The 54,456-nt window shown below is 64.2% G+C and carries 59 protein-coding genes, 1 other RNA gene and 1 pseudogene (2 of these 61 running past the window's edge); 19 read left to right on the top strand and 42 right to left on the bottom strand.

Annotated features, from left to right (window positions below; genetic code table 11):
- On the top strand, window positions 1–180 hold the 3' end of the coding sequence (locus AC5FRW_RS10570) for a geranylgeranyl reductase family protein (protein WP_493568416.1). It extends 903 nt beyond the left edge of the window; the window shows 180 of its 1,083 coding nt (coding positions 904–1,083); its start codon lies beyond the left edge, outside the window; the stop codon is at window positions 178–180.
- A gap of 41 nt (window positions 181–221) precedes the next feature.
- Window positions 222–602 (top strand): hypothetical protein, encoded by a 381-nt coding sequence (locus tag AC5FRW_RS10565; protein WP_493568415.1) that lies wholly within the window; start codon window positions 222–224, stop codon window positions 600–602.
- On the opposite strand, the gene ygfZ is transcribed toward AC5FRW_RS10565, so the two are convergent.
- Window positions 603–1,691 carry a CAF17-like 4Fe-4S cluster assembly/insertion protein YgfZ gene (gene ygfZ / locus AC5FRW_RS10560; protein WP_493568414.1) on the bottom strand — a complete coding sequence of 363 codons (1,089 nt, stop codon included), beginning with the start codon at window positions 1,689–1,691 and terminating at the stop codon, window positions 603–605.
- Window positions 1,692–1,752: 61 nt separating this feature from the next.
- Window positions 1,753–3,024: a PEGA domain-containing protein gene (locus tag AC5FRW_RS10555; RefSeq protein ID WP_493568413.1), complete on the bottom strand. Its 1,272-nt coding sequence runs from the start codon at window positions 3,022–3,024 to the stop codon at window positions 1,753–1,755.
- Window positions 3,025–3,166: 142 nt separating this feature from the next.
- On the opposite strand from AC5FRW_RS10555, the pseudogene AC5FRW_RS10550 reads away from it, so the two are divergent.
- A pseudogene (locus AC5FRW_RS10550) lies at window positions 3,167–3,412 on the top strand (MATE family efflux transporter); the annotation flags it as partial.
- Between the two features lie 11 nt (window positions 3,413–3,423).
- On the opposite strand, the gene AC5FRW_RS10545 reads toward AC5FRW_RS10550, so the two are convergent.
- Window positions 3,424–3,825 (bottom strand): hypothetical protein, encoded by a 402-nt coding sequence (locus AC5FRW_RS10545; RefSeq protein ID WP_493568412.1) that lies wholly within the window; start codon window positions 3,823–3,825, stop codon window positions 3,424–3,426.
- Window positions 3,826–4,047: 222 nt separating this feature from the next.
- On the opposite strand from AC5FRW_RS10545, the gene AC5FRW_RS10540 reads away from it, so the two are divergent.
- Window positions 4,048–4,632, top strand: coding sequence for a hypothetical protein (locus tag AC5FRW_RS10540; protein WP_493568411.1), 585 nt, complete (start codon window positions 4,048–4,050; stop codon window positions 4,630–4,632).
- Between the two features lie 141 nt (window positions 4,633–4,773).
- Window positions 4,774–5,619, top strand: a complete 846-nt coding sequence (locus tag AC5FRW_RS10535) for an aldo/keto reductase (protein ID WP_493568410.1) — start codon at window positions 4,774–4,776, stop codon at window positions 5,617–5,619.
- 377 nt (window positions 5,620–5,996) lie between these two features.
- Here AC5FRW_RS10535 and AC5FRW_RS10530 read toward each other — a convergent pair whose 3' ends face one another.
- The 10 genes from AC5FRW_RS10530 to AC5FRW_RS10485 all read right to left on the bottom strand — a co-directional run bounded on the left by AC5FRW_RS10530 (window position 5,997) and on the right by AC5FRW_RS10485 (window position 17,256).
- Window positions 5,997–6,356 (bottom strand): WNWW family protein, encoded by a 360-nt coding sequence (locus AC5FRW_RS10530; RefSeq protein WP_493568409.1) that lies wholly within the window; start codon window positions 6,354–6,356, stop codon window positions 5,997–5,999.
- Between the two features lie 134 nt (window positions 6,357–6,490).
- An RNA gene (gene rnpB, locus AC5FRW_RS10525) (RNase P RNA component) lies at window positions 6,491–6,893 on the bottom strand.
- A 122-nt stretch (window positions 6,894–7,015) separates the two neighbouring features.
- Window positions 7,016–7,510, bottom strand: coding sequence for a hypothetical protein (locus tag AC5FRW_RS10520; protein ID WP_493568408.1), 495 nt, complete (start codon window positions 7,508–7,510; stop codon window positions 7,016–7,018).
- Window positions 7,503–8,066 carry a hypothetical protein gene (locus AC5FRW_RS10515; RefSeq protein ID WP_493568407.1) on the bottom strand — a complete coding sequence of 188 codons (564 nt, stop codon included), beginning with the start codon at window positions 8,064–8,066 and terminating at the stop codon, window positions 7,503–7,505. Before AC5FRW_RS10515 ends, AC5FRW_RS10520 begins: the two co-directional genes overlap by 8 nt.
- Window positions 8,067–8,069: 3 nt before the next feature.
- Entirely contained in the window at window positions 8,070–8,975 is a 906-nt protein-coding gene (locus AC5FRW_RS10510) for a hypothetical protein (RefSeq protein WP_493568406.1), read from the bottom strand.
- A gap of 4 nt (window positions 8,976–8,979) precedes the next feature.
- Complete coding sequence (locus tag AC5FRW_RS10505; protein WP_493568405.1) at window positions 8,980–9,807, bottom strand: PGF-CTERM sorting domain-containing protein; 828 nt, start codon at window positions 9,805–9,807, stop codon at window positions 8,980–8,982.
- A gap of 113 nt (window positions 9,808–9,920) precedes the next feature.
- Window positions 9,921–13,088 carry a PKD domain-containing protein gene (locus AC5FRW_RS10500; protein ID WP_493568404.1) on the bottom strand — a complete coding sequence of 1,056 codons (3,168 nt, stop codon included), beginning with the start codon at window positions 13,086–13,088 and terminating at the stop codon, window positions 9,921–9,923.
- A gap of 144 nt (window positions 13,089–13,232) precedes the next feature.
- Entirely contained in the window at window positions 13,233–14,384 is a 1,152-nt protein-coding gene (locus AC5FRW_RS10495) for a nicotinate phosphoribosyltransferase (RefSeq protein WP_493568403.1), read from the bottom strand.
- 45 nt (window positions 14,385–14,429) lie between these two features.
- Window positions 14,430–15,761, bottom strand: coding sequence for an Hvo_1808 family surface protein (locus AC5FRW_RS10490; RefSeq protein WP_493568402.1), 1,332 nt, complete (start codon window positions 15,759–15,761; stop codon window positions 14,430–14,432).
- Window positions 15,754–17,256 (bottom strand): Hvo_1808 family surface protein, encoded by a 1,503-nt coding sequence (locus tag AC5FRW_RS10485; RefSeq protein WP_493568401.1) that lies wholly within the window; start codon window positions 17,254–17,256, stop codon window positions 15,754–15,756. Before AC5FRW_RS10485 ends, AC5FRW_RS10490 begins: the two co-directional genes overlap by 8 nt.
- Before the next feature lie 80 nt (window positions 17,257–17,336).
- On the opposite strand from AC5FRW_RS10485, the gene AC5FRW_RS10480 reads away from it, so the two are divergent.
- On the top strand, window positions 17,337–17,909 hold the full coding sequence (locus AC5FRW_RS10480; RefSeq protein ID WP_493568400.1) for a cysteine hydrolase family protein: 573 nt from the start codon (window positions 17,337–17,339) through the stop codon (window positions 17,907–17,909).
- Here the strand turns inward: AC5FRW_RS10480 and AC5FRW_RS10475 are convergent.
- Entirely contained in the window at window positions 17,896–18,729 is an 834-nt protein-coding gene (locus tag AC5FRW_RS10475) for a DUF8155 domain-containing protein (RefSeq protein ID WP_493568399.1), read from the bottom strand. The two genes, AC5FRW_RS10480 and AC5FRW_RS10475, sit on opposite strands and share 14 nt — an antisense overlap.
- A gap of 194 nt (window positions 18,730–18,923) precedes the next feature.
- Between AC5FRW_RS10475 and AC5FRW_RS10470 the strand changes: the two genes are divergently transcribed.
- On the top strand, window positions 18,924–19,631 hold the full coding sequence (locus tag AC5FRW_RS10470) for a lipoyl protein ligase domain-containing protein (RefSeq protein ID WP_493568398.1): 708 nt from the start codon (window positions 18,924–18,926) through the stop codon (window positions 19,629–19,631).
- A gap of 24 nt (window positions 19,632–19,655) precedes the next feature.
- Entirely contained in the window at window positions 19,656–20,930 is a 1,275-nt protein-coding gene (locus AC5FRW_RS10465; RefSeq protein ID WP_493568397.1) for a dihydroorotase, read from the top strand.
- Here AC5FRW_RS10465 and AC5FRW_RS10460 read toward each other — a convergent pair whose 3' ends face one another.
- From AC5FRW_RS10460 to AC5FRW_RS10435, 6 genes are all read right to left on the bottom strand, one after another.
- The gene (locus AC5FRW_RS10460) at window positions 20,931–21,314 is read right to left on the bottom strand and encodes a hypothetical protein (RefSeq protein ID WP_493568396.1); all 384 of its coding nucleotides are present in this window, start codon (window positions 21,312–21,314) and stop codon (window positions 20,931–20,933) included.
- Window positions 21,315–21,360: 46 nt separating this feature from the next.
- Complete coding sequence (locus tag AC5FRW_RS10455; protein ID WP_493568395.1) at window positions 21,361–21,714, bottom strand: DUF7268 family protein; 354 nt, start codon at window positions 21,712–21,714, stop codon at window positions 21,361–21,363.
- Window positions 21,714–22,649, bottom strand: a complete 936-nt coding sequence (locus AC5FRW_RS10450) for an ABC transporter permease (protein WP_493568394.1) — start codon at window positions 22,647–22,649, stop codon at window positions 21,714–21,716. Before AC5FRW_RS10450 ends, AC5FRW_RS10455 begins: the two co-directional genes overlap by 1 nt.
- Window positions 22,646–23,689, bottom strand: coding sequence for an ABC transporter permease (locus AC5FRW_RS10445; RefSeq protein WP_493568393.1), 1,044 nt, complete (start codon window positions 23,687–23,689; stop codon window positions 22,646–22,648). The genes AC5FRW_RS10450 and AC5FRW_RS10445 overlap by 4 nt, the downstream gene beginning before the upstream one ends.
- Before the next feature lie 13 nt (window positions 23,690–23,702).
- Window positions 23,703–25,388 (bottom strand): ABC transporter substrate-binding protein, encoded by a 1,686-nt coding sequence (locus tag AC5FRW_RS10440; RefSeq protein WP_493568392.1) that lies wholly within the window; start codon window positions 25,386–25,388, stop codon window positions 23,703–23,705.
- A 97-nt stretch (window positions 25,389–25,485) separates the two neighbouring features.
- Complete coding sequence (locus AC5FRW_RS10435; RefSeq protein WP_493568391.1) at window positions 25,486–28,131, bottom strand: dipeptide ABC transporter ATP-binding protein; 2,646 nt, start codon at window positions 28,129–28,131, stop codon at window positions 25,486–25,488.
- An 87-nt stretch (window positions 28,132–28,218) separates the two neighbouring features.
- Between AC5FRW_RS10435 and AC5FRW_RS10430 the strand changes: the two genes are divergently transcribed.
- Entirely contained in the window at window positions 28,219–28,707 is a 489-nt protein-coding gene (locus AC5FRW_RS10430; RefSeq protein WP_493568390.1) for a DUF7529 family protein, read from the top strand.
- Window positions 28,708–28,714: 7 nt separating this feature from the next.
- On the opposite strand, the gene AC5FRW_RS10425 is transcribed toward AC5FRW_RS10430, so the two are convergent.
- Window positions 28,715–29,389: a DUF5806 family protein gene (locus AC5FRW_RS10425; protein WP_493568389.1), complete on the bottom strand. Its 675-nt coding sequence runs from the start codon at window positions 29,387–29,389 to the stop codon at window positions 28,715–28,717.
- A gap of 105 nt (window positions 29,390–29,494) precedes the next feature.
- On the opposite strand from AC5FRW_RS10425, the gene AC5FRW_RS10420 reads away from it, so the two are divergent.
- The gene (locus tag AC5FRW_RS10420; RefSeq protein WP_493568388.1) at window positions 29,495–29,863 is read left to right on the top strand and encodes a universal stress protein; all 369 of its coding nucleotides are present in this window, start codon (window positions 29,495–29,497) and stop codon (window positions 29,861–29,863) included.
- Window positions 29,860–30,384 carry a GNAT family N-acetyltransferase gene (locus AC5FRW_RS10415; RefSeq protein ID WP_493568387.1) on the top strand — a complete coding sequence of 175 codons (525 nt, stop codon included), beginning with the start codon at window positions 29,860–29,862 and terminating at the stop codon, window positions 30,382–30,384. Before AC5FRW_RS10420 ends, AC5FRW_RS10415 begins: the two co-directional genes overlap by 4 nt.
- 39 nt (window positions 30,385–30,423) lie before the next feature.
- On the opposite strand, the gene AC5FRW_RS10410 is transcribed toward AC5FRW_RS10415, so the two are convergent.
- The 3 genes from AC5FRW_RS10410 to AC5FRW_RS10400 form a co-directional block, all read right to left on the bottom strand.
- Complete coding sequence (locus AC5FRW_RS10410) at window positions 30,424–31,410, bottom strand: sodium:calcium antiporter (RefSeq protein ID WP_493568386.1); 987 nt, start codon at window positions 31,408–31,410, stop codon at window positions 30,424–30,426.
- Window positions 31,411–31,575 carry a hypothetical protein gene (locus AC5FRW_RS10405; protein WP_493568385.1) on the bottom strand — a complete coding sequence of 55 codons (165 nt, stop codon included), beginning with the start codon at window positions 31,573–31,575 and terminating at the stop codon, window positions 31,411–31,413.
- An 84-nt stretch (window positions 31,576–31,659) separates the two neighbouring features.
- Window positions 31,660–32,106 (bottom strand): universal stress protein, encoded by a 447-nt coding sequence (locus AC5FRW_RS10400; protein ID WP_493568384.1) that lies wholly within the window; start codon window positions 32,104–32,106, stop codon window positions 31,660–31,662.
- 68 nt (window positions 32,107–32,174) lie between these two features.
- Here AC5FRW_RS10400 and AC5FRW_RS10395 point away from each other — a divergent pair, with 68 nt between their 5' ends.
- The 4 genes from AC5FRW_RS10395 (at window position 32,175) to AC5FRW_RS10380 (ending at window position 35,725) form a co-directional block, all read left to right on the top strand.
- Window positions 32,175–32,630: a universal stress protein gene (locus AC5FRW_RS10395; RefSeq protein WP_493568383.1), complete on the top strand. Its 456-nt coding sequence runs from the start codon at window positions 32,175–32,177 to the stop codon at window positions 32,628–32,630.
- A gap of 6 nt (window positions 32,631–32,636) precedes the next feature.
- Window positions 32,637–33,665 carry a hypothetical protein gene (locus AC5FRW_RS10390; protein ID WP_493568382.1) on the top strand — a complete coding sequence of 343 codons (1,029 nt, stop codon included), beginning with the start codon at window positions 32,637–32,639 and terminating at the stop codon, window positions 33,663–33,665.
- A 50-nt stretch (window positions 33,666–33,715) separates the two neighbouring features.
- Window positions 33,716–34,795, top strand: a complete 1,080-nt coding sequence (locus AC5FRW_RS10385; protein WP_493568381.1) for a DHH family phosphoesterase — start codon at window positions 33,716–33,718, stop codon at window positions 34,793–34,795.
- Window positions 34,796–35,269: 474 nt separating this feature from the next.
- Entirely contained in the window at window positions 35,270–35,725 is a 456-nt protein-coding gene (locus AC5FRW_RS10380) for a hypothetical protein (protein ID WP_493568380.1), read from the top strand.
- 8 nt (window positions 35,726–35,733) lie between these two features.
- On the opposite strand, the gene AC5FRW_RS10375 is transcribed toward AC5FRW_RS10380, so the two are convergent.
- Window positions 35,734–36,165: a DUF5807 family protein gene (locus AC5FRW_RS10375; RefSeq protein WP_493568379.1), complete on the bottom strand. Its 432-nt coding sequence runs from the start codon at window positions 36,163–36,165 to the stop codon at window positions 35,734–35,736.
- 83 nt (window positions 36,166–36,248) lie between these two features.
- On the opposite strand from AC5FRW_RS10375, the gene AC5FRW_RS10370 reads away from it, so the two are divergent.
- Both AC5FRW_RS10370 and AC5FRW_RS10365 read left to right on the top strand, forming a co-directional pair.
- The gene (locus AC5FRW_RS10370; RefSeq protein ID WP_493568378.1) at window positions 36,249–36,401 is read left to right on the top strand and encodes a hypothetical protein; all 153 of its coding nucleotides are present in this window, start codon (window positions 36,249–36,251) and stop codon (window positions 36,399–36,401) included.
- A gap of 100 nt (window positions 36,402–36,501) precedes the next feature.
- A complete protein-coding gene (locus tag AC5FRW_RS10365; RefSeq protein ID WP_493568377.1) occupies window positions 36,502–36,825 on the top strand; it encodes a nucleoside triphosphate pyrophosphohydrolase in 324 nt (107 codons plus the stop codon).
- 217 nt (window positions 36,826–37,042) lie between these two features.
- On the opposite strand, the gene arlJ is transcribed toward AC5FRW_RS10365, so the two are convergent.
- The 17 genes from arlJ to AC5FRW_RS10280 form a co-directional block, all read right to left on the bottom strand.
- Window positions 37,043–38,791, bottom strand: coding sequence for an archaellar assembly protein ArlJ/FlaJ (arlJ, locus tag AC5FRW_RS10360; protein ID WP_493568376.1), 1,749 nt, complete (start codon window positions 38,789–38,791; stop codon window positions 37,043–37,045).
- Window positions 38,791–40,464 (bottom strand): archaellum flagellar ATPase motor FlaI, encoded by a 1,674-nt coding sequence (flaI, locus tag AC5FRW_RS10355; protein ID WP_493568375.1) that lies wholly within the window; start codon window positions 40,462–40,464, stop codon window positions 38,791–38,793. The genes arlJ and flaI overlap by 1 nt, the downstream gene beginning before the upstream one ends.
- Window positions 40,464–41,225 carry an archaellum protein ArlH gene (arlH, locus tag AC5FRW_RS10350; RefSeq protein WP_493568374.1) on the bottom strand — a complete coding sequence of 254 codons (762 nt, stop codon included), beginning with the start codon at window positions 41,223–41,225 and terminating at the stop codon, window positions 40,464–40,466. Before arlH ends, flaI begins: the two co-directional genes overlap by 1 nt.
- Window positions 41,222–41,674, bottom strand: a complete 453-nt coding sequence (arlG, locus tag AC5FRW_RS10345; RefSeq protein WP_493568373.1) for an archaellum stator protein ArlG — start codon at window positions 41,672–41,674, stop codon at window positions 41,222–41,224. Before arlG ends, arlH begins: the two co-directional genes overlap by 4 nt.
- Complete coding sequence (gene arlF, locus AC5FRW_RS10340; protein ID WP_493568372.1) at window positions 41,675–42,115, bottom strand: archaellum stator protein ArlF; 441 nt, start codon at window positions 42,113–42,115, stop codon at window positions 41,675–41,677.
- The gene (locus AC5FRW_RS10335; RefSeq protein WP_493568371.1) at window positions 42,099–43,796 is read right to left on the bottom strand and encodes a FlaD/FlaE family flagellar protein; all 1,698 of its coding nucleotides are present in this window, start codon (window positions 43,794–43,796) and stop codon (window positions 42,099–42,101) included. The genes arlF and AC5FRW_RS10335 overlap by 17 nt, the downstream gene beginning before the upstream one ends.
- Before the next feature lie 261 nt (window positions 43,797–44,057).
- Window positions 44,058–44,576, bottom strand: coding sequence for a chemotaxis protein CheD (locus tag AC5FRW_RS10330; RefSeq protein ID WP_493568370.1), 519 nt, complete (start codon window positions 44,574–44,576; stop codon window positions 44,058–44,060).
- A 2-nt stretch (window positions 44,577–44,578) separates the two neighbouring features.
- Window positions 44,579–45,790, bottom strand: coding sequence for a chemotaxis protein CheC (locus AC5FRW_RS10325; protein WP_493568369.1), 1,212 nt, complete (start codon window positions 45,788–45,790; stop codon window positions 44,579–44,581).
- Window position 45,791: 1 nt separating this feature from the next.
- On the bottom strand, window positions 45,792–46,151 hold the full coding sequence (cheY, locus tag AC5FRW_RS10320) for a chemotaxis protein CheY (RefSeq protein ID WP_012807767.1): 360 nt from the start codon (window positions 46,149–46,151) through the stop codon (window positions 45,792–45,794).
- Between the two features lie 272 nt (window positions 46,152–46,423).
- Complete coding sequence (locus tag AC5FRW_RS10315; protein ID WP_493568368.1) at window positions 46,424–46,984, bottom strand: DUF7500 family protein; 561 nt, start codon at window positions 46,982–46,984, stop codon at window positions 46,424–46,426.
- Between the two features lie 88 nt (window positions 46,985–47,072).
- Window positions 47,073–47,765: a flagellin gene (locus AC5FRW_RS10310; RefSeq protein ID WP_493568367.1), complete on the bottom strand. Its 693-nt coding sequence runs from the start codon at window positions 47,763–47,765 to the stop codon at window positions 47,073–47,075.
- A 296-nt stretch (window positions 47,766–48,061) separates the two neighbouring features.
- On the bottom strand, window positions 48,062–48,739 hold the full coding sequence (locus AC5FRW_RS10305) for a flagellin (RefSeq protein WP_493568366.1): 678 nt from the start codon (window positions 48,737–48,739) through the stop codon (window positions 48,062–48,064).
- 227 nt (window positions 48,740–48,966) lie between these two features.
- Complete coding sequence (locus AC5FRW_RS10300) at window positions 48,967–49,632, bottom strand: flagellin (protein ID WP_493568365.1); 666 nt, start codon at window positions 49,630–49,632, stop codon at window positions 48,967–48,969.
- 253 nt (window positions 49,633–49,885) lie between these two features.
- Window positions 49,886–50,161 carry a DUF7521 family protein gene (locus AC5FRW_RS10295; protein ID WP_493568364.1) on the bottom strand — a complete coding sequence of 92 codons (276 nt, stop codon included), beginning with the start codon at window positions 50,159–50,161 and terminating at the stop codon, window positions 49,886–49,888.
- 106 nt (window positions 50,162–50,267) lie between these two features.
- Entirely contained in the window at window positions 50,268–50,603 is a 336-nt protein-coding gene (locus AC5FRW_RS10290) for an ArsR/SmtB family transcription factor (RefSeq protein WP_493568363.1), read from the bottom strand.
- 150 nt (window positions 50,604–50,753) lie between these two features.
- Window positions 50,754–51,479: an RAD55 family ATPase gene (locus tag AC5FRW_RS10285; RefSeq protein WP_493568362.1), complete on the bottom strand. Its 726-nt coding sequence runs from the start codon at window positions 51,477–51,479 to the stop codon at window positions 50,754–50,756.
- Between the two features lie 72 nt (window positions 51,480–51,551).
- A complete protein-coding gene (locus tag AC5FRW_RS10280; RefSeq protein ID WP_493568361.1) occupies window positions 51,552–51,977 on the bottom strand; it encodes a chemotaxis protein CheW in 426 nt (141 codons plus the stop codon).
- A gap of 188 nt (window positions 51,978–52,165) precedes the next feature.
- Here AC5FRW_RS10280 and AC5FRW_RS10275 point away from each other — a divergent pair, with 188 nt between their 5' ends.
- Together AC5FRW_RS10275 and cheA are read left to right on the top strand one after the other, a co-directional pair.
- Window positions 52,166–53,236 (top strand): protein-glutamate methylesterase/protein-glutamine glutaminase, encoded by a 1,071-nt coding sequence (locus AC5FRW_RS10275; RefSeq protein ID WP_493568360.1) that lies wholly within the window; start codon window positions 52,166–52,168, stop codon window positions 53,234–53,236.
- 1 nt (window position 53,237) lies between these two features.
- Window positions 53,238–54,456, top strand: the 5' portion of a protein-coding gene (gene cheA / locus AC5FRW_RS10270; RefSeq protein WP_493568359.1) for a chemotaxis protein CheA. It continues 728 nt past the right edge of the window; only the first 1,219 of its 1,947 coding nucleotides appear in the window; its start codon is at window positions 53,238–53,240; the stop codon falls past the right edge of the window.

Here is a 54,456-nt window from a genome sequence, read left to right as displayed (position 1 = left end):
TGGCGGGCGGACCTTCGCAACGACATCCGACTGGGCCATCTCGTGCGCGCTGGCTACTCCCTGCCGGGACCGATCCAGAAGGCCGGGATGAAGGCCTTCGAAGGCGAAATCGGCGTCCACATGGATCGGCCGTCGTCGATGTTCTCTCGCGAGCAACTGAAGGCGCTGCTGTCGCGGTAGCGCGCCCGACCTTTATTTCGGCTCCCACCCACGGGTCAGACATGGACACGGATCGGTTCACGACGGCGGCGATCGCGCTCGCACTGCTTGGCTGTCTGGTCGCCTTCGTCGGCCCGCTGGCACTGGGTGCACGACCGGGGATCAGGGGTAGCGTCACGCTCTCGGCGGTCGTCGGCGCGGTGTTCGCGGCGAAGAACGCGCTCACGTTCCGTGATCGGGGCCGACCGGAACTGGCAGCCAGTGCGATGGCGACGGTGCTCGGACTGTGGCTGATCGTCGCGCCGCTGCAGTACGAGAGCGTCGGCCCGGCGCTGACCGCGCTCACGCAGTTCGGTGGGATGTTGCTGGCGGCCTTCAGCGCCTACGCCGGGCTGGTCGCCGTCGAGTGGTATCTGGGCGACGACGAGACCGGGACGGTCTGATCAGTCGTCGTATCGCGGGATTCGAGCTGACTCGTCCGATCCAGTCACGAAGGGCAGATCGGTGCGTTCGGCGGCCACTTCCGCCCCGTCGACGCGGACGGTGAGGGGGTCGTCTGAAAGCTCGTAGTCGATGGTGGCGAAGGCGATCGGCTCCTCGCGGGTCGGACTCTCGACGGCGCGGGTGACCTCGCCGACCGCGCTGTCGCCGGCGAAGACGGCCGCCCCGCTCTCGGGAACGCGCTCGCAGATCAGGCCGACGAGCCGTTGGGAGGGCCGGCCGCGGTTGTGGACGCGGGAGACGACTTCTTGCCCGACGAAACAGCCCTTCTCGAAGTCGACGCCGTTGTCCAGACCGACGACGTTGGGGATTCGTCCCTCGATCTCGGTGGTAAAGAGCGGCGTCCCGGCCTCCAGGGTCAGGGCGTCCCACGTGTCGTAGCCGAAGGGGGCGGCGTTGAGACCGCGGTTTTCCAGCGTGTCGAAGACGTCTTCGGCCACGTCCGCGCTACAGACGACCTCGTACCCCTCCTCGCCGACGAGACCGTCGCCACGGATCACGGTGACGCCGGCGTCGACCATCGACCCGCGGACAAAGGAGAGATGTTCCTCGGGTGAGCCGGCCTTGTTGAGAACGCTGGCGATCTTTTCGGTCGATTTGGGGCCGTGGACGCCGAAGACGGCGAAGTCGTCGGTGGCGTCGTCGATCGATACGTCCTGAATGAAGGTTTTCTCGCGCCAGTCCGCGACGAGTGGCTCGGCCCGGTCCGGCGGGACAAAGAGGAGCAGGCGCTCGCCGGCGTTGTAGACGTACAGGTCGGTCTCGACGTGACCTTGGGGATCGCACAGGAGGGCGTAGACACCCTCGCCGTCGGCGGTCGGCACGCGGTTCGAAACGGCGTTGTCGACGAAGTCGACGCGGTCCTCGCCAGTGATCGTGACGACGCCGTAGCCCATCTCGACGACGCCGACGACCTGCCGGACCGCGCGGTGGACCCGCGCCGGGCGGCCGTAGTTGGCGACGACACGGTTCCCGCCCACGGTGCGGAAGGTTGCGCCGTGAGCCTCGTGAACGCCCTCGATGACAGTCATTGGACTGGGATGGGTGCCTCGGAGAATTAAGGATGGCGCACTCGCGGTCGCGACGCTGTGGTCAGTCCCCGCGTCGGCGTCCCAGCAGCGCGACGGCGAGCAGGCCGGCGACGAGCGCGCCGAGACCGGTGAAGCCGGGACCGGTGAGACTCGTCGGTTCGGTCGTCGTCCGGGCCTCGGACGCGGTGGCGGTGGCCGTGTCGGTGGCAGTCGCGGTGTCGGTCGCGGTCGCAGTCGCCGTCTCGGTGTCCGGGTTCGGGTCGACGCCTTCGACGGTCGCGGTCGCGCGCAGGTCGCCGAGGCTGGCCGCGATCTGGTTCTGGCCTGTGGTGTCGATGGGGACGACAGCCTCGCCGTTATCGTCCGTCTGACCGACGGTCTGGCCGCCGACCGACAGCGTCGCGTTCGCGACGGCCTCACCGTACTCGTCGGTGACGGTGACCCGAACCGACTGATTGACGACGACCTGCGTCTGGTCCGGTTCGACCGAGAGGGCGTCGGCCCGCTGGATCGAGATGTTCTGCTCGACTTGCTCTTCGCGGACCGAGAGCGTCGTCGTGACGGTCTCGTACCCGTCTTTGGTCACTTCCACCTCGTAGTTGGTGTTGACCGGGAGCCGGATCGTCGCCTCCCCGGTCGAGAGCGTACTGATCGTGTTGCCGGCGACCGTGATCGTCGCCCCGGCCAGCGTTCGCGGCTGGTCGAAGTGGTCGTCGGTGATCGAGAAGGTGACCAGCCGCGACGCCGCTTCGAGTTCGATTCGCCGGGTAGTGTTGTCCTCGACAGTCAACTGCGTCCGGTTGCGCAGGTAGCCGTTCTTCGAGACCGTCAGGCTGTACGTCCCCTGTTCGATCATCGACGTGGTGTAGTGACCACTGGCGTTCCCTCGCGTGTTCACGACGAAAATGCCATCGCGGTAGAACTGGATCGCCGGACTGGAAACCGCACCGTCGGCGTCGACGACTTCGATGGTCGCCGTTCCGCCGGCCGTGACGGGCACGGTCACGCTCTCGGCATCGGCGTCCTCGACGACGAACGCCTCGTTACGGACGTACTGGTCGTCGTGAACCGTGATCGACACGTCGGCCCCCGCTGGCACGTCGATCAGCGCCTGCCCGTTCGACCGGGTCGTCTCGTTGACCGATCCCCCACCGTTCTCGTCCCACGACGCGGTCAGGTCGATGCCGCCGAGCGGGTCGTCGTCGCCGCTGTCGACAACGGTGACCGTCAGTGTCACCTGTTCGGTCGACTGCGCGGCCGTGGCCCCCACCATCCCTGCACTCACGAGCGCCCCTGTCAGGAGGAGCGCGAGCGCGCTGCGAGTGTCGAACATACGTGTGTCCACACGGAGGGTCGGTAAATCAGTATTGGGTGCATACGACATGGAATCGAGTTGGTAACGAGTGGTGGATATTTGATAGGTATGATACGCTCATTGAACGCCCTTTGTCGATCCAGTCCAAAGCGGGGGTTACGTGCCGTCTTTCTGGGATCTCGTTCGTATCGTCTTGCTAACTGTTGGTGGCGTCCTCACTCGACCGGGTGTCAGAGAGCACGCCCGAATCGAGCGTGCGACCGACCTGTCCTGGCCCCGGATCGTCATCGGTCTGGCCCGGATGTCGAAGTCGACGGCTGACGTGGCGATGGTCGGGATCGCACTCGGCGGCGGCGTCGCCGGTGGCACCATCGGGATGGTCTCCCAGCGCTTCGGTGCCGACGCCGCGGCGGGCGACTAGCCGGTCGGGAACGGCTCCGCTTCGTCGCCGTCCTGTTCGTCTTCGTCGTCTTGTCGCGCCACGACGACCCCGACGCCGACGGCCAGTCCGATCGCGATCACGCCGTAGAGGACGAGGTGGGCCGGACTCTCGGGAGCCTGTACGATCTCGATGGCTCCCATCCCCAGCAGATACGCACCGCTCGCACCCGTCGTGAACGCGCGGGGTTCGACCGGATACAGCCGTGCGAACCCGGCACCGAGCGCCACGCTGACGAGGACCACGGGAACGAGGACGCCATCACCCAGCGCGTCGAGCACAGTCCAGTACAGTAGTCTTTCGACAGGTGGCCAGACGATAGCGCCGGCCAGCAGGGTAAACAGTGCGCTCACGACGGTCTGGCGACGCGACGGACGCATACCGGTGGCTACTGCTGGGTGGCAGGTAAAGCCTGTCCGCTCGGAACGGTGTCGTTCGAGGACGCCCCAGTCGTGTCGGTCTCTCACCCTCGATATGGTGACTGCTGACTGATGGTCTCGTGAGAATCCACTCGACAGTAACACTGTTAGCAATTAAATAATTACTGTCATTTTGCCTAATGGGTAAACTATAATACACTACCGAATTGAATTTCAGCTGCAATGTCACAACTGGATGGTATTACCCGGCGAAGCGCATTGAAAAAGGGGATCGCATCGGCCGCTGCCGTCTCCGGTGTCGCAGTCGGTTCCCAGTCCGTCGCCGCCGACGACGCCGTGACGTACGAGGTTTCGGGCAACGGATCCTATACGATCTACGTCACTGACGAAAACGCGACCGGGATCGACCTGGAGTCTGACGACGATGTGGACAGTGGCTCCGGGCGCGTCAGATGGACCGGTTCCGTCGACGATGACACCGACAAACTCGAAGCCGACGGCTATATCCAGGCCGCGATCCTCGACGGTGAACTCGACGTCACCGTCTCCGGGACGCTCGACTTCGCGAACCAGGGCGACAAGGTCGTCGTCGATGCCGGCAGTGAGTCGTCCTACACCTTCGGGATGACCATCGACGCGAACACCACTTCGGACTGTGAATCGTCTGAGGGAACCAGTGGTGCCTCTGGATACGGGATTATCGACGACAACGACGACGTCGACACGTTCAGTACCAGCGGCGTCATCAACGATCTGTACACCTACCCCGGTGCCGATCAGGTGTACTTCGACTTCCGCGAGTACTGATCTCACAGACTGACGCCGTCGTTCCACACTTCGCCGCCATTTTCTTGTTATCCCGACCAGTTCCGTTTCGTACGTTTCGAGCCAAGACGGTGACTGTCGCCAGACGAACCCTCAAGGGTGTTCCGTGTGATACACCCGACGATGGTCCACAACGAGAGCGACACGTTCGATATTGGCGGCGAGCTAACAGTTCACCGACTGGGCTACGGCGCGATGCGACTCACCGGCGAGCACATCATCGGTCCACCGGACGACGAAGAGGAGGCCCGCGCGGTGCTCCAGCACGCAGACGATATCGGCGTCGACTTCGTCGACACGGCCGACTCCTACGGTCCCGGCGTCAGCGAGCGCCTGATCGGCGAGGCCTTCGATACGGACCGCGAGGATCTGATCGTCGCGACCAAGGGCGGCCTGCTGCGCAACACCGACGGTGACTGGCATCCCCACGGCGATCCCGATTACATCCGCAATGCCGTCCTCTGTAGTCTGGACCGCCTGCGTACGGACCAGATCGACCTGTATCAGTTCCACCGACCCGACCCCGACACCGACTTCGAGGCGTCAGTCCAGACGTTCGCACGACTCAAAGACGAGGGGCTGGTGAACCACGTCGGTCTCTCGAACGTCACTGTCGAGCAACTCGAAACGGCCCAAGACATCGTCGACGTGGCGACGGTTCAAAACGAGTACAACCTCACCAACCGCGAGGACGAGCGCGTCCTCGAAGCGTGCGAGGAGAACGACATCGGCTTCATCCCGTGGTTCCCGCTGGCCGCCGGTGATCTGGGCAGCAAGGAAGCGGTCATCAACGACGTGGCCGACGCCCACGACGCGACGCCGTACCAGATCGCGCTGGCGTGGCTGCTGGCCCACTCTGACGTGACACTGCCGATTCCCGGGACCTCGTCGATCGAGCACCTCGAACAGAACGTCGCCGCTTCGGCAATCGACCTGACTGCCGACGAGTACAACCGATTGACGGAGTGACGCGGGTCGCTGTCGCTACGTTCGGGTCTCGACAATCCTCTTCGCTGGTGGGTGTACAACGTCGGATTAGTCACTGCGTGACACACTCCCGTCACCCGTGCGTGTGTCTGTTTCACAAACAGCATAAACATTCATTAAGGACCTGTCCCATTGGGTAGATATGGCGACACGCCAGTCGACCACGACGACAACGTATCACACATGCAGCTGTGGTGAGCAGTTCGATACGACGGATGACCTTCTCGACCACGCACGAGAAGCACACGGACTCTCGGTATTCTGAGGTCGCTGGCTGATCGACGACTGACGCCCCGTTTTTTCGAGCACTGTTCGACCAGCACCAGCGCCGTCCGGGCCGATGTCCCCGTCGCCGTCGATCACTCGGACGTGTCCAGTTCGGTCACGTCCGGCCGGATGCGGAACCGCTCGTAGCCCCCATGTGAGAGGTCGAGTGCACCGAGCCACCAGTTCCAGCGCTCGACCAGCGAGTGATCGTCCGGGGCGTCGTCTAAATTTGCCAGCACGTCTTCGACAGCCAGCGGGTAGCCGAAGTCCTCTGCGATCTGGCACGAGTCCGCCAGGTCCTGTGCCTGGCGCGTGACGACGCGCCGAATCGACTCCTCGGCGTCGTATCGGTCGGCCAGCGCCTCGTCGAGTGCCTGTCTATCCACACCTCTTCCTTGGTCCCGACGGCCTTGAACGTATGGGCACCGCGCTCGACAGTGTCCGAGGAGCAAGTCGATAAGCGAGGTAACAAGGCACGACGAGGGCGCTCGGCGGTTCTAGTACCACACACGAGGCTGCGTATCCGTCCACCCTCTCCTACTGATACGGGTACTCGCGATCCATCGCCGTCGCTCGTCGTCGAAGTGGCTGAGGGGAGTAAGCCCCCTTCTGTTCACTCGGTATTCGGCTCAGCGTCCGTGCCCAGCGCCGTAGCGCGGTACCGGGCTACCTGTCGGCACGGACTTGCACCGGTGAGGATTCGCCGTTCCATCCGTTCTCCGTCGTCTGGCGACCGGCTGATGCCGTTCGCACTGTGTGGCGACTGCGTCGCCACGCTCTCGGCGGGTCGACTCCCCATCCCTTATCGGCTCACGCCGCGTCGGTCCGGGTTCGCACGCCTCATCGATCGGACGAAGGGGTCTCGTTTCTGTTCCAGCGCCGACGGTCTCCCGCCCCGGGCTTGCGCCCGGTCACCCGCCCAGCGGGTGGGGGGACTTTCCTCATGCGCGCGCCGATGGCGCGCTCACGGAAACCGATCTCCCTCTGCCATCTGAACGTAGTCGCTGGGCGTGATTAAGCCTTCGTCCTGTCCTGTGGGACTCGACAGGGGGATCGAGTGACATGTCGTGGTGGCCCCCACACTTCGGCGAGAGCCGACACGGCCCTCTCGCTATCTGGAACGGCGCGAGGCGTCGGCCGGTACCGTGTTCCACAGCATCGACGATCCGGGGCGGTCGTGATCGTCGTCGCCCTCGTCGGTTCCTTCGCCAGTCGTCTCGCCCGCTTGGTCCGACGGTTGGTCCGTGTGTTCTGGGGAGAGCTTCGCTGCGACGGCGAGTGCGTCGTCGAGTCGTTCGCGACACTCCCGTAGCGAGCGGACGAGTGCTGCTCCCTCCGTGAGCGCCACTTCGTCGGCGAGATCCGAGCGGGTCGCCTGCGTGCGAACCGCCGAGAGGTGGGCCTGGGCCTCGTTGAGGCGGACGCCGGCGTCGCTGAGTTGGCGGTGTACCGCTGCCGGGGCGTCGGCCGGGTGCGTCTCGTCGGTAGGTTCCGTCGTCTCCTCCGCTGGCGGCTGTTCGTCGGTCGCGTTCGACTCGGCGTCGTCCGCCGGGTGGTCGTCGTCCGCTGCCATCGGCGCATCGTCGGAGCGGTTGGTGTCAGCCATGATTGATCGATCGGATCGCTTCGCGCACTGGTCTGGCCGGCATCCCGGTGTCGTCGGCGATTTCGGCGGTGTCGTCGACCGATAGCTCGTCGATGAACAGTTCGTTCAGTCGGACCCAGTGACGGACCGCGAGCGTCGGTGTCTCGGTGTAGTAGACGCTTCGCCCGTCCCGGAACCGACCGATCTCGCCGGTCTCGGCCAGTGCGTTGAGCTGTTCGCTCATCCAGGATCGGTACTGTGCGGAGTTGTACTGCTGTCTGAACGCGGCTCCTTCGGAGCCGACCATGTCGACGACCTCGTCGACGGTCTTTGGTGACTCCAGAGTCCCGCTCAGGTGCGTCGATAGCTCGCGCTGGGCGTCGCTGAGTCCGACGCCTTCCTCGTTGGTGACGAACGCGTCGTCGTTTTCGGGACCGAGGTAGCCGTACTCTTCGAGTGCACGCCGCAGGAGACCGGGACTCTCTTCGAGCAGTTCGGTCAGCGCTTCGGCCTCGTCCGCGTCGAGTTCCGCCAGTGCGGCCGCCAACTGCGCTTCGTCCCACTCGGGATCACTCATCGGTCACGCCTCCCGGGCGACCGCCACGTCCTTGCGTGGCGGCTCGAACTGCTCCCCGTAGACCGCGAGCTTGTGACGGAAGCGTTCGCCGACCCACTGGAGGCTATCAGAGCGGACCGTCGGCGTCTGGCGTTCGTCCGGCTCTGGGTTGCGTCCGTGTTCCTCGAGGCCGTGGATACCGTGGAAGAACTCGAAGTCGTCGGTCTCGAAGGCGTTCTCGAAGGCCGACCTGACCGTCGGTGCGCTCTGCTTGTCCTGATCGCTGGGCGTGAGCGTTCCCGCGGGGTGGGTGTGAAAGCGGGCCAGCAGCTTCGGGGCCTCCCCGTCGGGGTAGAGGGCGGCGACCTTGTCGGCCATCGCGTAGGGGTTGAAGCTCACGCTGGACCGGGTCGCGGAGCCGTAGTACTCCTCGTTGTCCAGCCGGATCAGGTCCGTCGGGCGGGTGTAGGAGGGACCGGCGAGCACGTACACCGTCTCGACGATGCGCTCGTGGCCGTTGAGACCGCGGGCTTCGAGTTTCTGCATGAAGTCCCTGTCGTCGGGCAGCACGAAAGTCCCACGGGTGTACGAGGTCGCCCCGTCGTCGGGACTGACTGTCGGCGTCGACGGCCCGGAGGCCGGCTCTGGCTCCGACGCTGGTCCCGACGTGTCCGCTGGCTCCGAGGTCGGAGCCGACGGCGTGTCGGTCGTCGAGGTCCGTGCGGTCGAACGGCCGTCCGTGTTGTCGTCGTCACCGAGCGAGATGGCGTGGACTGTCAGCCCGCCCAGATCGGCGGTGCCCGCTTCGATCTCGTCGACGCTGGCCGTGTTGACTTCGATGTCCCGGTTCGACGTGACGGTCACGCCGTCGACTTCCTCGTGGGTCTCCGGTTCGTCGTCGTCATCGCCGAAGAACGGGATCCGGACCATCGGCCTAGTTCCCTCCGGTCATGATGTTGATGATCGGTTCGCGGTAGATCAGCCCGACCGTCGAGACGAGACCGAGGATGAACACCATGAACAGCCCGAGGTTCTCGCTGACGACGCCGAGCAGTCCGGTCGGCTCGCCGCCGGTCTCCGTCGCGGCCGGGGTCTGTGCGGCCGTGTTCTGGTCCTCGGTCGACTGCTCGCTGTCGCCGCTGGTCGCGGTCTGTGCGGCCGTGTTGACCGCCTCGACGTCGATCGTCTTGCGGACGCCGGTCACCGCGACGGAGTTCTCGCGGTCGCCCTCGTACCACAGTTCGTAGTCCGCCACCATCGTCACCTGATCGCCCGGCTCGGCACCGTTGGTGTACACCTGCGCGCGGATGTCGCGGATCTCACCCGGTCGGACCTCGAACTGACCGACGACCAGGTTCGTCGTCGCCTGATCCCAGTTGGTGCCACCGCCGAACTGGAAGCCGCTCTGGGCGAAACTGAACTCCAGGTCGACGACGATGGTACACTCTTCGGGGAGCGTCGGTTCCGGCCGGAAGTTCGCTTCGACCGTCGCGCCCCGTTCGGCGGTGATGGTGTCGTCAAGCAATGCGATGCTCCGGCGGCTCATCTGGGGGGTTCCCTGACATTGTTCGGCCGTTGCCGTCGCCGTGTTCGTCGCGGTCGCAGTCGCCGTGTCCGTCGCGGTCGCAGTCGCTGTGTCCGTTGCGGTCGTGTTCGACTGGGCGGCCACCGGCGCCGCAGTCAGTGCGAACACCGACACGACGAGCAGGCCGACGAAACCGATCGCCACTGTCCTCCGTTTGCGTGCTGAATTGTTACGCATCACTCAATACAATAATGGCTTTACAAATAAATCTTTCTCAATAAGCTATTACTCGACACCAGTTGTGGTCGAGTGGATACCGGAACCCACTCACTGAGTGACGGCTCGTGGGGTCACCGTCGGCGCGCCAGCAGCCAGAGTGGGAGCGCGAGTAGCACCGTTCCGACGGTGAAGCCGGGGCCTGACCCGCTCAGTGGGTCGGCGTCGCCGGTCGCTCGGTTGGACGCTCCGTCCCCGGCACCCGCTCGGTCACCATTGCCGCCAGCAGTTCCCGAATCGTTGCCCGCGGACTGGCCGACCGGCTCCGCTGTCGCCGTCTCGTCGCCGACGACCCGTATCGTCGTGGTCGCGTTCTCGACGACGCGGTAGCTGTCGCGCTGGCCTGCCGGGTAGTAGATGACCTGATAGGGTACGTCGATGCGCTGTCCGGCGAGTGCCTCGTCCTCGGCGGTGATCGCCAGTGAGATGCTGGTCTGCTGACCGGGGTTGACCGTCGCCTCGCCGACGTACTCTGGCTGGGACCCGACGCGGATGTTCCGCGTCGCGCTCACGGTCACGCCGCTTGGCAGCGACAGCGCCAGTTCGACGTTCGCAGTTCGGTTGTTCACGCCCGGATTTCGGAACGAGAGGCCGATAAAGCGCGTCTCGTTGCCCGGTTCGAGGGCGGTGACCGCCACGGTGGAGTCGATCTCTGGCACCCGTCGGAAGTTCCGAACGGCGGCCGACCAGCTATGCGTGGCTACACCGCCGTCGCTGTCGGTCGCGACGACGGTGACGTTGTGGGTCCCGGTCTCGTCGAAGGTGTGGGAGTACCGCGGTCCCGTCGATTGCTGGCTGTCGTCGACGAGCCAGCGATAACTCACCGTCCCGCCGTCGGGGTCGGTCGCGTTCGCGTTGAACGTCCGGGTCGTGCCCGACATCAGCGAGAACGTCGCAGACTCCGGTTCGACCGCCGTGATCCGTGGCGGACGGTTCTGGACTGCGACGGTCCAGTCGACGGTCGAGCGCGCGCCGTGGCCGTCCTCGACCGTCGCCTCGACGGTGTGGGTCCCGGGGTCGGTAAAGCGGCGAGTCACGGCGAGTCGCCGCTCGTCGGCTGTGACCGTCCGGCTCGACACCTGCTGGCCGTCGACGGACCACGTCACCGTCGCCGGTTCGGCGTCGTCGTCGGTCACGCCCACGACGAACCGCTGTTCGGTCCCAGCCCGTGGCGTCGGTCGCGTCGTCGGCGAGCGGCGTTCGAGCGTCGGTTCGTCGTTCGAGACGGTCACGCTCTGACTTCGGGTGGTCGTCGTCCCGTACTCGTTCTCGACGACCAGTTCGACCTCGTGGGTCCCGACCGTCGACAGGCGTGTCTCTGCTGTCGCACCCGAGAAGGTCTCGTTGCCAATGGTCCATCGATAAGTAAAGGCACTCCCTCGTTCGGCCGGGTCGGCCGCTGTCGCCGCCAGCGAGACCTGCTCGCCGGCCGTCACCGAGGTGGGCGACACCGACAGTTCGGTGACCTCCGGCGGCACGGTCTCGACGGTCAGGGTCCGCGTGCGGGTCGTCGTCTCGCCGTACTCGTTTTCGACGGCCAGTGTCACGTCGTAGGTGCCCGCCTTCGAGACCGTCGTTTCGACGCTCGCCCCGTCGAAGGTCCGGTCGCCGACGGTCCAGCGGTAGTCGAAGCCGGTCGCCCGGTCCATCGGATCGCGGGCGTCGGCCGAGAGAGTCACGCGCTCACCGAGGGGGACCGACGACGGCGAGACGGACATACTTGTGATCTCGGGCGGGGCTGCCTCGACGGTCAGGGTCCGCGTCCGGGTGGTCGTCGTCCCGAACTCGTTTTCGACGGCCAGTGTCACGTCGTAGGTGCCTGCCTGCGAGAACGTCGACTCGACGCTCGCCCCGTCGAACGTCCGGTCGCCTACGGTCCACTGGTAGTCGAGGCCGGTGGCTCGGCCAGCCGGATCGCTCGCGCTCGCCCGGAACGCGACGGATTCCCCGACGATCACCGAGGAGGGCGACACCGACAGGTCGGTGACCTCCGGCGGCGCGCGCTCGACCGTGACGACGAACGACTGTCGGGTCGTGACGCCTCGGTCGGTGGTCACTGCGACCTCGACGGCGTTCTCACCGGTCGAGCCGAACCGCGTCTCGACACTGGGTCCCGAGAACGTCCGGTCGCCGATGGTCCATCGGTAGTCCAGTCCCGTCGATTCGGTGTCGGCGCTGAACGTCACCGCCTCACCCAGCACTACTGCCGCGTTCCCCGGCGAGACCGAGGTGATCTGTGGCGGTTCGGCCACGTCGACGGTCCACTCCGTGCGAACGTCCTCGGTCGCACTGGTCCCGTCGCTCACCTCGACGGCGACGGTGTGCTCGCCCGGGCCGAACCGCTCGGCGTCGAACTCGTAGCTCGACCCGCTGGTCGTTCGAGCGCCGTCGACGTACCACTGGACGGTCGGCGTACTGTCCGGATCTGACACGGACACCGAGAATTGCTGCTGTTCATCGGGACCCACGTCGATGGCCCCCTGCGTGGGCGTCGAGTCGTCGATGCTCGGGGCCTCGAAGCTGTCGACGGTGACCGTCCCCAGATCGACGTAATCCGACGGTCGCTCGATCGTCCCAAAGCTCGTCACGAACTCCACGTCGACGACGTACTCCCCTTCGCCGTCCGGCATCGTGACCGAACCGTCGACCGTTGCGTGGCGACCGGGCGAGATACTGACCGTTTGGAGAGTTTTATGTGTCGCGTTATTCCGTTCGCCCTCGGGGTAGACGTACAGCTCGGTCGTTACGTCCCTCGTGTCCGAGCGTTCCGTGTTGTACACACGCGCCTCGAACTCTGCCGTCTCGCCGGGTTCGAACCGCTCTGATCCCCGTGGCGACTCGAAGTCGACCGACGTGTGGTAGGGCGCTTTCCGGATGAGCCAGAACGATTCTTCCTCGACGTCCTCGACCGTCACGTCGTAGGCACCCCACCGTTCGTGGACCCTGCTCTCCTCGTTCCGGACGGTGATTGTGTACTCGCCCGTCGGTGCCCCCATCATGATATTGCTGTCGAGGTCTTCCTCTAACTCACAGGCGGCGGGACTGCTTGCGTCGGTGGTCATGTTGTGCTGGTAGAAGCCGTTGTCCTGACCTGCGACGAACACGTGTGTCGGCCAGTTCTCGTCGCCGTTCGACGTCGAGATGTCGAGACAGACCTGATCGCTCTGACCGCCGACGACGCCGGCCGCGCCACAGATCACGAAGACGCCGACCAACACCGCGATTACAACGCTCCGTCCCACCGCTAGTCGCTCCACCCTGCCAGATATGCCACCTTTTGTTGCCACTTACTGTCCATAATCCCTGTCGTGATATGATGAATCCCCCCAATTAAGAATTCCGCCTCCGTGGTGGGGGCTGCCACGCCCCCTTTCTCGATGTCGACACTACGCTGCTTGGAACCCGACCAGATCGGCGTCGTCTGCGGCCCGCTCGGTCGCCTCGTCGAGATCGAACTCGCGGACGATTTCCCCGTCTCGCAGGAGCGGTGCCAGCAGTGCCTCGCCGTCGTCGGGACCCGGCCGATTCGAGAGACCGACGTGGTGACCGCCGTCTGGCGTGCGATACACCTGTTTTTTCCCGGTCAGCTTCCCGCGCTTTGCGGCCGGTTTCCCCTCGACTTCGACGATGTCGAGCGAGAAGTCGACCGGGTCGGCGTTGCTGACGTAACTGCCGACGCCAAAGCCCGCGACCACGTCCCGTAGCTGTCGAAGTTCGGCCGGGCCGAGACCGCCGCTGGCGAAGATCCCAACGTCCTCGTGGCCGTGGGCGTCGAGCGTCCAGCGAACCTCTTTGAGGATGTGCTCGAAGTCACCACGGCGGGACCCCGTGGTGTCGATGCGGACGCTATCGAGTCCGTCGACCGCCGCGACGGCGCGCAGGGATTCGTCGACCTCGTCGGTGTAGGTGTCACACAGCGCGACGCGGGGCACGTCGGCGTCGACACCCTCGTCGAAGGCCCGCCACGCCGCCTCCTGGTTCCCGCGGCCAAAGCAGATCATCAGTGCGTGGGGCATCGTTCCGCCGGCCTCGCGACCGATCACCTCGCCGGCGGCGACGTTGGAGATGCCGTCCAGCCCGCCCAGCAGCGCCGCGCGCTCGACCATCGCACCGATCGATGGGTGGACGTGCCGGGAGCCAAAGGAGAGGACGGTCGAGTCGGGCGCGGCCCGGCGGGCCACCAGCGCCTTCGTGGCGACGCCGGTCGGATGCGAGAGGAAGCCAAGCAGCGCCGTCTCCAGCCGACAGAACTCCCGGTACGGGCCCTCGATCCGCATCACCGGGCCGCCGTCGAACAGCCGTCCCTCGCGCAGTGCGTCCACGTCGACCGCTCGGCCTTCGAAGAGGTGGGCCACGTCTTTGACGCCGGCCAGCAGTTCCCATTCGCCGGTCGGGAACTGGTCGGCCGTCACCTCCGCGACGACGTGGGGGTTCGTGTCTGCGTGATCGAGCGCCTCGACTGTCCGGTCGAAGTACGCGTCCGTCGCCCGCCCGGCCCGGATCTGCTCGGGCGTGACGATGTCGAACGATGCTGTCATTGCCGGTGGTTCGGTCAGCGAACAAAAAACGCTTCGCGTCGCACGTCAGCCGTTCGCGTCGTAAATATCGTCGAGTCCGTCGACCGTCGGGGCGTTGACGATCCGAACGCGGGTCCCCGAGCGGGTCACGCGGAAGGCGTCGCCGAACGCGTCCGAGTCGGGCAGGCGATACACGTCCGTACTGGGCTGACGGCTCGCCCGCTCGTCGAGGATCGAGCGGTAGGCGGTCTCGAACTCGCGGGCGTCCTCGACGGTGTCCCACTCGATGGCCCAGACGTAGCCGTAGCCCCCCGAACCGTTCCGGTAGGGGTAGACGGCGTCGCCACCCCACCCGGCCGACGCCTCGCTCTGGTAGCGGAACCACTGGTCGGGCGAAATCGCGTCGTTGGTCAGCAACATCGCGTAGATCGACGCCTCGCCGACGGTATCAGCGACGGGGTCGTGGTCGAAGCGGTTCCACTCCTCGCCGCTTCGGTCGGGTACCGTCACGTTCACTGGCTCCTCGTCGGGGTACTGCTCGGGGTGGATCACCTGTTCGGTACTGTTCGGTGGAGTCTCGTACAGCGTCTCGACGCCGGCCCAGCCGTTCTGGTCGTACTGCTGGTCGACGAGTCGCGGGCCGGTCGCGTAGGGCTGGTAGATCGTCACGAACACGCCGTCGTCGGGCGTGCCGCCGCTGTCACCGTCGCCGCCACCGCCGTTACTTCCGGGCCGAGGAATGCATTGCCAGCGGTTCTGACACCGGTCCTCGTAGGTCCACTGGACGTAGTTTGCCTCTCCCTCGGTGACGCCCTGACTCGCTAGCTGGCGGTCCTGTGTCGCGGGTGAGCCGCCGAGGTTGCCGTACTGGTCCTGTAAGGCGTGAACGAGTTCGTGTGACAGTGTCGCCCGATCGATGGTCGGCGTCGGCGAGTCGCTGACGATGGTGATGTTGTCCGAGGCGGGCGAGTAGTACCCCTGTACGGAGGTGTTGTACGTCTCGCCCAAGGCCTCGCTGGTCCCCGAGTCCTCGCCGACGATCAGCAGTGCCTCCCACACCTGATCGTTCCACGGATCGTCACCGCCACCGCCCGGGCCGGTCGAACTGTTCCGGTACTCGTCGCGACTGATCACCTCGACGCTGACGTTCCCCGTGAACTCCTGTTTGCGCACCTGCTCGACGCGTGCTTTCGTCCGTGAGAGGACCGCTGCTCGTTCGCTCCGGTTCAGGCCGTCCTCGGTCGTCACCGACACCGAGTCGTCGTACCAGTAGCCGTCCTCCCAGCCGATGGGGTCCTCCCCCGGTGCGCGGTCGTGTCCAAAGGGGTCCAGATCGCTGACCGGGCCGGTACAGCCCGCGAGGACGACCAAGAGGACGACCAGCAGTAGCCTACGCATCGTGGAGTTCGTCCAGTTCGTCCTCGGTCGGCGCGTTGGTCACGGTCACGGTCGCACCGGACTGTTCGATTCGGATGGCGTCACTGAAGGGGCTGTCGTCGCTGATGACCCAGCTATCCGCACCTGCTGGCTCGCCGCCCCAGTGCTCGACGACGCGCTCCCAGGTACGGGCGAACTCGGCGGCCTCGCTCTCGTTGGTCCAGCGCGTCCGCCAGACGTAGCCCAGTTCGTCGCCGTTCTCGTAGACGAACATCCGGCCGCCGGCCCAGCCACGGACCGCCGGCATGTCGTAGTTGTACGGATCGTCGCGGTCGATCTCGCCACTCGACTCGTAGTTCAGCGCGTCCCGTGGTGTGACCACGCTCGCCGAGTTGTAGTCGTCGGTGAGGGTGTAGGCGAGCGACGCGGCGATGGCCGACTGGCCGACGACGGCGTACGTAGGACGGTTTGGCGGGCGAACCCGCTCCCACGCATCGGTGCTCCGGTCCGGGAGCGTGACGTTTTCCGGCTCCCACTCGGGGTACTGCTCGGGGTAGATCACTTCCGTCGATCCGTCGGGTAGGTCCGTGTAGGCCGCGTCGACGGCGTCCCAGCCACCGCGCTCGTACAGGTCGGCGACGAAGCCCGGCCCGTCGCTGTAGGGGAAGTACATGAGGAAATTGAGGCCGAAGTGGCTGTCGCCGCTCCCGCCGCTGCCGTTCGTACTTGCCTCGTCGAGGCATGACCACGTCTCGCCACAGTTTGCCATGTAGCGTTGCTCGACGTAGGCGGCGTCACCCTCGACGATGCCGTTTCGTCCCTGATGGCCGTCCCGTGACGTGATCGTGCGATTCGAGAGGTCGAACTGCTGGTCCTGCAGCGCGTGGACGAGTTCGTGTGCCAGCGTCCGCTCGCCGTCGAGTTGTGGGGTCGCGCTGTCCGAGACGATCACGATCTCGTCGCGCGCGGGGCTGTAGTACCCGAGGACGCTCTGGCCCAGCGCGGCATCCTGCTTTGCGATCGAGTCGTTCCGTTCACCGATCAGGAACAGCGCCTCGAACTTCGCGTTGTCGAAGCGCTTGAGCGCGGGACTCTCCCCATTCGAACTCCGATTGCGGAACGTCGAGCGATTGATCACGCTGACCGGCACCGTCTCGGTGAACTCCCGCTCGCGGACGTGTTCGATCCGGGCCATCGACCGCGCGATCACGAGTCGCTGCTCGGTCTCGTTGAGACCGTCCGTGTTGTCCACTGCAAGCGTCTCGTTGTACCAGACACCGTCCTCCCACCCCAGCCGGTCGATGGCGGGGTCGGCTGGCGTCGTCTCCGTCGCTGTCGAGGTGGCCGTGTCGGTCGATGCTGTCGGAGTGGCCGTCTCGGTCGTCGCCGACACGTCTGTCGACGTTGCGGAGTCTGTCGGCGCTGCATCTGTCGGCGGCGCGGCGACGGGGGCCTGACAGCCGGCGAGGACGAGCAGCGTCGCGAGGAGGACGGCGCGTAACATTGACATCGACATCTCGGTGCTCCCGCGTGAAAAATCACGCGCAGCGATCGGCACAACGCTGTTGGATCGCTGGGCCGTAGCGTCGGCCTGTCATGGTGTTCGAGTCAGCACGGACTGCCCTCGTCGTGGTCGACATGCAGAACGGCTTCTGTCACCCCGAGGGCAGCCTCTACGCACCGAACAGCGAAGCGGTGATCGACCCCTGCGCCGACCTCGTCGAGCGCGCACGCGAGGCGGGCGCGAGCGTCGTGTTCACCCGCGACGTACACCCGCCCGATCAGTTCGACGACGCCCACTACTACGACGAGTTCGAGCGCTGGGGCGAACACGTCGTCGAAGGGTCGTGGGAGACCGAAATCGTCGAGGACCTCTCCCCGGAACCGAACGACCTCGTCGTCGAGAAACACACCTACGACGCATTTTATCAGACCCAACTGGAGGGGTGGCTCGACGCTCACGGCATCGACGACCTCGTGTTCTGTGGGACGCTGGCGAACGTCTGCGTCCTCCATACGGCCTCCAGTGCCGGTCTCCGTGACTTCCGCCCGGTGTTGGTCGAGGACGCTATCGGCTGTATCGAGGAGTCCCACCGCGAATACGCGCTGGAGCACGCCGACTGGCTGTTCGGCGAGGTGACCGAGCGCGACGGCGTCACGTTCGAGTGATCGAGACCGCCACGTCGTCACCGACTTCGAAATCGACGCCCTCGCCCACGAGTTTGACGCCGAACCGATCCCGCGCACAAAACAGCGCCAGCCCGGTGATCGGGTCGCCGTTGGCCTGCACTGTCACGTCGTCCCACGTGACCGTCCGATTCTCGGCCGTCCCGACACGCCGCCCAGCGACTTCGATGGCGCGCTCCGTCGCGGCACCGCCCAGCAGTCCGCCGCGGTCGTAGTGGGCCAGTCCACCGTCGACGACGCCCTCGCTCGTGGCACTCCCGTTCGCCAGTCCGACGAACCGCTCGCCCGGTGCCGGATGTGCCGGCGCGTCGAGTCGCGCCCACGTCTCACTGGTCTCGACGACGGTCCCCGTCCCGTCCCACGACAGCGGTTCGACCTCGACATCGACCGCCAGTCGCAATGATCCGCTTGCCCGATAGGGGTTCGCTCCGGGGTCGCGAAACTCCAGATGCAGGTGGTCCGGCACCCACGGCGCGAAAAAGCCCGCACGGACGCTCTCGCCCAGCGGGTCGCCGACCGTCACCCGGTCGCCCGCCGCGACGCTCGGCTCGACGTGTAGGAGTCGCGCGACCGCATCGCCCGTGTCGACGAGGACGAGCCAGTCGTGCTCGGCGGCGTAGGGCTGGGGCGGCGCGCGGACTCGCTTGGTCTCGACGACCTCGCCGGCCACCGGCGACGGCACCACGTCACTCTCGGGGTACAGGTCGATCGCGTGCCCCTCGTCGTGGGCCACGAACGGTGAGTTGTACAGCGAGAAGCGGCGGTACTGGTGGCACACCTCGGCGGGCAGCGTGACGGCCATCACCGATCACTTGGCGGGGACGGACATGTGCCTGTCGCACAGGTTCAAAAGCGATGCCGAGTCAGCCCTGCTCGTGCCCTGAGAACCACCGCGGCGGGTCACGCGGGAGCGCGACACACCCCGCCGCGAGACGGCGAGTGTCGCCTGTTCGCCATCCCACGAGCGTTATCCCGGTCCCACCCGTACGTCGCTCCATGCGCGTGCTTCGTGGACGCTGTCGGGACCACGTGGCCGACGCCGAGCGAACGCGGCGGCTGGCCGAGGAGGTCGCCGACAGCCGTGTCCCCGCCCTGCGCGTCTGGCGACCCCACCGACAGATCGCGTTCGGCCGCCGTGATGCCCGCAGCGACGGCTACGAACGTGCCCGCGAGATCGCCCACGAACAGGGCTATGCCGTGCTCGAACGGTCGGCTGGCGGCCGCGCGGTCGCCTACACCGGGACGACTGTCGCGGTCGCGCTCGCGACGCCCCTCGACGACGTGCGCGAGGGGATCCAGCGACGGTACGCCGACGCCAGCGAACGGCTTCGATCGGCGCTTTCGACGCTTGGCGTCGACGCGACCAAGGGCGAGCCACCCGACTCGTTCTGTCCGGGGTCACACTCATTACAGGCCGACGGCAAGCTCGTCGGTATCGCCCAGCGCGTCCGTCAGGAGGTCGCCGTCGTCGCGGCGGTCGTGCTCGTCGACGCCCACGACGAGATCGCTGCGGTGCTCGATCAGATCTACGGCGCGTTAGGCACTCCCTTCGACCCCAGCAGCGTCGGGAGCATCGCCCGTTCCGGCGGGACGACCGATCCCGACGCGGTGATCGACGCAGTCGTCGATGCCTTTGTCGGCGACCGAGACACCACGGTCGAACACGTCACGGCGGACGACGGCGCTCGACTCCGAGACACTTAGGGATCGCCGCGGCGGAGAGAGCGTATGCTCATCCAAAACGCGACGCTCGCGGACGGTCGCACACGAGACGTGCGCGTCCGCGGGGAGCGGATCGACGCCGTCGGCGAGGCTCTGACGCCCGAGGACGACGAGCGGGTCGTCGACGCCGACGACAAACTGCTCTTGCCCGGTGCGATCGATGTTCACGTCCACTTCCGTCAGCCGGGGTACGGCCACAAAGAGACGTGGGCGAGTGGCTCCCGGTCGGCCGCCGCCGGTGGTGTGACGACGGTCGTCGACCAGCCAAACACCGCTCCACCGACGGTCGACGGCACGGCCTTCGACCAGAAGGTCGATCTTGCCGGCGAATCGCTCGTCGACTTCGGGATCAACGGCGGCGTCACGGCCGACTGGAACCCCGACGAACTGCTCGCACGCCCCCTGTTCGCGCTCGGTGAGGTGTTCCTCGCGGACTCGACGGGTGACATGGGGATCGACGCCGACCTCTTCGAGGACGCGCTGGTCGCGGCGGCCGAGCGCGACGTGACCGTCACCGTCCACGCCGAGGACGCCACGCTGTTCGAGCAGGACGCTCGCGAGCGTGACGACGCCGACGCGTGGTCGACCTTCCGGGCCGCGGAGGCGGAGGCCGCCGCCGTCGAACGTGCCTGCGAGGTCGCGACCGAACACGACGCGCGAATCCACATCGCCCACACCTCCACGCCGGCGGGCATCGACATCGCCAGCGACGCCGGGATGACCACCGAGGTGACGCCCCACCATCTCTTGCTCTCGCGGGACGATCTCGACGACCTCGGTACGTTCGGCCGGATGAATCCGCCGCTGCGCAGCGAGGAGCGCCGCAGCGAGGTCTACGAGCGGGTCGTCGACGGTACCGTCGACATGATCGCCACCGACCACGCGCCCCACACGCGCGAGGAGAAAGACGCCTCGATCTGGGAGGCTCCGTCGGGCGTGCCGGGCGTCGAGACGATGCTCCCGCTCCTGTTGGCCGAGGCCCGCGACGGCGACTTGACCTACGAGCGCGTCCGCGACCTCGTCGCTACGAACCCGGCCGACGTGTTCGGCCTGCCGCAGAAGGGACGGATCGCCGAGGGCACCGACGCCGACCTCGTGCTGGTCGACACCGACGACGGACGCGAGATCAGTGGCGAGGCCCTCCACAGCAACTGTGAGTGGACGCCGTTCGATGGCTTCGAGGGCGTGTTCCCCGAGTGGACGATGGTCCGCGGGACCGTGGTCTACGACAGCGCCGAAGACACGTTCTGGGACCAGCAGGGCGAGAACGTCCGGGCCTGATCAGATCCCGTGCTCTCGTGTTCGCTCGATTCGGCGCTCGGGAATTGGTCGGACGAGTCCGAACATCAATCTGTTCGTCAGGATACCGATGCCGATGCCGAACTGCAGTGCTGCGACCGTCGAGACCGGCGGGCTGACGACGAGAACGACCACGAGACTCACGGCCACGACTGCGACGAGCACGACCGGGAACCCCCACGCAGAGTCGTCCGGTATGTACCCCCGATCCCCAGCGGTGACGAATCCAGCCGTCCCCAGTGCAGCAGCGACCACGAACGCCCAGTGCTCGACGAGATTTCCCGCCCCCGCGAGTACCAGCGCTGACATAATCTGCACGACACCGAGCAGGCCGTCGAGCAGTACGACTTTCGTCCGAGTATCCATAGGCGGTGTTCCAGCGGGCCGGTATTAATTGTGCAGGAGGGTGTGCTCAAACGACCGCCGCTGTCGCGCTGACGCCGACCATGACGCCGAACCCGAAGCCGGTGATCCGCCCCATCGCTCGACGCGAGTCGGCTTCGGTCCAGTCGCTCCCGGTATCGAGATGGCGCTGCATGGCTTCGATCCTCTGGCCGGCGAAGATCGATCCCGACCAGCCGAGCACGCCGAATCCAAACGCGAGCGCACCGAGGGCGAACGCCTTGCGAGTGCCAAAGGCTGTGCCGCCATACACTGTGAGAAGTCCGACTGTGATCGGTCCGGCGACGGCACCGGCGAGCAACGCCGTGCCGACGAGTCGGATCCGGAACTGAATCCAGCCGACGGTCTCGGCGGTGGGTGCCATCAGTCGATCGCCTCCCGCATGCGCGGGTCGAGCGCGTCCCGCATGCCGTCGCCGAGGAGATTGAACCCGAGCACCGTGATCGCGAGGAAGAGACCGGGGAAAAAGGAGAGCCACCACTTGCCCGTGAGCAGACCGTTGTCGACGCCACGCGAGAGCATCAGTCCCCACGAGGGGGTCCCGGCCTGCGCGCCGAAGCCGAGAAACGACAGCGCCGCGAGGTCGATGATCGCCAGTCCGAAGTTCAGCGTCGACTGGACGGTGATCGGCGCGAGCGTGTTCGGCAGGATGTGACGGGCCAGTACCCGCGGGTCGGCCGCCCCCAGCGCCTCGACGGCGTCGACGTACTCGTCTTCGAGCACTTTCAGGGCTGCCCCGCGGACGACACGGGCGAACCGAGGCGTGTAGACGAGCGTCAGCGCGACGACCGCGCGCCACAGGCCCAGTTCGCGCGGGAAGATAGCGACCAGTGCCAGCGCAAGGAGCAGCGGTGGGAACGCGAGCAGCACGTCCATCGTCCGCATGATCGTGTTGTCGGTCACGTCGCCGTAGTACGCAGCGATGATGCCCAGACCGACGCCTGCGACAGTGGAGATGCCGACGGTGATCGTGCCGAACTTCAGCGCCAGCCACGAGCCGTACATGACGCGCTTGTAGATGTCGCGGGCCGCAGCGTCGGTGCCGAAGAGATGGATGTTGAACGGTGCGGAGCCGGTCCATCCCGGCGGTGCGCGGTCGGGAATCTCGGTGCCGAGGCGGGAACTGACCAGCGTCCCGAGGTCGTAGGTGACCCGCGCGTAGACGGCGATCACGACGAGCGCGAGGATGATCGACAGGCCGACGACGGCCAGCCGATTCGCGAGTAGTTCCGAGAGGAACGGCGAGGCTCGGATGCGCCCGACGACGCCGCGGCGGTCTGTCTCTGTCTGGGTGCTCATTGTTGGATCCGTGGATCGAGGTAGCCGTAGGTGATGTCGACGAAGAGGTTCACCAGCGTAAACAGCAGCGCGAACGTCAGGACGGTCCCCTGCACGACGGGGTAGTCGAGCGCGCCGATGGCGGTGACGATGGTCAGGCCCATGCCGTTGATGCCGAAGACGGTCTCCGTGAGGACGGCTCCGCCAAGCAGCGTACCAAACTGGATGCCGATGATGGTCACGACGGGGATCAGGGCGTTTCGAAAGCCGTGTTTCATCAGGGTGATCTTCGCACCCTGGCCCTTCGCGCGGGCGGTCCGCATGTAGTCTTGCCTGACGACTTCGAGCATCGACGAGCGCATCATCCGCGAGATGAGCGCCGTCGAGTAGATGCCGATGACGAGGGCAGGCAAGAACAGGTGCTGGACCGCCGAGACGAACGCGGGCCAGTTACCCAGCAGGATCGTATCGATGGTGATCATCCCCGTCAGCGGTAACTGATAGCCAAAGAGCGTCCAGTGTTCGGGCAGGAAAAACATCGTCGAGATCCGCCCGCTCGTCGGCAGGACGCCGAGGTACGTCGCGAACAACAGGATCAACAGCGGCCCGGACCAGAAGATGGGGATCGAGATACCCGTCAGGGCACCGACGCGGGTCAGGTGGTCGGTCAGCGAGTCCTGCTTGATCGCCGAGAGGATGCCAAGCGGGAGTCCGAGCAGGATGCCGGTCAGTTGCCCGTAGATCGCCAGCTCCAGCGTGATCGGCAGGCGGTCGAAGATCACCTGACGCACGGGCGCACCGCGACTGATCGTGTAGGACTTTCCGAAGTCGAGTCGCGCAGCGTCCCAGAGGAAAGTCAGGTATTGCTCCCAGAGTGGTCTCGTCAATCCAAGCTCTTCGCGGACCTGCTGCAGTTGCTCTGCCGAGGCCCGCTGGCCGGCGATGACTCGCGCCGGATCGCCGGGGGCGAGATGCAGAATGGCGAACACGACCGTCGCGACCCCGAACAGCACCGGGATCAGCAGGAGCAGCCGTTTGGCGACGAAGCGCTTCGAGACCATTGCCGGGGCAGGGCTATTGCTGGAACTGGACCGTGTTCAGGTACGGGCCACCCACGGAGCTGATCGTGTACGATTCGGTATCGATGGCGTTGTTGACGCCGCGGAGCGTTTCCGCGTAGTCGATGAATACCCACGGCGCTTCGTCGTGGGCGAGCTGATTGGCCTCCTCGTAGTTCTGGACGCGTTGCTCCTCGTCGTAGGTCGATTGGGCCTCGCGGACCAGTTCCATGTAGTCGGTGTTGGCCCACGCCGAGACGTTGAGCGTGCTGTACCCCTCGGTGTCGAAGCTGACCCAGTCCTGATCGTCGGGCACCTGATCCAGCTCGACCTTCGGGTCCAGCAGGACGTACATGAAGTTGTCTGGGTCCGCGTTGTCGGTGTACCAGCCCAGGAAGCAGGCGTCGTGGCGACCCTGATCGGTGTAATCGAGGTACGGACCGAAACTGGAGAACTGATTGATGTTGACGGTCAGCCCGATGTCTTCGAGGTCCGAGCGGACCTGATTCGCCGTCTGGATCGGGCTGGGGTTGTAGCCACGGGGGTTCGAGAACGTCGCCAGTTCGAACTCGAAGCCGTCGCCGTAGCCCGCCTCTTCGAGCAGTGACCGGGCCTGATCTTTGTCCGTCGGATACGGGTCGATGTCGTCGTTGTGGCCGGCCACGTCCGGCGGCAGTGGTTGGGACGCCTGCGTCGCGAACCCCTGATAGATCTGGTTCACGATCGCTTCGGTGTTGACGGCGTAGGAGACCGCCCGGCGGACCCGACGGTCGCGGAACGGTTCCATCCGTTCCATGTTCATCGCCATGTAGCCGACGTTGATCCCGTTCTTGCGAAGCAGCGTCGTCTGGCCGCTCTGTTCGATCCGCTGGAAGCCATCGGAGTCGAGGTTGTCGGTGATGTGGGAGTCGCCGTTGATCACGTCCTGTACCCGGGTGCTGTTCTCGGTGATCGTCTTGAACACGACTTGCTCGACCTGCGGGCCGGGACCCCAGAAGTCACCGTTTGCCGTCAGCAGGACGCGCTCGTTGGGGTTGTCGAGACGGCCAAAGGCGAACGGGCCGGTGCCGACCGGTTCGGTCCCGAGCTGGACCTGTCCGTCCGGGTTCGCGGGGAGGCTCGTGATCTGTTGCTCCGAGAGCACGGCGGCGGCGAACATCGCCAGGTTTCGGAGGAAGGGTGCGTACTGCTGATTGAGTTCGATGCCGAGCTGGTAGTCCTGACTGGCGTCGACGCTGTCGACCCAGTTCCCGAGCGTAAAGCCCGCATACCCCGAGCGATTCGCGTCGCCGAGGTAGTAGTCGTAGCTACTGTCGGTAAAGCGCCGGAAGGTCGCCTGAAAGTCCGAGGCCGTGAACTCCTCGCCGCTGTGGAACGTGACGCCTTCCTGTAGTTGCAGGGACGCCGTCGTCTCTTCGAGGGAATAATCGGTCGCGAGGGCGTTCTCCAGTTGCCCGCCGCTGCCCGGCGTGAACTGGATGAGTGTATCGAATATCTGATTGGTCACCTTCGCCACTTCGCCACTCGTCGTCTGCTGGGGGTCGTAGTTCTCGGGGTGGTCTCCCCGTGCATACACGAGGGTCCCGCCTTGCTGGGCGGCGGCGGATCCTGCCGCGCTAACGCCGGTCACTGCGGCCGTTGCTGCCGCGCTTCCTGCGGCCGTGAGAAACTCGCGTCGGTTCAGGTCGGTATCTGGAACCATACGTGTTCCTGACAACAGGCTAACTGTTAACGGTGCTGTCAATCTTCATGATCGATTATCGCAATGACCCGCACCGGTGGTTACCACCTCGCTATAGTTAGTCGGGACCTTCTCCACCGTCAGTCCCCTCGTAGAGGTGGCACGCGGCGGGATGTGCGGTCGAAGGCAGCACCGGATGGCGCCGTTCACAGACGCTCTCGAAGCGCTCGGCGAGCACCGTCGCGGCACGGTCCCAGTCGCCCCGGTCGAGGAATTCGAACGATTCGGCGACGACTTCGCGGTTCCGGCCCGTCGGTGGGTGGTCGAAGAGTTCGTCGAAGAGCGCGGATTCGAGTCCCGATCGGTCCCGCTGTGACTGGGCCGACTGGCCGCCGTCCGCGACGGTATCCTCGCCGTCGCCCGCCCGTTCACGGATGGCGTCCACGTCGATCGACTGCTCGGCGACCCGCTGGCGATAATCCATGATCTCCCGGTAGGTCGCCTGTTCGACCGTGATGTCGTCGGGTGGGATGACCTCCGGGCAGCGCGTGTGGAAGCGACAGCCTGCGGGCGGATCGATCGGCGACGGCACGTCCCCACGGAGCAAGACCCGGTCGGTCGCCGTCGTCGGATCCGGTTCCGGGATCGCCGAGAGAAGCGCCCGGGTGTACGGGTGCTTCGGATCGGCAAACAGCGTGTCCGTCTCCGCCACTTCGACGATTTCACCGAGGTACATCACGGCGACGCGGTCACAGATGTGACGGACCACGGAGAGGTCGTGGGCGATAAAGAGGTACGTCAGTCCGAACTCGTGCTGGAGGTCTTCGAGGAGATTGATGATCTGAGCCTGCACGCTCACGTCGAGGGCGCTGACCGGTTCGTCACAGACGATGAAGTCCGGGTCCACGGCGAGTGCGCGCGCGATGCCGACCCGCTGGCGCTGGCCGCCCGAGAGTTCGTGGGGATAGCGGTCGTACTGGTCTGGCCCCAGTCCGACCGCTTCGAGGAGTTCGGCGACGCGGTCGCGCCGCTGTGCTCGCTTCGACCGGTCGTCGTCCGCGTCCACGGGCAGGTCGTGGATCTTCAGCGGTTCGAGGACCGTCTGTCCGACGGTCATCCGCGGGTCGAGGCTCGACATCGGATCCTGAAAGATCATCTGGAGGTCGCGACGGCGTGCGCGCAGATCGCTCTTGTCGAGGGTCGTCAGGTCCTCGCCGGCGAAGACGACGGTTCCGTCGGTCGGTTCGAGCAACTGCAGGATCGTCCGTCCGGTCGTGGACTTCCCACAGCCGGATTCGCCGACGAGACCGAGTGTCTCGCCTTCGAAGACGTCGAAGCTCACGCCGTCGACGGCCTGCACCGTTCCGGGGTCGCGTCCGAGGTACTCGTCGAGCAGGTCGTCGGCCCGTGAGAAGTGTTTCTTGAGGCCGTCGACTTCGAGGAGGCGGTGATCGGTTCGCGTCGACGTGGCGGCGGCGACACCTTCGTGGGCATCGTCGTACTCGCTCGTGTCGAACGATTCCAGAATGCACTTCGAGCGGTGATCGACCGCGTCCGGGCCGTGCTGGAGGTATGGGATCTCCCCCTCGCGACACTGGGGCTTGGCCCACGGGCACCGAGACGCGAAGTGACACCCCTCGGGCAGGTCGATCAGGCTCGGGACGCTCCCCTCGATGGGTCGCAGTCGGTCGGTGTCCTCGCGGGGGATCGACTCCAGCAGTGTGTACGTGTAGGGATGTGAGGGGTTCTGGAAGATTTCTTCGACGGGACCCTCCTCGACGATCTCGCCGGCGTACATGACGGCGACACGGTCACAGATCTCGGCGACGACGCCCAGATCGTGTGTGATAAAGAGGACGGCCATCCCGCGCTCGGCCTGCAGATCGTCGATCAGATCGAGGATCTGGGCCTGAATGGTCACGTCCAGTGCCGTGGTGGGTTCGTCTGCGATCAGGAGTTTCGGCCGGCAGGCCAGCGCGATGGCGATGAGCACGCGCTGGCGCATCCCGCCGGAGAACTCGTGGGGGTACTCGTCGACCCGGGCCGACGGTTCGGGGATGCCGACCTCGTTCAGGAGGTCGACGACGGCCTCTCGAATCTGGGCGTCCATCTCGCCCCCGCGGATTCGGGGCAGCACCTCCCTGATGGCGTTGGCCCACGTGTCGGCGCGCTGGCGGTCGCCGGTGTGGAGTCGAAGGCTCTCGGCGATCTGCTCGCCGACGGTCAGTGCGGGATTGAGCGAGGTCATCGGGTCCTGAAAGATCATCCCCATCTCACCGCCGCGAACGCTGCGCATGACGTGTTCGGGTGCGGCGCGCAGGTCCACGTAGCCGTCTTCGACGGTCACCGCGCCCTCGTCGAACGCCAGCGCGGGGTCCTGCTGGACGAGACGGCGTGCCAGTTCGAGGTCGCTGCCGGTGTCGGTCATGCCCGCCGGAAGCCTGCGCCGGTCGACCGTCGCATCGGTCAGCGTCACGAACCCGTCGTGGGAATCGGCCGCGACGGCTCTGGGGTACCGACGGGCTAGCTTCCTGATGGTCTCCGGGTCGTGAAAGCGAATCTCGCCGCCGGCCACGTAGCCCGGTTCGTCGACGATGTCCATCGCCGAGAGGGCCGTCACGGACTTCCCCGACCCCGATTCGCCGACGAGACCGACCGTCTCACCCTCGTGTACCGTAAGATCGATGCCGTCGACTGCGTTGACCGTTCCGCGGTCCGTGTCGAAGTAGGTCCGCAAACCGCTCAGTGAGAGAAGCTCTTGCATTGTTAACACTTCGAAGATGCGCGGTAAAACGCTTGCGACGTTTCGTTCAGACAACACTTTTGGCCCGGGCGTGCGTCGGTCTCGGGTATGAGCGACCCCGGCAACACGACGACCGTCTCGCTCGCGCACGTCGCGAACCACTGGGACGACGTACTGGACGACGCCGCTGCGACGGCCGCGGAGTACCGTTCTGTGGGCCGAACGGCGATCGAACTTCACCCCGGCGACGTGGCGCTTTCGACCGGCGGCCGCGGACGCACGGGGTTCGATGTCGTCGTCCCCGGCGAGGAGTACGAGCGCGTCCGCGACGCACTGGCCGACCACGAGATCGACGGTATCGACGTGTTCAGCCGGACGGCCGGCGGTGTCGTCTTCCTGCTCGTGGCCGCCGAGACCGGGGACGAACTGGCCGTCCTCGTGCCGCTGTACTACGGGGCCGACGACGCGACTGCCCTGCGCAGACTCGCCGCGAACGACCCCCTCCAGATCCACGTCCGCCCCCTCGACCCGTCGGAAGCGGTCTCGATCACCGTCGGCGACGCCGAGCCGTTCATGCCCCCCGGGAACGACGGCTAGCCGGCGGCTACTCCTCGCCGTCGAGATCGTGCCCGCAGTGGGGACACTCGTCGTGGCGCAGCGCGGCGCTGTGTTCGCGCACGTCCCGCATCACCTCGGAGATCTGGTCTTCCGTCTCCAGTTCCTCCTCGACGCTCAGTTCGACGCCCTCGACTTCGAGCAGGAACTTCGCGACCTCCGTGGCTTCATACATCACATCGTCGAGTTCCTCGGCGGTGAAGAAGTCACACATCGCGCCATAGAGGAACGTCGCCCCGGCTTTCCGGACCTTCTCCTCGAAGGACGCGCGGGCCTGATTGACCGCCTGTGGCGTGTACGTGTCGGTCATGAAGGGCACCAGTTCGGGAAGGTTCTCGCCGATCTTGGTCATCTCGACGCCGGTCTCGGTCCTGAAATCGGCACAGAGGCGGGCGATAGCCCACTCGCGGGCAGTGACGTAGGTGCGATCCCGGAGGAACTCGTTGGCCCGGTCGTAGGTGCCGCCGTCGATTTTCTTGAAGCGGTCGTACTTGCGGACGTCCGCGGGGACGTCCGACGCTGGCTCGTGGCCCTCGTCGGGGGCCGACGTGTCGGCCGCGTCCGTCGATCCGTCGGTCGTCTCCTCTTCGGCGATGATCGGGACGACCCGATCGTCGGTCGGTCGGTCGTCTCCGCGCTCGTCGCGCGACGCGCCGTCTGTCATGCTCACTCCTGTGCTCCGGGGGCGAAAAAGGGTATCGACGGCCCACAGGGACACCCCGACCGGCGGGGAGGTGGCTTTTTGAGGTGGCCCTGCAATGGCTCCGCTATGAACGTCCTACTCGGCGTCGGGGGCAGCGAACTCTCCTATCAAGCCCTCGACGAGACGATCGCGAGAGCCAGAGAAGCCGGCGACGACCTCACCGTGGCGATCTTCGACAACGAAGAGATGGATACCGACGGCGGTGCAGTCGAACAAACGGTTCGAGAGACGCTCGATACGGCCGACTTCGACGCGACCGTCCGCCACATCGAGGGCGATCCGGGCAGTCGACTCGTCGACATCGCCGAGAGCGAGGGCTTCGACCGAATCGTACTGGGCAGCGGCGAACGCTCGACGCTGGGCAAGATCCAGCTCGGTTCGATCGCCGAGTTCGTCCTGTTGAACGCACAGACCCCGGTGACGCTTATCCGATGAGCCGACGCTATCCCGACGAGCCGGCCGGTTCGTTCCCGTCGCCGCCGCGCCAGCACATCGACAGTGAGGGGCGAACGATCAAGCTTCGGCGCGCCGACGTCACTGACCGGACGGCACTGATCGAGATGTACAAACAGTTCGATCCTGCCGACCGCGCACAGGGCATCCCGCCGGCCCGCGAGACGGCCATCGAGCGCTGGCTGGAGACGATCCTCGACGAGGACTGTTTCAACGTCGTCGCGAGCCACGACGGCGCTGTTGTCGGCCACGCCACGCTGGTCCCCGACGAGCAGGACGGCTACGAACTCGCCATCTTCGTCCTCTCTGCCTATCAGGGCGCAGGCATCGGCACCGACCTCGTCGAGACGCTGCTTGGGCTGGGCCAGTCCGAAGGGATCGAACGCGTCTGGCTCACCGTCGAACGCTGGAACGACCCCGCCATCGCGCTCTACCGGAAGGTCGGCTTCGAGACGGCCAACAGCGAGCGGTTCGAGATGGAAATGTCGATCCGACTCGCGTAGGCCCACGCCGAATCGAGAACGCCGTTGACAGGCGTTCGGTCACTGCCCGGGAAACACGAGCAGGCGACCGGTCAGGAACACGAAGTACAGCACGACGAGCCAGAGGCCGTCGTTTCGTGTCAGCGTCCACTCGCGGCGCACTGCGACGACGGCCAGCAGACCAAGCGCGACGACGATTTTCAGCGGCAGGTCCCAGACGAGCACGGCCTGTGGGACCCGGTAGGTCGAGATGATCGCGCCGAGACCGATGCCGAGCAGTGGATTGACGATGTTGCTTCCCAGCAGCGTCCCGACGGCGACGGTGGGGGTTCGCCGGCGGATCGCCTCCAGCACCATCGTCAGTTCCGGGAGCGCGGAGGCGATACCGATGGTGACGACACCGACCGTCGATCCGCCGAGTGCCAGCTCTCGCACGACGGTGTCGATGGCGGCGAGCAGGAGCGACGCGCTGGCGATCACCAGTCCGAGCATGACCACCGCGACGAGGGCGTCCCGTCGGACGTTCGTACTCTCCGGTTCTGGCAGGACGGTGCTGCGCTCGCGCCGGCGGACGCTCACGCCCACGTAGACGAGGTAGGCGACGACGAGCACCGCTCCGTCGAGTCGCGAGACGATGCCGTCGACGCTGACTGCGAGTGTGAGGACGAACGCGAGTACCATCGGCAGGTAGCTCTGGCGGATCAGACTCCGGGTCAGGTCGATGCTCCCGTAGCCAAGCAGGAGGACGCCGAAGACGAGCAGTTGCTGGGCGGTCGACGATCCCATGTTGCCTCCGAGGACGACCGCCCCGGCGACCGTCGGATCGAGGACGTTCGAGAGGATACCGAACGATGCGGTGACGTGGGCCGCCAGTTCGGGGAGGCTCGTCCCGACCGCGAGGACGGTCATCCCGACGACGAGTTCCGAGATATTGTAGTACCGGGCCAGTGCGAGCAATCGGTCGAGCGCACGCTGGGCGGCCGTCACGAGCGTGTACAGCGAGACGGCGACGAGCGCCAGCTCCGTCAGCGAGACCGGACCGACCATCTATCGTGACAGCTGTGTCTCGTCCCACGGCAGTTCGGCCGTCTCGTCGAGCGGTTCACGGGTCCAGACACCACAGCGCTCACAGTCCCAGATCCGGGTGACCTGCCCGTCGACGGTCGTCACGCCGACGGAGGCCCACGCGTGATCCGTACAGCGATCTGCCATACCGACGGTGACACTCCCCGGGGACCTGTAGCTTTGCCACCATTCCGACAGTCGTCGAGTCGGAACCGACCGACACCCGCTGTCTCACACCGACAGGACGGGCTGGCTGGCGTACTCGATGACGTACAGCGCCGCGCGGCCGATGGCTTCCTCCGAGTCTTCGCCCGCCGGTTCGCGCGGGACGACGAGGAAGTCGGCGTCGAGGTCTTCGGCCACGTCGAGGATGACGCTGCCCGGTGATTGGCGCAGACTCGACGGTGAGAAGCCCGATGCCGTCGAGTGATTGAGTTCGGCGTCGTGGCCTCGTTCGTCGAGTCGCGACTGGACTTGCGCGGCGAAGTCGTGGTGTTCGTCGGCGATAGCGTCGGCGTCGACCTCTCCGGCGTCGATCGCGCGGACCAGCGTCTCGTCGAGGACGAACAGGAGGTGGAGGTCGGCGTCGTACGCGTCCGCGATCGCCAGTGCGCATTCGGCCGCCTGCTCGGACTGCGTGGAGCCGTCCACCGGCGCGAGGACGAGGTCGATGTCCATACCGAGGCGTGCCGCCCGACCAGCAAAAAGCCCGCGGCTTTTTGACCGGTCCCCACAGAGGTACTGGTATGTTCGACACCGTCGTTATCGCAACGGACGGCTCGGCGTCCGCCGAGCGGGCCGTCACCGCCGCGCTCGATCTGGCCGGCCGGTTCGACGCGACCGTTCACGCCCTGTACGTCGTCGACGCCGGTGAAATCGCAGGGTCCCCCGAGACCGTCCGTGAGGACTTCGAGCAGGCACTGACGACGACGGGCGGCAAAGCACTCACTTTCGTCCGCGAGACGGCCGACGCCGAACCAGCGGACGACGCCGTCGTCACCGCCGTTCGCGAGGGCGATCCGGCCACCGAGATCTGCCAGTACGTCGACGAGATCGACGCCGACGTGGTCGCGACCGGAACTCGCGGTCGCCACGGCGAGCACGGCTACTTGCTGGGTAGCGTCGCCGAGGGCGTCGTCCGCCGTGCGGACGTTCCGGTCCTGACAGTCCGACAGATGGAAGACAGTGCGAGCGGACTGTAGGCTTGCATGCCCTCCACGACTCGCAGAGCCGTCCTCGCGACAGTGGCGACCGGTACGGTCGGTTCCGTCGCCGGCTGTCAGTCACTCACGGACGACCGGGCGTCGCTCGGACGACCCAGCGTCACCGGTCTCTCGGCGGCGACGCTGTGGCTCGACGACGACGTATCACTCCCGCCGTCGACGACCGTCGACAGGGTGGCCGAACCGACCGACGCCGATCTCGCCGTGTACCCACCGCGGGACGCAAGCGTCTCTCGCGCTGCCGAGACCCTCGCCGCCGACGTACCGATCGCCATCGCCGGCGAGGACGCGCTGGGGACGCTGCTTTCAGTCTGTCAGGCGTCCGACCGTCCCTATGGTTTCGCCAGCAACGGCTGGAACTCCCGGACGGCCGTCGCCGGTGCGGTGCCGTCGTCCGGCGCCCTCGACACGCACGTCTTCGTCACGGCCGATTACCCCGACGACCTCCCGTGGGCGCTCGGCGAACTCCTCCAGCCAGCGACCCACGAGCCGGCGGTCCCGATCGAGCACGTCCCGCTCCCGGAGAACGTCCGGTCGCTGGGAACCGCACGCGTCCGCGGGTACAACGGCGGCGGCGAGTTCGACCGCCGTGATCGGGTTTTCGTTCGCCCGGACAGCGATCCGACGCCGGTGTTCGTCGACATCGAGGCGACGATCGTCGCCGGTCGCCGCGGCGGGCCGAGTGGTCCGTACCGGACCGATCGCGTCGAGACGGTCGCCCACTTCGACCAGCGGTTCACCGACGTGGGTCCCAGCGGTCAGACGACTGATGCCCTACGCGTTCAGAACGTGAGCGACGTCACGGAGCACGCCGCGAACGTCGTCTTCGAGCCACGGAACGGTGCGACCAGATCGTCGTTTACCGCCTGCCAGCGCGCTCGACTGGTCCTCGACGATCTCTCTGCTCCTTTCCGCTACACCGGGAACGTCCGCTTCCGGTGGACCGATCCGAAACTGCTGGAGGACGATGCATTCGTCCACCACACGCCCGGATCGGCGGTGTGGTACCCCTGACACGCCCGCCGAACCGGTCCCTTCTTTGACTGTCGCCCGCTGTGGCTGGTATGGACGACTGGCTCATCGACGACGACAATCTCTCGCTGGAACGCAAATCGATCCTCCCCGGCGAGGGGTTCTTTCTGCCGGACTCGATCGAAGAAGAAGAACAGGAACGCGAAGCAGCAGAGCGGATGGACGACGCTGGCGTCGTCGTCATCGCCGACCCCGACGCCGACGGACTGGCCTGCGTCGCCCTGATTCGGGAAGCGCTGGGCGAGGGATCGCTCGTCCCGGCCGGTCCCCACGAACTCGAAGAGGCGCTCGAATGGGCCGCCGAGTACGTCGAACCGTCGGCGACGCTGGTGATCTGTGATCTCTGTCCCGACAGCGAGTACGACATCGCCGCTATCGAGGATCTCACGGAGCGCCTCGACGACGTGCGCTGGTTCGACCACCACCAGTGGGACGAGGATCTGGGCGCGACGGTCGACGGGGCCGGCGTCGACCGCGTCGTCGGCGACTCCGACGAAGTCTGTACCGCGGACGTGGCGCTTTCCGAACTCGACTACGTCTTCGACGACCGCTTTGCCGAACTCGCCGCCGTCACCCGGGACCACGACCTCTGGATTCGCGACGACGAGCGCAGCGACGACCTCGCCGATCTGAGCTACTGGCTCGAACCCGAGGAGTACATCGAGGCCGTCCTCGAACACGGACCCGACCTCTCGCCGGAGTGGCACGACTACCTCGCCGAGAAGCGCGTCGAGAAGGAAGCCCTCATCGAGAAGGCCGTCGAGCGCGCCCAGCTACGGGAGGTCGCCGGCTGGACCGTCGGCGTCACCTACGGCCGCTGCTCGCAAAACGAGGTCGCCGAAGCGCTCCGGGAACAGGGGGCCGACGCCGCCGTCATCGTCAAGCCCGCCGGCTCCGCCTCGATCCGGGGCACTGAGACCTTCGAACGCTGCCACGAGGTCGCCGCGCAGGTCAACGGCGGCGGCCACCCCCGCGCTGCTGGGTGCAAGCCCGACGTGTACGAGGACATGCTCGACTACGCGCACCACTGGACGACCCGTGGCGCGGTGGCGAAGCAGGCCATCGTCGATGCGTTCAAGCGACTGCCCGAGGAGGAAGATGCCGAGGTCTAGCATACCGCGAGCGAAGCGAGCGGTTTCACCGGACCGAGTGTAGCGAGGTCCGGCCTTTTTTCGCCCACGTTTTTCGAGGAGTGGTCGCCTCCGGCGACCCGACGAAGAAAAAGGTGGCAGTCCATCGTCGACGCGTTCAAGCGGTTGCCCGAGGAAGAAGCAGAAGCATAGCATACCGCGAGCGGAGCGAGCGGTTTCACTGGACCGAGTGGAACGAGGGCCAGCTTTTTCGCCACCGGGAGAGCAAGCTCTCCCGAGCCTCACTTCGCTCCGCTCAGTGAGACCACGTTTTTGCGCAAGCGGTTCCCGCAGCGAAGCGAGGAAACCCGACGCGGAAAAAGGTGGGTGTGACGTGTTCAAGCGGCTGCCCGAGGAGAGCGACGCGGACGAAGCAGACGAAGAGTAGCATACCGCGAGCGAAGCGACGCCAGCAACGGTTAGTTTGAAACGAGCGGCGAACGAACCCGCGAGAGCATGTCGCCCGCCCTCTCCGCGTGGTTCCCCGACCGCCGCGATGTCGCGTACGAATTCGTGACGGCTGTCATCGTCGGCGCGACGCTTTACGTCTTCGACGGATCGTTCGAATATGCAGTTGCTGGAGCCTCAGGATTTCTGGTGCTCCGGCTCCTGACCGACACCGCCGAGAACGCCGTTGGTGACTACGCCGACAACGCCCTGTATGGCCTGCTCATGCTCTCGGCGGCGGGCTATGCCGTCGTCCTGACGGTTCCGTGGTGGGTCGTTGCCGCCACCGCTGTCTCCGGCGGGTGGTTCCTCGTAGACGGCGTTCAGCACCTCCGCCACGGTGTCACGCGGGACGAGGTCGGAACACCGTACACACACGAGGGCAGTGCTGTCACCGGACTCTTGACGGCGCTCGCGGCGCGGCTGGCAGCGCCGTTGTTGCTCGAAACGCGCGGCCAGAGGTAAGGACGGTGCTACTCCCCGACGACCCACTTCTCGGAGTATTTCTCGCCGCAGGGACAGACGGCGTAGGCGTGGATCACGTCGCCCTCCTCGTAGATTCCCCCGACTTCCTCGTTCTGTGCCTCCGCGAAGGCGAAGACGAACTTGGCGGTGTGGTTCACGTCCGGCTCTTCTTCTTCGTTCGGACAGACGCCGCCGGTCAGGTCGCGATTGATCTCGCCGTCGGTCGCCATCGCCTCGCGGGCCAGCCCCATCGGATCGATGCCGGTCGCCGACTGGAAGGCACTGCGGCCCTGATCGCCGTCGATCACCAGTACCATGCCGTCCTCGACGTCCTCGGCGTAGTCCGCGAGGGCGTCGGCGTTGCCGACCGCGTCCTCGTGCAGGAAGAAGGCCACGTCCTCGACGCGCTCGCCCGCCAGAAACTCCGTGCGCTTGCTCATACTCTCTGTGTGTCTGTTTGTGGGGAAAAGCCTCGCGACTCACACCGACCGAATTTTCATTGCTCGCCCAGCGATGTCCACACATGGTCCTCGACCTCCTCGTCGGCTTCGCCGTCCTCGTCGCAGCCTCCTACATCGGCACGACCATGGCACTCCGCGGGTACTTCGATGATGCTGTGAGTGACGACACCAACCCGGACAGTGACAGCGCTGGCGGGTCATCGGACGACGATTGAGACCGGCCGGTCCGCCAGCATCGTGATCTGTCGCGGATTGTTTCGAGTCGAGACTGTCCGCGACCGGTGGACACACGTGGGTAGCGTTTGCAGGGCGACCATGCCCACGAAATACGACAAACTCGTCTGCGACGAGATTCCGTCGATCATCGAGGCCAACGGCGAGGTCCCGGAGACACACGTCGCCGACGACGAGGAGTACCGACGGCGACTCCACGAGAAACTCGACGAGGAGGTCGCGGAGTTCCACGAGAGCGGCGATCCCGACGAACTGGCCGACGTGCTGGAAGTCGTCTTCGCGCTCGGTTCGCTCGATGGACTCTCCGAAGAAGCCCTTCAGCAACGTCGCGAAGCGAAGGCCGACGAGCGCGGGCGGTTCGACGATGGGATAGTTCTGGAAGCGGTCCGGGAAACAGAACCATAACTGCGGCAAGTATCCGGGCGACCGAGCGGTCCGACGGACCCGGCAGGTCGCCCGGTTCACTACTCCGAGCGTAGCGAGGAGTAGCCTTTTTCGCCCACGTTCGCAAGAGCAGTGCTCTTGCGAGCCCATCAGAGATCTTCGATCTCTGAGGACGTTTTTCCACAAGCGGTTCGAGCGCGCCTCCGGCGCGACTCGAACCCGCTGTGGAAAAAGGTGGCTAGATACCGATAAACTGTGTGACCAGCCACTTCGTGGCGATGGAGGTGACGGAACCGATCCACGAGAGCATGACGAAGTGCATGTAGGTGTTGGCCTTGTGGCCGCCGTCGACGGTGCGGACCATCAGCGCAGACAGCATCGCGCCGAACATGATGACGATGATCAGGAGGAACTCGATCAGCGGGATGTTGTAGACGCCGGTGTTGATCAGCGTCGAGGCGTCGAAGTTCGACGACGAGGAGAGGTTCAGCGACATCGACGAGAGGATGTTGACGACCTGCAGGCCGATGAAGAAGGCGAAGGTCGAGGCGGCGGTGATACCGTACAGCAGGCCGATCAGCGTCGTCGCGGCCTGATTTCGCTGCTGGCGAAGCTGTTTGATGACGTTCATGTTCTGGGCGATGAGTTCACCCAGTTGTTTCGGCGACCCACCCATCTCGCGGCCGATGAGGTACATCTCCGAGAACGTCTGAATCAGGTAGGACCGACAGTCGGCGGTGAAAAAGCGCCACGCTTCGGCGGGTTCGATGCGCATGTTGAGTCGCTTGTACAGATCGTTGACGTTCGGGGTCAGTGCGCCGAAGTCCTTCTTGCGCAGGGTTCGCAGGACCATCGAGGTCGTCGACTGTTTGGCACCTTCCGTGGCACCGAGTGCACGGATGAAACTGGGGAACTCCTCGTCGCGGCCCTTGACTCTCTGCTCTTCCTGCCGGATGACGATGCCGGGGATCAGCAGTGGGGTGATCGGAATGACGGCGTACATCGACAGGGGAACCTTGTCGAGGAAAAAGAGGATGTGATCGAGCGTGATCGGCGACACGCCGAACATCCCGCCCAGCGAGATGAAAAAGAGGACGGCCGTCAGGCCGACGCCGGCGTACGTCGCCTTGTCGATGCGGTCTTCGATCTCTGAGGGATATTCTTCTGGGTGGAACCACAGCGGGTCGTAGGGAGCCATCGACCGGATGGCGAGGTAGAACCCGGACTGAACGAAGATGTACATCACGATGACGGCGCTGACGGTCATCGTCGGGTCCGTCCCGGTCAGCACCGGCAGGACGACCGCGAACACCAGCGCGAACGTCATCGACAGGACCATCGACAGATAGAGGTCCTTCATCACTTCGAGGTTGTCCAGCGTCCCTTCGTACACCGTCGTGTAGTTCTGGATGATCTGCTCCTGTTCGCTCAGGAGGTAGTCTTCCAGTGACTGACCCGCACCGAGCGTGTACGCGAGGCGGTCGAGGAAGTCGGAGACCGTGCGTGAGGGGACCTGTTTGGCACGGCGGCGACAGGCGTCGTCTAAGCTCTGGTTCCAGGTGTCGACCAGTTCGACGATGCGGTGCATCTCGTTTGCCAGTTCGCCGTACTCCTCTTCCTGTGCCAGCGTGCGGAACACTTCCATCCGGTCGATCTTGGTCGTCGCCAGCACCGTCATGTGGGTGACCATCAGGTGAAAGCGATTGTTGAGCTGCTGGCGACGCTGTGAGAGGAGGATCTTCGGGTAGAAGATCGCCGCCATCATCGCGAGGAAGCCAAGCAGCGGGATCGGTGCCCGGATCATCATCGGCAGGTCGAGCACCAGCGCGATGACGGTGCTGAACAGGAAGAAGACGATCGACGGCACCAGAATAAAGGAGAGGTACCGCTGGAGCGGAATATGCATCTGCTGGTAGGACTCCAGCAGGCCGCTGAAGATCTCTGACAGCGTCAGGTCGATCGAGTTCTCGGCTTCGTTCGAGCCCATTAGTCTGGTCGTGCGATCGTGAAGGGCAGGCCCTCCACGCCGTCACGCTGGAAGTCCTCGACGAGTTCGTTCACTTCGTGGTAGCCGACGATGTTCTCTTGGATCGCCCGCCGGATGATGTTCGCGCGGAACTCCAGTTCGTCGTAGATCTTCCGGGTGTCCTCGTACCCCAGCAGCGTCGCGATCTGTTCTTCGAGGACGTAGGAGTTGTTCATCGCCTGGAAGTTGATCTCGTCTGCGGCAGGGTCCCAGTTGAACGCCTGTCGCGTGACGACCCCGTCCATCTCCTTGGAGTAGCCCTCGATCTCCTGGACGGAGGTGACCCGACGCAGGACCTGATCGCCCTGCTTGACGCGGTTCTGGAACAGTGCTACGTCGGCGACGCCCATGAACGTCTCGGGGACGTTGATCGGTTCGCTGGTAAAGCGCTGGATCATGGAGACGATGTCGCTGGCGTGGAAGGTCAGCATCACCGGGTGGCCGGTCTGTGCGGCCTGGAACGCCATACGACCTTCTGCGCCACGAACCTCACCGAGGATGATGTAGTCGGGGCGAGATCGCAGTGCGGCGGCGACGAGGTCGAACATGTCGACGCTCGTCCCCTCGTCCTCGCCTTCCCGGGTGAGAAGTTGCTGCCACGTGTTGTGTGGCGGGAGAACCTCGGCGGTGTCCTCTGCGGTGTAGATCTTCGCGTCTCGGGGGATGAACGTGAAGATAGAGTTCAGCGTCGTCGTCTTCCCTGATGCCGTCTCCCCGACGACGAACACCGTCTGTTCGTTCTCCAGACAGAGCCAGAGGTAGGCCGCCATCTCGGGGCTGAGCGTGTTCCACTTCGTAATCTGGAAGATCGACAGCGGCGTCTCGGTGCCCTGACGGATAGTCAGCGAGGGGCCTTTGAGCGACACGTCGTCGGAGTAGATCAGGTTCAGACGCGACCCGTCGGGCAGCGTCGAGTCGACGATCGGATCGGAGTCACTGACAGGGTCGCCGACACGCTCGCCCATGTTGCGCAGCCACTGGTCGAACGCCTCTTCGGACTCCCACTCGACGGTCGTCTGGAGCATGCCGTAGACCTCGTGGTCGACGTGACACTCCTGTCGGCCGATGACGTGAATGTCCTCGTTGGCCGGGTCCCGCATCACCGGTTCGAGCGGTCCGAGACCGACGATGTCGCGATTGAGCCGATAGAGGATGTTCTCGTAGGTACTCTCGGTCACTTCGACTTTCCCGACACTGCCGAGGTTCGCGAGTCGCGTGAGGACGCCGTTGTCGCCCTCCTGATCGCGGATCTTCGTCGATTCCTGCAGGAGTTCCTCGATCCGGTCGTCGTACTCGTTCTCGTTCTGGGGGGCGGGCTTGGTGACGGACTTTCGGAGGAGTTTGTTGCGGACCTTGTCGAAGACGACCGACTCCTCTTCGTCGAGATTAGGCTCGATGGCGTAGTACTTCGTGTCCTGTCCGATGTCGCCGTAGACGTGACAGAAGATCGGCCCACCCACGGGGTAGAGGACGTTGGGCCGGTTTGACTCGTACTCGCCGTCGGCCTCCTCGATGAACATCGGGAACTCCCCGGTGATCTGCTTGAACTTCTTGAGGTGGTCACGCAGGTGTGGTCGTCGTGCCGCTACCTGTCGAAGCTCGTCCGATGGTTTGGGTCGTCCGTGGTCTGTCATTATGCAACACTCCTGGATTCGATGACGATGCCGGTTCCCGACCGAACCGAGAACCCGATGGTGTCACCGACCTGCTCGCCCATGCCAGCGAAGCGCTTGACGTTGAGCTGGCGGCGCACGTCGTTGCCGACCTCGATCATCTCGATCTCGATGAACACGTCGGCGATGGCCCGGAACGGACCGATCGCTTCTTCGTCCAGCGTCGAGGGGTCGACGGTCAGCATGATACACTTGCCCCGCGAGATCACGTCCCTGAAGAAGGAGATGATTTCGAGGGCGGCCTGCCGTTCCTCGTTCTGACGGACGAGTGCCTCGAATTTGGGGTCGTTTCGGAGGATGGCGTCGAACGTGTCGATGATGATCACGTCGGACTGCCACATCACCTCGGCTTCCATCAGCCGTCGGAGCAGCTCCTTGCGGTCTTGGTCCTCCTCGCCCCCGGAGAACGTGTTCCCGTCGCCGATGTCGGCGTGCAGGAAGAGGAGGTTCTCGTCGAGGATGTGATCGACCACGTCGTACGACAGCGAGTGCATCTGTTCGAGGAAGCTCCCGACGGTCAACTCCGTCGACAGCATCGTCACGTCGTGGTCCTCCTCGCAGAGACCGTAGCTAAAGCGCTGGCTCATCGCCGACTTGCCGGCCCCGTAGTCACCCTCCGCGAGGATGATACTGCCCGGTGGGATCCCGCCACCGAGTTCCTTGTTCAGTCGGTCGTGATCGTCCAGCCCCAGCGAGTACAGGTCGTTACGTGCAATACTCATGATCGGAATTCGAACACCTCCTCGTCGCCGTCGACGATCAACTTCACCCGGTGATCGCCCGGCGAGAGCGTCACCGATATCTCGACGCGGACGACCTCGCCCTGCCGCCAGGTGTCGGCGCCGCCCAGTAGCGTGACGCCCACGTCCGTCTGGTACAGGCCGTCGACGAGCACGTCGATCTGATCGGCCTCGGCGGGCAGTGTCGACGACCCCGTGTTCTTCACGTGGAGCGTGATGTTGTCGTTGCCACTTGAGTTGTACACCGCCGCACTGCCGCTGTCGGAGATTATCTCGATGTCGCTGCGTACGTCGGAACTGACACTGACACCTTGATCGTCGATCGCTTCGCTCAACTGCCCGACGCTGTCGGTGAAGACGCCGACGACGCTCGCGGCGACCATCATGCTCGCGATGAAGATAATCAGGTGTGACGCCGAGACGCCCGCCATTTACACCACCTCCGTCGTCGTGGTGTCGGCCACGCCGGTGCCGGTGACGAACTTGATCCGTCCCGGATCCGCCGTCAGTGACGTGACCGTGATGGTCAGTCGTTCCTGTGGGAGCCAGAGATCGGTCGCGGTGTCGCCGTCGACCGACGTATCGTACCCGGAGATGTAGCTGTTGTTCGCGAGGACATCCACCTCGCTGACGGTCAGTGACTCCCCACCAGTGTTGGTGACCTTGATCGTCAGTTCGCTGGTGGCTCCGTCCCAGGTCGCACTGGTGACGTTGATCGCCGTGTTTTGCTGGGCCAGCGTCCGGTCCGTGCGGTCGTCCTGCGCTTCGGAGACACGCTCGAAGCCGTTGGTCGTCGCCGTGTGGAACATCCCGAAGGCGATGAACATGCCGGCGAACACGATGGCCGCCGAGCCACTAACGCTGAAGCCCATCTGATCCCCCTCCACGGACCAGCTTCGACAGGACGATGGCGTCGGCCCCACTGTCGTCGTCTAGCTGACTGATGTACTGGAGGCTTCGCGTGTGCTGATCGATCGATAGCCCACCGTCGCCACCGGTCTCGTCGAAGCCACGCAGGATTTCGTGGAGGTCGTCGGCGACCGTCTCGTCGATCCAGTCGATCCGCTCGTAGTAGTCGATCGCACGGGCGGCTTCTCGGTAGCTGGCCTGTTCGAGCAGGTACTCCAGCCACTCGACGACGATGAGGTCGCTCGCGAAGCCACCGGGCAGTTCGTCGAGATAGGGCTTGCCGTCGCCGCTCCCCGTCGACTCGGACTGCGACGCAGTCGACGTGGTGGTTTCCGGTTCGGGGTCTGGCTCTGGTTCGGGGTCGGGCGTGACTTCCGGTTCAGGTTCTGGCTCAGGCTCCGGTTCGGGGTCGGGTGTGACTTCCGGTTCCGGTTCTGGTTCAGGTTCTGGCTCTGGTTCGGGGTCAGGCGTGACTTCCGGTTCCGATGCTGGCTCCGTCTCGGCGTCGACCGCCGCGTCCGCTTCCAGCCCGTCGTCTTCTGATTCGATGACCTCGTCGAATAGCTCGTCGTCTTCCAGCCCGCCGAGGTCGTCCTCGGCGTCGTCCAGTGCGTCGTCGGCCTCGTCGAACATTTCATCGGCATCGTCGACTCCCATCTCGTCGTCGTCTTCTTCGAGGCTCATATCGCCACCCGGACTCTCGCCTTCGGCCCACTCGGCGTCGCCCGAATCGTACTCGTCTTTCAGCTCCTGGAAGGATTTGCCGCCGTCTCCGTCACCACTGTCCCCGTCGCTGTCGTCCATTTCCATGCTCATGCTGTCGTCCTCCGCGAAATCGTCGAAGTCGTCGTCGAAGCTCCCACCGTCGTCCTCGAAGCCGCCGCCACCGTCGCCACCCTCGTCGGGAAACACGTCGTCGACACCGCCGCCGCCACCGCCACCGCCCATATCGCCCATGTCGCCGTCGCCGTCGTCCTCGACGAGGTCCTCGTCGAAAAAGCCCTCCGCGTCGGCGTTGACGATGTCCTCGTCGATGTCTTCCTCCTCTTCGCCGTCGTCGTTGTCGAACAGGCCGAAGCCACCGCCGCCACCGCCCATGCCGCCACCGCCCATACCGGCGTCGATGTCGTCGGCGAAGGGGTTGACACCGCGCGTGACCATCTCGTAGATGTCGAGTAGCTTGCGGACGTTCTCTTCGACCTCCTCGACGGACTCGCTGATCTGCTCGTTCTCCGTGCGCACGGTGTTGACCGTCGAGGACAGCGAGCCGACCTCGTTTTCGAGTTCGTCGAGGCGGTGTTCGAGTTCGTCGGTGTCCTGCCCGCCGGCGTCGTCCATGTCGCCGAACTCGTCGTCACCGAACCCACCCATGTCGTCGTCGCCACCCATCCCACCGAGGTCGCCGAACTCGTCGTCACCGCCACCGCCGTCGTCGGCCATCAATCCACCGCCGTCGGCGAGTTCGTCGTCACCACCGTCGTCGTCGCCACCGGCGTCCTCGTCGTCCGACAGTATCGAGTCGAACATGTTCTTGATACTCATCCCGACGAGCCCGCCACTGAGCAAGACGATGAGGGCGGGTGCGAAGACCGATCCCTCCGGGATCGTCACCTGTAACGCCGGGAAGACCGCGATACTACTCATCGTAGGTAAAAGAGGATGTTCACACCCTTCAATATTCTGCCTACCCTATCATATCTGATAACAGATTGGTTGTATTCGGTGTAAATATGTGTAATTAAGATTTTATTCAGAAATACTATCGTCTGACTATTCTTTCTACTGCGACGTACTGACTGGATCGTCAGACGACACCCAATCAGCGCGCCCCCGTCAGCCGGACGGCTTTCAGATGTCAGACACGAACCGGGCAGGGGTCCCCGGTCGTCGTTTTGATTGCCCCTGCTACAACGTCGCCGAGTCCTGACTGGCGCTCTTGACGATCAGATCGCCCGTCGCCGATTCGAGGCGGAGTGACCGTCCGTGGTCGCCGCCGATGTCTTCGCCGACGATCGGAATGTCGTGTGCTGCAAGCGTCTCGCGGACGCTCTCGGCGTTTCGGCTACCGATGCTGGCCCCGTTCTCAGAGAAGTCGAGCATATCGCTTCCGCCGGCAATCTTCGCCTCGATCGAGCGGCGACTGGCACCGACTCGCTCCAGTTCGTCGAGCAACACCTCGACGCCAGTGTCCGCGAACTTCGCACGTGCGCCGTCGCCCTCGTCGTACCGGGGTAACATTACGTGGACGAGGCCCGCTGCACCCGATTCGCTGTCGTACAGTGCGACGCCGATACACGAACCGAGCCCGCTCGTGGTCAACACTGCGTCGTCGGTCGTCACCGTGTACTCGGCGATTCCGACTTTCTTTCGCTCTGGCTGACCGGTCGCCGATTGCTCCGTTTGACTCCCGTCGTAGACCTTCATTGTCAGAATATCTGTTCGATGTCAGCGTCGGTCTCGTCGGCCCGGTCGACTTCGAGTTCGTCGAGCGCCTGTCGCAGTTCCCGTTCGTTGGGCAGCGCGTGGATCTCACTCCCGAACTCGATGTCGTCGGTTCGCATCTTGGATTCGATGATAAAGGAGTGTTCCTGCTGCTGGCCGACCTGTGCCGCGAGCGGATCGACGATGGCCTGACCCATGTCGTGGACCAGTCGCGGCGGCGTGTGATCGACGCTGGTCTGGAGTACGTTCGCCCACCCGTCGACGAAGCCACTCGTCATGATGTTCCCCAGCTCTTCGATGGCGGCCTTGTGGTGGTCGGTCAGCCCCTCACCCTCAGGCTGTGTCGGCATCAGCGCCTCGGCGACGTTCTGGGCCGACACCTCGTCGAACAGCACCATCAGGTAACCACTGGGTGCGCCGGTGAACTCGACGACAGTACCGACGTACATGTCGTTGCCGACCTGCTTTGGCACGTCCTCGATCGGCGCGAAACTGATCTGGGTCACCTCGGCCTCGGTCGGGATGCCGGTCATCATCTCGACGTTTTCGGCGGCCTTCTCGGTGCCGCTGGTGGTCATTTCGTTGAACACGCTCAGCTTGTCGATCGGGATGGCGTCGCTCTCAGACTCGGCGTGCTCGCTCATCAGCTCTGCCAGTGGCTCGTACTCGGGCAACATGTAGATGTAGAAGTTGACCGATTCGCCGACCCACTCGATCTGTGACTTGAAGACGAACACCTGTGGCTGTTCGTCCATCGCCGGGGCTTCGGGCAGTATCTCCGCCCCGTTGCCCTCGATGTACGTCGGCGGACTGTGATCGATCGTCGTTTCGAGGTAATCGGCCCACCCGTCGATGAAGCCACTCATCATGATGTTGCCGATCTCCTTGACGCCACTCTTTGCCATCTCGCTGTCCGCGCCGCCGGGGAGCAGCGCCTCTGTGATCGGGCCGACGGAGTCCGCCTCGAACACGAGGACGGTGTCTCCTTCGAGCGCGCCCTGAAAGTCGAACTGCACACCGACGAACTCCTGCCCGGTGAGTTCTTCGCCGACGTCCTCGCGGTTCAACAGCGTGATCTTGGTCACGTCGACGACTGCGTCGATGCCAGTCATCTGGCTCAGCGACGCGGTCGCCTGTTTGGCCCCCTCGTGAGCAAGCTGATTGAACGTTCCGAGCGACTGAATGTCGACTTTCATCTTACGAGGGCACGACGTCCTCGATGGCTTCCATCACGCTCGGTTTCTGGAACGGCTTGGTGATGTAGCCGTCGGCACCGGCTTTGACGGCCTCCTTCATCTTCTCTTCCTGGCCGACACTCGTGCACATGATCACGTTGGCGTCCGGGTTCGAAGTCTTGATCTCGTCGGTCGCCTCGATCCCGTCCCGGATCGGCATGACGATGTCCATCATCACCAGATCTGGTGTCTGTTCCTTGTACACTTCGACGGCTTCCACACCGTTTTCCACTTCTCCCACGATGTTGTGGTCCTCTTCGAGGATCTCACGCAGGAGGTTACGCATAAACTCTGAGTCGTCGGCGATCAGTACGTCTGGCATACCTATCACTACAGATGTACCGCGAATGTCTAAATAAACCCTTGCACGGAATTATCGGCTGTGATATTCGATCGACGGCGGCAGGACGCCGTTTTATCGGCAGCCCACGATACTGTCGCCCGTCTTTACCGGGGTGATGTCGAGCGTGAATGGTTCGTGATACTGTTGGTGTCCCCTCGTGAAGAGATTCGCCACCTCGCTGTGGGAACATCGTTCACGAATTCACACCGACAGTACGAGTAGCGAGGCGGCAACAGTCTGGCACGGGCGTACTACAGATTGACACCGTCGTCGCCCTGAACGGCGGCGAGCAACTCCGCGATGGAATCGTCGGGCGAGCAGTTGCTCGACGCGACGAGCTTTTGCAGGCTCTCCGGTGGATACCGGACGGGAACGTTCGACTCGCTCAGGAGAATTCCGAGCACCTCCTCGACCGGCGTCGACCCGTCGACCTGCCGTGCGTACCAGAGCATCAGGCTCTCGAAGACGGTGATGATATCGTTCGACACCATCCGTTGCTGACTGACCGACCCGTCGAACTTCGCCGTCACGTCGAAGCCGTACCGAGAGCTTCCCTCCTCCATGTTCTCGGTGAGCCATTCGTGGACCGTCGCAGCGTTGAGTGTCGGCTCCGGCGGTGCTGCTTGTTCGCGCTGCTGGGTCGATTCTGGCTCTGCTGGCTGCGTGGCGTTCTTCTCGGCTCGCACATCAGACGAGACGACGAATCGTCCGTCGTCGATCTCTTCGACGTGGTCGTTGTCGGCGATGTCGAGTTCCTCGGGCGAGAGGATCTTCCCGTCTTCCGGGTTGGGCGTGTCCGGCCCTTCAGGCATGTGTAACTCTGTGCCACACTCGAACATAAGTCCGTCGCCCACCGATGGCTCTGGGCGATGAACGAAAGCAAAAGAAAAGTCGGACGGCTTAGAGGCTAACGGCGGATTTCCCGGAGAGGGACTCGGGCACGACCAGCGTGGCCGTGGTCTCGCCACCGGCCTGCGTGTTGAGTTTGATCGATGCGGTCGTCCCTTCGTAGAGGTCAGCGGTGATGAGGTCTCCCGTCCCGTCACCCGGATCGGAGAAGCCACTATCCACCGCACTCGCTGCGTCGGCGGAGTCGGTCTGGAACTTCATGGTGGCGCGGTCGGCGGGGTCGTTGAGGACGTTACTGTTGGAGATGGAGTTGTCGTCGTCCTGGAACGTCGAGGTGAGGAATGCACCGTCACCCGAGGTTCCACCACCCTCGTTCTGTGCCTCTTTGCTGACGATGTCGAAGGTCCCGTCGGAGGAGACCCACTGTGCGGTGGTGGTCGTCAGGTCGACGTTGTCGGCACCGGGGGCTTTCTTGACGGTGAGTTCGACCGTCGTCACCTCGGAGCCGGCCTCGTCAGTGGTGATGTCTTCGCCGACGGCGTTGACGACCTGAAGTCGATTGGTCACTTGCGCACTGGATTGTTCACCGCTCTCTTCGGCACTGGACTGCAGGAAGCCGGCGGTGTTGATCAGGACACCGGCGGCGATGGCGGCGACCAGGACCATCGCGATGAACACGATGAGGGTCCCGATCCCGACCTGCCCGCGGTCGTTGTCGTTGTCGTTGGTGAGTCGGTCGATCATAGTTGTGGTCTGCCCCGAGTGCGGTCCACTCCGGACGCTATCCCAACGTGGACATCTCCCGGTAATAAGGGTAACTCGCGAATTATCACTCCTGAAACTCGATTTCACCGATGATATCGTCGATCCAGCCACTGAGTTCGTGGACTACGGTACGAAAAACTGTGTTACGGACTGTCGATCTGTGATCGACCTCGCCCCAGGGGTGTAATCTCTGCATGACGTGACAGCCATCCCGTCACTCGGCTGTCGCTCTCGACTGGATCTGGTGTGACAGAAAACAGGAAACAGAAGGTCGTCTACAGGCTGACGGCGGACTTCCCGGAGAGGGACTCGGGCACGACCAGCGTGGCCGTGGTTTCGCCACCGGCCTGCGTGTTGAGTTTGATCGACGCGGTCGTTCCTTCGTAGAGGTTCGCACCGACTCGGTCGGCGGTACTGTCGATGTTGGGATCTTGTGCAGCAGCCGGCACGGAGTCGGTCTGGAACTTCATGGTGGCGCGGTCGGCGGGATCGTTGAGGACGTTACTGTTGGTGATGGAGTTATCGTCGTCCTGGAACGTCGAGGTGACGAAGATCGCATCCCCGCTGGTCCCGCCGCCCTCCGTCGTCGCGGTGTAACTGACGATGTCGAAGGTCCCGTCGGAGGAGACCCACTGTGCGGTGGTGGTCGTCAGGTCGACGTTGTCGGCACCGGGGGCTTTCTTGACGGTGAGTTCGACCGTCGTCACTTCGGAGCCGGCTTCGTCAGTGGTGATGTCTTCGCCGACGGCGTTGACGACCTGGAGCCGATTGGTCACTTGCGCACTGGATTGTTCACCGCTCTCTTCGGCACTGGACTGCAGGAAGCCGGCGGTGTTGATCAGGACACCGGCGGCGATGGCGGCGACCAGGACCATCGCGATGAACACGATGAGGGTCCCGATCCCGACCTGCCCGCGGTCGTTGTCGTTGTCGTTGGTGAGTCGGTCGATCATAGTTGTGGTCTGCCCCGAGTGCGGTCCACTCCGGACGCTATCACAATGTGGACACTACCCGGTAATAAGGGTAACTCGCGAATTATCATGCCTGAAATCGAATATCGGCCGTGATATGCTCTGATTTTGCTGATGAGAATGTCGCCATCAGGGACGAGAACTGCGCCACTGATGTCTTGCTACCGGCTGGTGACTGTTGGAGAAACTAAAGAAAAAACCGATGTCCGTTACAGGCTGACGGCAGACTTGCCGGAGAGGGACTCGGGCACGACCAGCGTGGCCGTGGTCTCGCCACCGGCCTGCGTGTTGAGCTTGATCGACGCCGTCGACCCTTCGTCGAGGTCCGCTTGGACACGGTCTGAATTAGACAGTGCTGCGTCAAGGTTGTCGGTCGAATCGGTCTGGAACTTCATGATCGCCCGGTCGGCGGGATCGTTGAGGACGTTACTGTTGGAGATGGAGTTGTCGTCGTCCTGGAACGTCGAGGTGACGAACGCAGCGTCACCGTCGGTTCCACCACCCTCGTTCTGTGCGGTCTTGCTGACGATGTCGAAGGTCCCGTCGGAGGAGACCCACTGTGCGGTGGTGGTCGTCAGGTCGACGTTGTCGGCACCGGGGGCCTTCTTGACGGTGAGTTCGACCGTCGTTACCTCGGAGCCCGAGTCGTCGACGATGTCGGTCCCGACGGCGTTGACGACTTGCAGTCGGTTAGTGACCTGTGCACTGGATTGTTCACCGCTCTCTTCGGCACTGGACTGCAGGAAGCCGGCGGTGTTGATCAGGACACCGGCGGCGATGGCGGCGACCAGGACCATCGCGATGAACACGATGAGGGTCCCGATCCCGACCTGCCCGCGGTCGTTGTCGTTGTCGTTGGTGAGTCGGTCGATCATAGTTGTGGTCTGCCCCGAGTGCGGTCCACTCCGGACGCTATCACAACGTGGACACTACCCGGTAATAAGGATGACTCGCGAATTATCATGCCTGAAAACACCTATCTCCAGATGAAAAGAAAGGATTCACGAATGAGAACGGCGGTTTCGACCGGTTTGTTCGGGTGTTCTCGGTCGATGGGTGAGACGTGAGAAGCATCGAACCGGTCGCCGATCCGCGATCGTTCCTCGGTGTTCCGTGTGCGTGCTCCATTCAGTCGTATGTCACGAGGCTGTACATCACGAACAGGAACCCGAACGTCGTCAAGCCACTGTTGACCAGCAGCAGCGACCGGACACCGCTGAAGTCGTTCACGAAGGCACTGATCATCGTCGCCGTCGCCCCGGCGACTGCGAGGGCAAACCCCAGCGACAGGTGGAGCATTGCATCACGTGACGTCTGTACGTACGCGCGCATCGCCATCCCGACCATGGTAAGCCCCGCGACGACGAAGACCAGCGTAGAGATCGCGTAAAGGAGTTCTATCATCGGCACTGTTCTCTGCTTCCACAGTGGTTCTATTAAAACCTCCCTCGAAAATATCTCTCCTGATAATTGACTCGAAAGCTGATAACGAGTCTCCTCGGACGCGTATCTAGCCTTCAGAGAGCGTTCGCCACGCCTCGTCTAGCTTGTTGGTCACTTCCGAGCGGTCTTCGACTTGGACGGATAGCCCGCCGTCGAAGTCGACGGTCACTTCCTCGACCGAGCGTCGATACACCTTGATTCGGCGGCGGTCGTCCGAGAGGATGTTGTCGTGTAGCTCCAGCAGGTCGTGCTCGGTCAGTTCGTCGATACGGCGATAACACGTCGCGATCGGGATGCCGAGTTCGTCGCTAAGCTCCTGGGCGGACGCGGGTTCGTCCGTGGCATCCAGGATCTCTGCGCTGTATTTGTTTCCCAGCGTCTGCAGAATATCCACTGAAGCCATCGGTTATCAAATAGTATATTCTGTCGACTATAAAGCTATCGCCCGTGATACTGCCCGTAATCGGGTGATTACTTTTGGGTGATCGTCTGGCCGGTAACACGGAGAAAACCGCTACCGTCTTGCGTTTTCTCGGTTAATAATCACGGGTCGTTAGATCGGTGAGTCCTCTTCGCTCATCATCGAGAACGCACTCGCGTTCTGGTGGACTCGAATGCCACCCCATTCGATCTCCATGGGATAGATGTCGGTCTCGATGTTTTGCTTGCGCATCTTCGCGACCCAGACGTAGCGGTTGACACCCGAGTCGGTCGGCGTCTGGATCAGGTAGATGTTCCCGTCGGTCAGGTAGTTCTCCAGTCCGATGTCCGTATCGGGGAAGACAGCTCCCTGTTCGTTGGTCATCAGCGTCGTCAGTTCGTTACTGTTGAGGATGTCGGTGAACTTCAGCAGATACGTTCGCTTCTCTTTTTCGTTCTCGAAGAAGAGTTCGAACATCGTCAGCGAGTCCAGCACGAGCCGATCGTACTGGTCGTCTTCGAGGTCATCGAGCAGAAGTTCGAGCGAAGACGAGAAGTCGTTCTCTCGGAGCAGCACCTGCTTGTCGTAGATCTTGATGTCACCGTTCTCGACGTACTCGGGCCACTTGTCGAAGCCGATCGATTCGGCGGCTTCTCGCAGATCGGATTCGTTCTCTTCGAAGGAGAGATAGATTCCCTTCTCGTCGAACTGTTCGACCCCATTGTAGATGTACTGGAGACCGAGAATCGACTTCCCTGCACCAGGATTTCCACTGACCAGTGTCGTCGAGTTCTTGACGATACCACCGTTCAGAATGTCGTCGAGACCGTCGATGCCTGTCTTCGTTAGTTCGATCATTTTTGATGTATCAGGGGCTGGCAGTCTGGAATTGCGTTGTACTCTCGGGGCTGAGTAAAAAAGTCTTGCTCCCTAATTCGAGTGGACTGCCTGTGGATCGACCCAGATGACGAAGTCGTCGTCGCGTTTGACGACGCCCTGAATCGAACCGTTGCTGTTGGTCCCCGGTGATTCGTCGACCTGTTCGTCGTCGACCTGGACGACCTGATCGACCTCGTCGACGAGCCAGCCTGCGGCGCTCTGGTCTTCGATGATCTCCGGGTCGAAGACGATGATCCGCTGTTCGGTGCCGTTGTCGGTGATCCCGAACACCGACTTCGGATTCACGATTGATGTCGTGCGCCCGCGCAGGTCCATCACGCCTTCGACGTGCCGTGGCGCGTTCGGGACCTTCGTCAGGTCGCCAACGTCGACGATCTCGGTGACGTAGTCGATGCTCACGCAGTACGTCTCCTCGCCTAGCTCGAATTCGAGTACCTGCCCATCTGTTGTTGACATGCCTATGGACTCCCGGTGATTACCCGTATCGAACCAGTACGCAGACTTAAAGTTGCCCTCTATGCTATCAAATGTGATTACACGGTCGGAGTCTTTATTTTGGTTCCTCGCCCGCATTCTGCATAGCAATGTTTCCCTGCGTGACTCGCTCGATTACCATCTCCGATGTGCGTGGACACGGGTGATCTATGGTCGGAGGATCTCCCCGTGCCGTCGTCGCGGACGACTCTCATTTCATGCGCAGCGTCATCTCCGACATCCTCGAAGAGGGTGGCGTCGACGTCGTCGCAGAGGCAAAGAACGGCCGCGAGGCAGTAGCCCTCGTCGACGAACACCGCCCCGACGTGGTGACGATGGACGTCGAGATGCCCGAGATGAACGGTATCGTCGCCGTCGAGCAGATCATGGACCGGTGCCCGACGCCGGTCCTGATGCTGTCGGCTCACACCGACGAGAACGCCGATGTGACCTTCGAGGCACTCGACAACGGCGCGGTCGACTTCTTCACCAAGCCCGGTGGGGAAGTCTCGATGGAGATGTCCCGGCTGAAAGACCAACTCGTCGATATGGTGCTGTCGGTTGCGCAGGTCGACGTGACGGCACCGTCGGGGACGACCGGGACGGGTTCGACACAGCAGTCGACCGCGACGACTCCCAGTGCGACCGCGTACGAGGACGATCCGACGCTGATCATCGGTTCGTCCACGGGTGGTCCCAAGATGGTCGAGTCCGTCCTCTCGGAGTTGCCACTGGAAGCGGACTTCCGTGTGTTGGTCGTCCAGCACATGCCCGGTGGCTTCACCGGTCGATTCGCCCAGCGGATCGACGCTCGCAGCGACTACGAGGTGCGCGAAGCACAGGACGGCGACCGTATCGGTGGCGGAGAGGCACTCGTCGCCGCAGGGGACTACCACATGCGCGTGAAGAACTACCGGAACGGACGACTGCGCGTCAAGCTATCGAGTGATCCACCGGTCAACAGCGTCCGGCCGGCGGTCGACGTGACCATGGAGACGGCCGCGGACGTTATCGGCGACCCGCTCATCGGCGTCATCCTCACCGGGATGGGCAACGACGGTGCCGACGGGATCCGCCGGATCAAGGCGGCCGGGGGCAGAACGATCGCTCAGGACGAAGCGACTTCGGCGGTGTACGGTATGCCCCAGCGGGCCGCCGAAACCGGCTGTGTGGACTCGATCCTGCCGATCGACGACATTCCCACGGGAATCGTGGAGACGATCAAACGAGAGGTGACCTAACATGAACGACCAGTATCTCGACGCGTTCATTCGAGAAAGCGAAGAGGCGATCACGGAACTGAACAACTCACTGCTGGATCTCGAATCCGATCCAGAAGACACCGAGGCGATGGAGTCGATCTTCCGCACCGCTCATACCCTGAAAGGGAACTTCGGTGCGATGGGGTTCGACGATGCGGCGTCGCTGGCCCACGCCATCGAGGATCTCTTGGACGAGATGCGCGATGGCAACATGCCAGTCACGTCGGACGTGATGGACCTGATCTTCGCGGGCGTCGACAAGATCGAAGTGATCGTCGGCGAGATCGAAGCCGATGGTGAATCGAACACCGACGTCGACGCCATCGTCGACGACCTTCGAACCGTGCTCGAAGAGGGTGTCGACGCCGCCGAGGACGCTACCGGTGGTGCCAGCGGCGACGACGAGGGCGAGGACACCGTCGTCTCGGCAGGCGCTGACAGCGGTTCGTTGACGGCAAACACGGACCTCAGTCCCGATGCGGCCGACGACAGCGTCGTCGCCACGACGGTTTCAGTCGGCGACTCGGACATGCTCGGCGTCGATGCCATGCTGGCGATCGAAGCCATCGAGGACCATTTCGCCGTCCTCGACGCCGCTCCCGACCGTGACACCGTCGAGGACGGTGACTTCGAGGAGACGTTCGTCCTGTATCTCGACGCGCCGGACGTGGCGACGGTCGAAGCGACCCTCGACAGCGTCGGCAAGGTCGAAGACGCCAGTGGGACCGACGTGACCGACCAACTCAGCAGCGACGCGAGCAGTGGCGGTGGCACCACCGAGCACAAGGTCGACGAGATCAAGTCCGTCCGCGTCGACGTCGACCAGCTCGACGACCTCCACGGACTGGTCGAACAGCTCGTGACGAGCCGAATCAAGCTTCGCCGCGCCGTCGAGCAAGACGATCTGGACGGTGCAAGCGAGAATCTGAACGAACTGGACAAGATCACGGCGAACCTCCAGAACACGGTGATGGACATGCGCCTGATCCCGCTGAAGAAGGTCGTCGGGAAGTTCCCCCGCCTCGTGCGGGACCTCTCGCGGGAACTGGGCAAGGAAGTCGACTTCGAGATCGAAGGCGAGGACATCGAACTCGACCGAACGATCCTCACCGAGATATCCGATCCGCTGATGCACATCCTCCGGAACTCGGTCGACCACGGGATCGAAGCACCGGACGTGCGCGAAGAGAAGGGCAAGC

The sequence above is a fragment of the Halomicrobium sp. HArcht3-1 genome (assembly GCF_058933345.1).
This window is presented reverse-complemented; position numbering and strand designations above follow the sequence as displayed.

Excerpts from the sequence above, each read along its gene's own strand:
- AC5FRW_RS10440 (WP_493568392.1), bottom strand. The coding sequence starts at position 25,388 with ATGGTTCCAGATACCGACCTGAACCGACGCGAGTTTCTCACGGCCGCA.
- arlG (WP_493568373.1), bottom strand. The coding sequence starts at position 41,674 with ATGGCGGGCGTCTCGGCGTCACACCTGATTATCTTCATCGCGAGCATG.
- AC5FRW_RS10415 (WP_493568387.1), top strand. The coding sequence starts at position 29,860 with ATGAGCCGACGCTATCCCGACGAGCCGGCCGGTTCGTTCCCGTCGCCG.
- AC5FRW_RS10395 (WP_493568383.1), top strand. The coding sequence starts at position 32,175 with ATGTTCGACACCGTCGTTATCGCAACGGACGGCTCGGCGTCCGCCGAG.
- AC5FRW_RS10545 (WP_493568412.1), bottom strand. The coding sequence starts at position 3,825 with ATGCGTCCGTCGCGTCGCCAGACCGTCGTGAGCGCACTGTTTACCCTG.
- AC5FRW_RS10365 (WP_493568377.1), top strand. The coding sequence starts at position 36,502 with ATGCCCACGAAATACGACAAACTCGTCTGCGACGAGATTCCGTCGATC.
- AC5FRW_RS10435 (WP_493568391.1), bottom strand. The coding sequence starts at position 28,131 with ATGCAAGAGCTTCTCTCACTGAGCGGTTTGCGGACCTACTTCGACACG.
- AC5FRW_RS10385 (WP_493568381.1), top strand. The coding sequence starts at position 33,716 with ATGGACGACTGGCTCATCGACGACGACAATCTCTCGCTGGAACGCAAA.
- arlJ (WP_493568376.1), bottom strand. The coding sequence starts at position 38,791 with ATGGGCTCGAACGAAGCCGAGAACTCGATCGACCTGACGCTGTCAGAG.
- AC5FRW_RS10315 (WP_493568368.1), bottom strand. The coding sequence starts at position 46,984 with ATGCCTGAAGGGCCGGACACGCCCAACCCGGAAGACGGGAAGATCCTC.
- AC5FRW_RS10310 (WP_493568367.1), bottom strand. The coding sequence starts at position 47,765 with ATGATCGACCGACTCACCAACGACAACGACAACGACCGCGGGCAGGTC.
- AC5FRW_RS10410 (WP_493568386.1), bottom strand. The coding sequence starts at position 31,410 with ATGGTCGGTCCGGTCTCGCTGACGGAGCTGGCGCTCGTCGCCGTCTCG.
- AC5FRW_RS10490 (WP_493568402.1), bottom strand. The coding sequence starts at position 15,761 with ATGCGTAGGCTACTGCTGGTCGTCCTCTTGGTCGTCCTCGCGGGCTGT.
- flaI (WP_493568375.1), bottom strand. The coding sequence starts at position 40,464 with ATGACAGACCACGGACGACCCAAACCATCGGACGAGCTTCGACAGGTA.
- AC5FRW_RS10480 (WP_493568400.1), top strand. The coding sequence starts at position 17,337 with ATGGTGTTCGAGTCAGCACGGACTGCCCTCGTCGTGGTCGACATGCAG.
- AC5FRW_RS10400 (WP_493568384.1), bottom strand. The coding sequence starts at position 32,106 with ATGGACATCGACCTCGTCCTCGCGCCGGTGGACGGCTCCACGCAGTCC.
- AC5FRW_RS10325 (WP_493568369.1), bottom strand. The coding sequence starts at position 45,790 with ATGAAAGTCGACATTCAGTCGCTCGGAACGTTCAATCAGCTTGCTCAC.
- AC5FRW_RS10520 (WP_493568408.1), bottom strand. The coding sequence starts at position 7,510 with ATGGCTGACACCAACCGCTCCGACGATGCGCCGATGGCAGCGGACGAC.
- AC5FRW_RS10380 (WP_493568380.1), top strand. The coding sequence starts at position 35,270 with ATGTCGCCCGCCCTCTCCGCGTGGTTCCCCGACCGCCGCGATGTCGCG.
- AC5FRW_RS10275 (WP_493568360.1), top strand. The coding sequence starts at position 52,166 with ATGGTCGGAGGATCTCCCCGTGCCGTCGTCGCGGACGACTCTCATTTC.
- AC5FRW_RS10300 (WP_493568365.1), bottom strand. The coding sequence starts at position 49,632 with ATGATCGACCGACTCACCAACGACAACGACAACGACCGCGGGCAGGTC.
- AC5FRW_RS10565 (WP_493568415.1), top strand. The coding sequence starts at position 222 with ATGGACACGGATCGGTTCACGACGGCGGCGATCGCGCTCGCACTGCTT.
- AC5FRW_RS10285 (WP_493568362.1), bottom strand. The coding sequence starts at position 51,479 with ATGATCGAACTAACGAAGACAGGCATCGACGGTCTCGACGACATTCTG.
- AC5FRW_RS10305 (WP_493568366.1), bottom strand. The coding sequence starts at position 48,739 with ATGATCGACCGACTCACCAACGACAACGACAACGACCGCGGGCAGGTC.
- AC5FRW_RS10330 (WP_493568370.1), bottom strand. The coding sequence starts at position 44,576 with ATGAAGGTCTACGACGGGAGTCAAACGGAGCAATCGGCGACCGGTCAG.
- AC5FRW_RS10425 (WP_493568389.1), bottom strand. The coding sequence starts at position 29,389 with ATGACAGACGGCGCGTCGCGCGACGAGCGCGGAGACGACCGACCGACC.
- AC5FRW_RS10515 (WP_493568407.1), bottom strand. The coding sequence starts at position 8,066 with ATGAGTGATCCCGAGTGGGACGAAGCGCAGTTGGCGGCCGCACTGGCG.
- AC5FRW_RS10405 (WP_493568385.1), bottom strand. The coding sequence starts at position 31,575 with ATGGCAGATCGCTGTACGGATCACGCGTGGGCCTCCGTCGGCGTGACG.
- AC5FRW_RS10485 (WP_493568401.1), bottom strand. The coding sequence starts at position 17,256 with ATGTCGATGTCAATGTTACGCGCCGTCCTCCTCGCGACGCTGCTCGTC.
- AC5FRW_RS10510 (WP_493568406.1), bottom strand. The coding sequence starts at position 8,975 with ATGGTCCGGATCCCGTTCTTCGGCGATGACGACGACGAACCGGAGACC.
- AC5FRW_RS10555 (WP_493568413.1), bottom strand. The coding sequence starts at position 3,024 with ATGTTCGACACTCGCAGCGCGCTCGCGCTCCTCCTGACAGGGGCGCTC.
- AC5FRW_RS10495 (WP_493568403.1), bottom strand. The coding sequence starts at position 14,384 with ATGACAGCATCGTTCGACATCGTCACGCCCGAGCAGATCCGGGCCGGG.
- AC5FRW_RS10430 (WP_493568390.1), top strand. The coding sequence starts at position 28,219 with ATGAGCGACCCCGGCAACACGACGACCGTCTCGCTCGCGCACGTCGCG.
- AC5FRW_RS10295 (WP_493568364.1), bottom strand. The coding sequence starts at position 50,161 with ATGATAGAACTCCTTTACGCGATCTCTACGCTGGTCTTCGTCGTCGCG.
- arlF (WP_493568372.1), bottom strand. The coding sequence starts at position 42,115 with ATGGGCTTCAGCGTTAGTGGCTCGGCGGCCATCGTGTTCGCCGGCATG.
- AC5FRW_RS10290 (WP_493568363.1), bottom strand. The coding sequence starts at position 50,603 with ATGGCTTCAGTGGATATTCTGCAGACGCTGGGAAACAAATACAGCGCA.
- AC5FRW_RS10505 (WP_493568405.1), bottom strand. The coding sequence starts at position 9,807 with ATGCGTAACAATTCAGCACGCAAACGGAGGACAGTGGCGATCGGTTTC.
- AC5FRW_RS10390 (WP_493568382.1), top strand. The coding sequence starts at position 32,637 with ATGCCCTCCACGACTCGCAGAGCCGTCCTCGCGACAGTGGCGACCGGT.
- AC5FRW_RS10280 (WP_493568361.1), bottom strand. The coding sequence starts at position 51,977 with ATGTCAACAACAGATGGGCAGGTACTCGAATTCGAGCTAGGCGAGGAG.
- cheY (WP_012807767.1), bottom strand. The coding sequence starts at position 46,151 with ATGCCAGACGTACTGATCGCCGACGACTCAGAGTTTATGCGTAACCTC.
- AC5FRW_RS10370 (WP_493568378.1), top strand. The coding sequence starts at position 36,249 with ATGGTCCTCGACCTCCTCGTCGGCTTCGCCGTCCTCGTCGCAGCCTCC.
- AC5FRW_RS10420 (WP_493568388.1), top strand. The coding sequence starts at position 29,495 with ATGAACGTCCTACTCGGCGTCGGGGGCAGCGAACTCTCCTATCAAGCC.
- AC5FRW_RS10540 (WP_493568411.1), top strand. The coding sequence starts at position 4,048 with ATGTCACAACTGGATGGTATTACCCGGCGAAGCGCATTGAAAAAGGGG.
- AC5FRW_RS10470 (WP_493568398.1), top strand. The coding sequence starts at position 18,924 with ATGCGCGTGCTTCGTGGACGCTGTCGGGACCACGTGGCCGACGCCGAG.
- ygfZ (WP_493568414.1), bottom strand. The coding sequence starts at position 1,691 with ATGACTGTCATCGAGGGCGTTCACGAGGCTCACGGCGCAACCTTCCGC.
- AC5FRW_RS10460 (WP_493568396.1), bottom strand. The coding sequence starts at position 21,314 with ATGGATACTCGGACGAAAGTCGTACTGCTCGACGGCCTGCTCGGTGTC.
- AC5FRW_RS10465 (WP_493568397.1), top strand. The coding sequence starts at position 19,656 with ATGCTCATCCAAAACGCGACGCTCGCGGACGGTCGCACACGAGACGTG.
- AC5FRW_RS10455 (WP_493568395.1), bottom strand. The coding sequence starts at position 21,714 with ATGGCACCCACCGCCGAGACCGTCGGCTGGATTCAGTTCCGGATCCGA.
- AC5FRW_RS10475 (WP_493568399.1), bottom strand. The coding sequence starts at position 18,729 with ATGGCCGTCACGCTGCCCGCCGAGGTGTGCCACCAGTACCGCCGCTTC.
- AC5FRW_RS10535 (WP_493568410.1), top strand. The coding sequence starts at position 4,774 with ATGGTCCACAACGAGAGCGACACGTTCGATATTGGCGGCGAGCTAACA.
- AC5FRW_RS10445 (WP_493568393.1), bottom strand. The coding sequence starts at position 23,689 with ATGGTCTCGAAGCGCTTCGTCGCCAAACGGCTGCTCCTGCTGATCCCG.
- AC5FRW_RS10335 (WP_493568371.1), bottom strand. The coding sequence starts at position 43,796 with ATGAGTAGTATCGCGGTCTTCCCGGCGTTACAGGTGACGATCCCGGAG.
- arlH (WP_493568374.1), bottom strand. The coding sequence starts at position 41,225 with ATGAGTATTGCACGTAACGACCTGTACTCGCTGGGGCTGGACGATCAC.
- AC5FRW_RS10450 (WP_493568394.1), bottom strand. The coding sequence starts at position 22,649 with ATGAGCACCCAGACAGAGACAGACCGCCGCGGCGTCGTCGGGCGCATC.
- AC5FRW_RS10375 (WP_493568379.1), bottom strand. The coding sequence starts at position 36,165 with ATGAGCAAGCGCACGGAGTTTCTGGCGGGCGAGCGCGTCGAGGACGTG.